The organism is Marinoscillum sp. 108 (genome assembly GCF_902506655.1).
In the GTDB taxonomy this organism is placed as follows: domain Bacteria; phylum Bacteroidota; class Bacteroidia; order Cytophagales; family Cyclobacteriaceae; genus Marinoscillum; species Marinoscillum luteum.
This window is the reverse complement of the sequence record NZ_LR734808.1, coordinates 2,602,501-2,660,171: the sequence shown is the minus strand read 5'-3', so window position 1 is coordinate 2,660,171 and position 57,671 is coordinate 2,602,501. Positions and strand designations below refer to the sequence as shown.

Here is a 57,671-nt window from a genome sequence, read left to right as displayed (position 1 = left end):
TTCAGGCATTCGTCATCTGTTGGATTTAAGTTTTCATTTCATTCTTTAGTTTTATGGCTATACAAATTTGCTCAATAGCATTCCGTTATATTAGAGTGATATCCGTATTTTAAACTTTGCGTGAAACACGCAACGGTGTGGTTTTTCCGAGTGACTACACAGTCAGGAGCGAACAGAGAGTGTCCGTCACCGACCATTTTTGAGGTACAGGTAAAAAGCAATCTGCTTATTTTCAATAACTTACCCTTTCTGGCAAGCATTTGGCACCAATAGCCACAAACCGAACAACCTATGATCCGCAACCTGCTTACTATTGCACTCAGACGAGTGAAAAGACAGCGCTCTCTCACCCTACTCCATATCCTGGGGCTCTCCATCGGCCTGATGTCCTGCATATTCGTATGGCTTTACTCCAATGAGGAGCTCAGCTTTGATCAATTTCATGAGCAGGGAGATCGGATTTATAGGATCAATCAGACCTTTATCTGGGGTGATGACGATGCCCTTTTCGGTTCCACCGGCCCTGCGGTGATGGGCGCGCTCTGGCGCGAGGTGCCAGAGTTTGAAAGCATGACCCGCGTGCACACACCGGGTAATTTTTTGATCTCACATAGCAATGCTCTGGGTGAGCCACAGGTCTTCGAAGAAGAGCACCTTTTGGCCGTGGACTCCAATTTTCTGGAAATCTTTACCTTCCCGCTGCTCCAGGGTAACCCAAAGACTGCCCTCATCAACCCTAAGAGCATTGTGCTGACAGCCAGCATGGCTCAGAAATACTTTGGTAATGAAAACGCCCTTGGCAAGCAGCTAGAACTCGGCGAGCAACCCAATAAGCAGTCTTACCTGATCACGGGTGTGGCAGCGGATGTTCCTGCCAATTCTCACATTCAGTTTGACTTCCTCCTCTCCATGTCGTCCTTCCCCAGGGTTAAAAAATCGGATGACTCCTGGATGTGGACCACCTTTGTGACCTTTGGGCTACTCCGGGCAGATGCAGACCCAGGCGTGGTGGCTCAGAAAGTGGCAGCCGTGCCCGGCAAATACCTGGAGGCTTTTCTACAAAAGTACAGAGGGATCAGCTATGAGGAGTTTCTGGCCTCTGGCGAGGAATGGAACCTCTACATCCAGCCCTTTCTGGATACTCACCTGCGCTCCACGCACGTGTATTCCAGGTTAAATGAAGTCTCAGACATCAATACCCTCTATATACTGTGGTTGATCGCCGGGCTCATCCTCACCCTGTCCATGATCAATTTTGTGAACCTATCCACCGCAAAGGCCACCACCAGAGCCAAGGAAGTGGGAATAAGAAAAGTCATCGGCTCGGCAAGAAAACAGTTGATTGTTCAGTTTCTGGTAGAGTCATTCATTTACGTGATAGGCGCGGTGATCGTCTCTTTGTTTCTGGTAGAGTTTCTCCTGCCTGCCTTCAATGGCATCACCGCAAAAAGCATTTCCATTACCCAGTTATTCTCCCCGGATTTTATTCTCGTCCTCTTCGTGCTCACGCTGGTGATCGGTCTGTTAAGTGGACTCTATCCTGCCTTTTATCTGTCTTCATTCAGGCCCGCACTGGTACTCAAAGGCAAAAACATGCAGGGACTCGGTGGTACCCGCACAAGAAATACATTGGTGACTGCTCAGTTTGCCATCTCCATCGCCATGATCACCTGCACGCTGATCGTGCGGGACCAGGTAGAGTTCTGGAAAAACGCTGACCTGGGTTTCGATCGGGAAAACAAAATCATCATTGAGCATGCCGAGCGACTGGGCACCTCAGTGGAGGCTTACGAAAACATGCTATTGCAGCACCCACTGGTGGAGCGTGTCTCACACTCCTCCGATACCCCACCCATGATCTTTGATTTTGACAACTTTGTGCGGAACGGAGAGGAGCAAAGAAACATCTCCGTCAACTACCTGACCAGCGACGAGCACTTTCTGGAGGTGTACGGACTCAGTCTCATGATGGGCAGAAACTTCTCACGTGAGTTCACCGAAACACATCACATCATCGTCAATGAATCCCTGACCAAATCCTTTGGGTTTGACACCCCTGAGGATGCGCTGAATCAACCCATCACTTACAATGAGGTGGACTATAAGATCATTGGCATTGTCCGCGATTTCAACAGCAACCTTTCTGATCAGATTTATCCTACGGCCATTTTCGACGCCAGCGCACCTATCTTCAGAGATCCCTCTACAGAGCTTACGGTGAGCCTGGTGAGAGACCTCACCGCAGATGAGACCATGGACTTATTATCAGACTTTGAATCCAACTGGAACCTCATTCAGTCATCTGCACCTTTTGACTACACCTTTATGGATCAGGAATTTCTCCAGTTCTTCAAGGAAACCATTCGGTTTAGCCACATCCTGAAAGCCCTGGCTTCCCTGGCCATATTTATTGCCTGCCTGGGACTGATCGGTTTGGTCGCTTTTGTGATAGAGAAACGCAACAAGGAGATCGGGATCAGAAAAGTCCTCGGTGCCTCGGTTACCAACATCTGGATACTCCTTTCGGGCAACTTCGGCAGGCTGCTGCTGATTGGTTTTGTGATCGCTACACCACTCAGCTGGTACCTGATGGCTCAATGGCTGGAGAGCTTCCCTATGCGCACCACTATTTCGGTATTTACCTTGGTAGCCTCTGGCGTGCTCATGTTGCTAATTGCGGTCATCACCATGAGCTTTCAGACCCTCAAAGCCTCCCGAATGAATCCGGTGGATTATCTGAAGGAGGAGTAAAGGTAAGGGTGGATCTTGATCCTATTTCTTGAATCCTACTGGAGGTCTAAAATAAAAAAAGGGAGCTCATGCTCCCTTTTCTATTTTCATATATCTAAGGATTACTCCTTGATGATCTTCTCAGCCAGTACGGTCACCTTATTGTTGAGTACTTCTACCACTCCGCCACTTACAGCGATGTGTGTTTCCTCAGGCTTCTTGTTGACCTCTCTGGTAAATTTGATGTCCCCATCTCCCAAGGTGGAAATCATAGCGGCATGATCACTCAACACCTGAAATGACCCGTCGCTTCCCGGAAAAGTAGCACTTTCTACTTCCCCTTCAAATACCTTTTCGTCTGGAGTTACTATTTCTAAAAACATGCGCTTATGCGTTAGCTTCTGCTAATAATTTTTCTCCTTTGGCCACTGCATCTTCAATGGTTCCTACCAGGTTAAATGCTGCCTCAGGCAAATGATCATATGTACCATCCATGATGGCATTGAATCCTTTGATCGTGTCTTTGATGTCTACAAGCACTCCTTTGAGACCTGTAAACTGCTCTGCCACGTGGAAAGGCTGAGACAAGAATCTCTGCACCCTTCTGGCTCTGTGTACCACTTCTTTATCTTCATCAGAAAGCTCATCCATACCCAGGATGGCAATGATGTCCTGAAGTTCTTTGTATCGCTGCAAAAGCTCTTTCACACGCTGCGCACAGTCGTAGTGCTCAGCGCCCAGAATCTCTGTGCTCAGGATTCGGGAAGTACTATCCAAAGGATCCACTGCAGGGTAGATACCCAACTCAGCAATCTTACGAGAAAGTACGGTGGTAGCATCCAGGTGAGAGAAAGTAGTCGCCGGAGCAGGGTCAGTCAAGTCATCGGCAGGTACGTATACGGCCTGTACGGAAGTGATCGAACCATTCTTGGTAGAAGTGATTCGCTCCTGCATGGCACCCATCTCAGTGGCCAGCGTAGGCTGGTAACCCACCGCTGATGGCATACGTCCAAGAAGTGCAGACACCTCAGAACCCGCCTGAGTGAATCGGAAGATGTTATCCACGAAGAAAAGGATATCACGTCCCTTGCCAGTGCCATCTCCGTCACGAAAATATTCTGCGATCGTCAGACCAGAAAGTGCCACTCGAGCACGTGCCCCCGGAGGCTCGTTCATCTGTCCGAATACGAAAGTTGCTTTAGATTCTTTAAGGTCTTCAGGAGTCACTTGAGACAAGTCCCATCCGCCTTCTTCCATAGACTTCTTAAAGTTCTCACCGTAGTTTACGATGCCCGCCTCAATCATCTCTCTCAAAAGGTCGTTACCCTCACGAGTACGCTCACCCACACCGGCAAACACTGATAGACCAGAATACGCTTTGGCGATGTTGTTGATCAATTCCTGAATCAATACGGTTTTACCAACACCGGCACCACCGAACAATCCAATCTTACCCCCTTTGGCGTAAGGCTCAATCAGGTCAATAACTTTGATCCCTGTGAAAAGTACCTCAGTAGAGGTAGAAAGGTCTTCATATTTAGGAGCCAATCGGTGAATCGGCAATCCCTGACCACCTTTCGGCTGTGGAATTCCGTCAATCGCTGCCCCTACAACGTTGAAAAGACGACCTTTGATGTCGTCTCCAATGGGCATCTGTATGGGGCTACCCAGGTCCTCTACTTCCATTCCCCTCATCATACCGTCGGTAGCGTCCATCGCAATGGTACGCACGGTATCTTCTCCCAGGTGCTGCTGTACTTCCAAAATTACGTCAGTACCGTCCAGTTTAGTGATTTTCAACGCATCCATGATGTTGGGGAGTTTTGAGCCCTCAGCATCAAAACTAACGTCCACAACTGGACCGATTACTTGGGTGATTTTGCCTTTATTAGCCATTATTCAATTTGATTTAAATAAGCGTATCTCGAATCGAGTGCGAAATTAATCTAAAATTGGTTAAGAGAAAAAGCAGGTAGTCGAAAACTGCTCACGATTTCAGTAATATTCTGAAGGTAGTCCCTTTATTGAGCTCAGAGTCCTTCACAAAAATCCTTCCACCATGGTAATTCTCTACAATTCGCTTGGTGAGTGCCAGTCCCAGCCCCCAGCCTCTCTTCTTGGTGGTGTACCCGGGTTTGAAAACCTGCGTGAGGCGATTTTTCGCGATTCCTTTTCCGGTATCGGAAATGTCCACGGCCACCCTGCCGTCACTCACTTTCATGATTTTGATGGTAATGGCACCTTTGCCCACCATGGCGTCCACGGCGTTTTTGACAATATTCTCCACCACCCAGGCAAACAGCGGCCGGTTGATGCTACAGGTGATCTCCTCATTGGGGAAGGCCTGCACCGTCATGCTCACTTTGGTAGATATTCTTTTTTCCAGGTACTTCACCACCTCAGACACCAGATCAAAGACCCGCTCCTGACGCAACTGCGGCACACTCCCGATATTCGAAAAGCGCTCGGTGATCATCTCCAGCCGATCCACATCCTTTTGCAGCTCTATAAATACATCTTTCTGATCGGGGAAGGTCTCCTTGAAATACTCCACCCAGGCGATCAGGGAAGACAAAGGAGTACCCAGCTGATGAGCAGTTTCTTTGGCCAGACCCACCCACACCCGGTTTTGCTCTGCGGTACGCGAGTAGTTGAACACCGCGAAGATGATGAGCCCAAAGATGGCGATGATGGACAACTGCACATAGGGATAATACTTCAGCTGCGTGAGCAGGAATGAATTGCGGTAGTAAATGTTCTTGTAACCATAGATCTGGTTGTTGTCATCGGTCAGGGTGACCATGATGGGCTCCCGCTCCGTCATCATGTCCTTGATCTCATTGAGGAGAAACCGCTTCCGGACCCGGTCATTGTCTATTTTGTCTGCTGCCGGGATATTGCGGTAGTGCTCCGGCTTGCCAAACTCATCAGTGAGAATCACGGGGATGGTGTTGTTGGCCTGGATAATCTCCTCCATGACGAAGATGAGGTTGGGCGCATCATTTTCATTGGCCAGGTACTCTAGTGTACTGGCATAGAGGTCTATCTGCTTCCGCTCCCGGTCGCGGATTTGCTTCACCAGCTCATTGGTATAGACGATGGACCCGGCACTGATGATCAGGGCCACACCCAGCACCACCCACTTGAAGCTGGAGCGATTGGAATAAAGACTGATGGTAGGTTCTTCTCGGTATGCACTCACTGCCAGAAACGAGGTTGTTCCATTCGGTAATTTAGCAGAAAATCAAATTTAGCAGGGAAGGAAAGTCTTTTTTGCAAAGAAGTGTGTGAAATACAGTTCATTGAGCAAACACGAAGCCAGGGAAAAACCAGTGTACGAAAGATAAATATTGGTTGATCAATAGAATTGCCGTATTTTGAGAAATAATTGAAGACTATGATTGGAGGTTCAAAATGAATTTTTTTAAAGCAGCAGTTTTAATCGCATTTTTTGCTTTTGGTACAGATGCCAATTCTCAACGTAAAATCAAAAAAATTGAAATTCAGGAAAGCGGCTATAATGTTCAACTGAAACTGATTCCACAGTCGAGCCACACTTCCTATGATGGACTTTCAATAAAAATCAACCCAATTTCAGCTTCTGACTTAAATCGTGAATTCATGAACCAGTGTCACCTGAATGGGGACTTTAATTATTCCTATTATGAAAAGTCAAGAAGCACCTACTTCTTAAAGAAACGAAAAATCAAAAGGGAAAAATCTAACTCCGAATTCATTCTCGAAGGTGCCGAATGGCTTTTCGAGAATGAGAAAATCACATTTCGTGACTCACAATTGATTGGTTGTATGATGAGAGTCGTATGGATAATGCATTAAACTTCTCAATCGTATCTGGCTCTGAGGGAGACATTCACGTATCCAATGATGCTCTTTTTATTGATGAAAAGAGCATCGGAAAGGAATTCAAAATTTCAACATTGGCTCTCTTAAATGACGATCTATATTTTAGTCAAACTACCCTCTTGGGTTCTGATTTTATTGATCGGGACAAGAACAAAAGGAAATTCATCCCCATCCGATTATGGAAAATAAAGGAGCTTAATAAAAACACAAAATTTTGAACCCCATACGGGCCACTAAAGGATGAGTTTTCGCCTGCAGCCAAGATCTCTATCACGGATTCTTTAAATATGGCCACTTCCAATTCCGCCGCGGATTGAAAAGACGAATTATAAAAACATTCATAAAACCCAATCCAACGAGGAATGCAAGTGCAATGAACAGAGTCATTTTAACATTATTTGTTCTGGTATCTTTTGAATCAATGTGCCAAACACCCGCACTCATTAAGTACCCTACATGCGCTATTGCACGGGAATTGGCGAAAGAAGAATTAAAAGGAGATACAATTAATTATTTCCATTTTGGTGATTTTCGCAATAACAGTCAGTTTCACATTAAGATTGACTCATTGGCCCGAAGCATGGGCATAAGGTTGGCACACGCAAGTCATCAAAGTTCGTTGGATTGTTATAATGAAGTCGTAAAATCCCACTTCAGTGACAACAATGGCATTGACAATATCTGGGTTTATCTTAATATAAAGACAGATTCGCTGCTCAATTTGGATCGGTGATGCCGTGGGTTAGTAAAATGGCGTTTAAAAAACCATGCAAGTAAAAACGATCATTTTGTCACTGCTCTTATCAGCAGCCTGCTTTCGTAGCTTCTGTCAGGACAGTGACTATTACAACTTCCTCAATCCTATACAGGATTCGATCTACATTTATTTTGTACCCGACAGTACCCGATACTTTATTTCTGAAAGGAGCCTCATCGAAGGAAATCTGGGCATTCAGTATTTTATCCCAATGGCGCTGGGAATCGATCTTTGTTTCACCAACAACTACTACCCTGAGAGCATTTATAAAAACAAACTGCCACTCGATTCCATAGTAAATTTAGAGGTAAGGGACTACTGGTGGTTGTATCAAGACATGGGTATGGATCGTTTGCTGGAAAAGCTCAATTGGGGGAGTACTGATTTCTTCCTGGTGGTTCCTGATAGCGCACAACAAATAGCCGAAATATGGCATGTGTTTAACTGTAATAACTCCAGTCATGTGCTGGAATATGATCATTGAGAAAAGTCAATGGACAACCTTAGTACCTATGTCAGAAAATATTGAGCAATTACTCAAGGGTTGAAATAGTTGTAATTAGTTGCCTATGAAAACGATCAATGCTTTACTTTTTTCACACTGATATCATATTCAAGTCGCGCTCAGATTAAACCCGACTCTGTTTTCATTCATTTTAACCCTGAGAGTATTTACAATGAAGTCCAGAATCCCGATTCTTATACTATCGATGACCAGGAAATTCAGGCCTACTATTTCATCATTAAAATGGGTACTGGTATTGATCTTTGCTTCGGGAATAGCATATATGAGGGCAATTCATATCGAAAACTGATCCCAATGGAGGAATTGACATCCTTAGATATCCGGGACTATCAATGGGTCCGTGACAATTACTATCTGTACGATGACCCAGGCGATGAATCAGAGTATATGAAACTATGTGAAGATCTGCTTAAAATAGATTCTACAGAGTTTTTTCTGGTTATTCCAGACAGTCTCAAACAAACAGCAGAAATCCTTCATGTTTTTAATTGCAACTACGTAGAGTATTGAGCCCACCCGGCATTCACATCCTGGGTGGGCTTTCTTTTTCCAATCAATTCTTCATCATGATCCACTTGGCCAGCACCTTGTAATTCACTTTGGTGCCGTGCATCAGGATCCCAATCCTATAAATCCTGCTGGCAAACCAGATGGTGAACACGAACCCGCCAATCATCAGCACCATAGAAAGGGCCAGCTCCCATACAGGCACCCCAAAAGGCACGCGCATCATCATCACCACCGGGGAGGTGAACGGGATCATGGACATCCAAAACGCCAGTGACCCATTGGGGTCGTTCAGCACGGCGCTGAGCATGACAATGGCCAGAATCAGCGGCATGGTGACCGGAAACATAAACTGCTGGGCATCTGCATCGCTGTCCACCGCAGAACCGATGGCCGCAAACAGCGCTCCGTAGAGCAGGTACCCGGTGAGGAAGAAAAACAAAAAGGCCACGATGACCATGGGCATGTTGATAGACTCTACCGCCGAGCTGATACTGCCTAGAAGGCTCTCCTCCATCTGCTGGGCTGTTTCATCCTGAGGTAAATTCATCGCATCCATCTGCTCAGTCTGCTGTTTTTGTGCGTCCATGGCCTGATTGGCGAAGATCCCACCTACAGCCGTGCTGATGGTGGTAGTGAGCACGATCCAAAGGATAAACTGCGACAAGCCCACACCGGCTATGCCTATCACTTTGCCCATCATCAGCTCAAAAGGCTTCACCGATGCGATGATCACCTCCACAATCCGGCTGGTCTTCTCCTCCACCACGCCACGCATACACTGGGTACCGTAGACGAAGATGAAAATGTATATCAGGAATGACGCCACGTAGCCCACCACGGTTGCTCCTATGGAGCTGCTCTCCTTTTCGTCACCCGATCCGGAGAGGTTGATGGTGCTGATGTCTACATTGGCCTTCAGGCTTTCGAGCACTTCCTTTTGAATCCCGGACTGCCGAAGTTTGATGTTTTCAATCTCACCTTCCAGCTTACGACTCAGGTCATGCACCATGGAAACGCTGGGGTTATTGGGGGAGTAAAACACCACCCCTGCTGGGGCAGCCACATCGATATCAGGAATATAAAGCAGCCCGTCAAAGTCCCCATTCAGCACATCTTCTTTGGCCGCATCCAACGACTTGTCAGAATAACTAAACTCCATCTGGCTGTCATCGATGAATATCTCACTGAACATGCCGCTCTTGTCCACCACCTGTATGGTTTTGGTGTCCACATCCTTGGTGGCGGTCCAGGCAATGAAGAAAAAGAAGCCTCCGAAAAGCAAGGGTGCCAAAAGGGTCATTACGATAAACGACTTCTTCTTCACCCGGGATAAGTACTCTCTCGCAATGATCAATCCGATGTTATGCATGGCTGTCTCCTTTCACTTTACTGATGAATATTTCATTGATGGAGGGGATCTTTTCTATGAACGAATGAATCTCCACAGCCCCGATCAGCACCTTCAGCAGGTTATTGGGGCCACCCTCCGTTTTGTCCTTGAGGATCGATTCGGTAAGCCCATCCTCCGTAGTACCCGTGCTCAAAAGATCGTAGTGGTCTGTGGAGGCCAGAGGGCCCTCATGGGTCACGATGTATGTGCCATCCTTGTGGTCATTTTTGATGTCTAGTTTCAGTCCATCCAAAATCTTCTCCGACTTATTGATCAGCGCAATATGGTCACACAACTCCTCCACAGACTCCATTCGGTGGGTAGAGAAGATGACCGTAGCGCCGGCTTCTCTGAGTCTGAAAATTTCATCCTTGATCAGGTTGGCATTCACCGGATCAAATCCGGAAAAAGGCTCATCCAAAATGATCAATTCCGGCTCATGCATCACTGTAGCGATGAACTGCACCTTCTGGGCCATTCCTTTAGACAAGTCCTCTATGGTTTTGCCACTCCATCCGGTCAGCTCCAGTCTTTTCAGCCAGGCTTTGATTTTGGTAGTGGCATCGGCCTTGGAGAGACCTTTGAGTCTGGCCAGGTAAAGCAATTGCTCCCCCACCTTCATTTTTTTGTAAAGCCCCCGCTCTTCCGGCAGATATCCAATCTTACGCACGAGCTCCGGGGTGATTTTCTCGCCGCCCAGATACACCTCGCCACTGTCCTGCTCGATGATTCTGGTGATAATCCTGATCAGCGTAGTTTTGCCCGCTCCGTTGGGGCCCAGAAGACCAAAAATGCTCCCTTTCGGGATAGAAATGCTCACATTGCTTAAGGCCTGGTGACTGCTGTAGGATTTACTGATGTTTTCAACACGTAGTAGTTCCAATATTCTTAACTTTTTTAGTTTACGGTGATTTAGTCTTTATTAACCTGAATTTATTACACTTGATGAGAAGTTTCTGCCGCAAATTATAAATATTCTATCCCATTGAAGCATTCACCTCTACCTTATACCCTCTACGCGCTTTTCATTTTTCTGATGACCAGTCTGGTGTTTGTGCCACTCATCGCCTTGCTGTCTCCTTACAAAAAATGTCATCGACTGGCCCTGAAACTTCACTGGTATTGGGCCTGGAGTTTTTGCCGGATGGCATTCATCCGGGTGGTCATTGAGGGCAAAGAACACCTCAGATCAGATCAACAATACATCTTTTGTTGCAATCACTTCTCGTTCTTCGACATTCCTGCTTTTTGCTTGCTCTATTCTGCCAAATTCATTGGAAAAAGCTCGCTCGCTAAAATCCCCCTCTTCGGGTTTTTCTTCCGGAATATGCACATCCCCGTGAACAGGTCCAGCATGAGGAGTCGTGCCGGAAGCTTGAAGATGTCCAAAGAGGCTATTGATGATGGTTTCAATCTTTGTTTCTTCCCGGAAGGAGGTGTGCTTGTAAAGGAAGAAAACCTCCCTTATATGGTTTCTTTCAAGGATGGCGCATTCAAACTGGCCATCGAAAAAGGCATTCCCATCATCCCGGTCACCATGCCCTACAATTTTTTGCTGCTTCCCGACAAAACCCCCGTCCGGTTTCATCATCATAGGTGCAAAATAATTGTACACAAACCCATTTTCCCTAAAACAAGTGATGACGAGGAAGTGAAAAGATTGAAGGCAGAAACCTTTGCCATTATCCAGGCCGAACTTCTGGCACATCATCCCGATAAAGTCAGGACGGTTGGCTAATATTGCTTTGAATAAAGTATTTCTATGAAAATAGACCATCAAACGCTTGAAAAAATCGCTCATCTGGCCCGTCTGGAGATCCACCCGGACAAAGCCGATGGCTACATCAAAGACATGGAGGAAATCCTCACCTGGGTAGAAAAACTCAATGAACTGGACACCGAAGGAGTGGAACCACTCACTAATATGTCCTTTGAAGAGAATGCCCTGCGGGAAGACGTCAAGAAGGCGCCGCTGGATCACGAGCGTGCCCTGAAAAATGCTCCGAAAAAGGATGATGATTATTTCAGAGTACCTAAAGTGCTTGATTGATTCCCATGGATCGCATGACTCAGTATTTACCCAAAGCACTTGTTGCGCTATTTATAGCTGTTGTCCTCGCTTTTATTTTCGCCTATTCTCAGGGCTACGATTCCAGCATTGGGTGGAATGTGACCACTACAGCCGAATCAGAAGCATTCTATACCCTTCCCTTTAAAAAAGGCCCTTTCCAGTTTAGCTTCCAGGGTGAAAAATATACGCTGGCTGAAAATTTCTCAGCAGGACCCATTGAACGTCATTTCACCACGGATGCCATCATCCTTTCTGTCATTTTATTAGGCTTGTGCCTGATCCTCACCGTGACCACCTACCTGTCCAGAATGTGGTTTATCGGTATCATGGGGCTGTTCATTTTTTTCATCATGACCCTACACCTGCCTGAAGTAAGGCTCTTTGGGTTTGGGGAGCGATCATCGGTAGCTGTGGTGATCGTGCTGATCATTTACCTGCTTCCGGCCTACCTTTTCCATGCCTTTATCAAAGATGTAGATTTTGGCTGGCGCCTGCTATCCTTTGTATTGCTATCCGCCGGTATTGTCTTTTTCTCCGGAGTAGAAACGGTTGCCTTGCAGGAGCAATTTATTGCCGGTAGTTATTTTGGTATGATCGCCCTGACGCTTGTTTTTCTGTTTCTCATAGCCGAGGAGAATGTTTTTGGCATTTTATTCCTGATCACACAGTCCAAGGGTGGGCGGAGCAATCACGTCCATTTCTCCGTGTTTTCTTTTGTCTATTTGGGCATTCTCCTTGCCCACTATGGTAAAAAAGCCGCCTTTTGGAACCTGGACATTGCCTTTTTCAGTCCCTATCTGCTGCTGGCACTGAGTGCCCTGGTCGCATTGTGGAGTTTGAAATATAAAAGATCACTCTTCGAAGGGTTCATCTCGGTGGGATATGCTCAGATACTCTATTGCAGCTTGGGGATGGTGGTGATCGGGTTTATTACGCTCGCTTTTTCCCGCGGCAATGATTCCGTGTACGAAGGGCTGCATTACTTCATCATTTATACGCACATGGCCTTCGGCACCATGTTTTTCCTCTACCTGTTCTGGAACTTCGTCTCACCACTGGGTCAGGGAATGCAGGTCTATAAAATCGCCTATAAATCGCAGAGCTTTCCATACGTAAGTGCCCGGCTTGCCGGACTTGCCGCCATTGCGGCCTTCTTTTTCCTGGCCAATAAGGAGCCCTTCTTGCTCTTCAGAGCAGGCCACTACAACTACCTGGGTGCACAAGCCGAAGCACAGGGCCAGGACAGACTGGCTGCGGAGTACTATCGCGAAGGCAGTATTTATGGCTATGACAACCATTTTTCCAACTACAAAATTGGCTACCGGGAACTCCAAAAAGGGGATATCTCAGAAGCCAACTATCGGTTTGGGAGAGCGGCGCTGCGGTACCCATCGCCTCAGACTTTTGTGAATCAATCTGCCACGGCGGCCATGAGCAGTGAAACCACGCCCTCCCTGATCAGCTTACAAAACGGACTGAGGGCATTCCCCGACAACAATCAATTGCTCAATAACCTGGGGCTTACCTATGCAGACATGGGCAAAACCCACGAGGCTGTGAATACGCTACAACAGGCGCAACCCAAAAGTCAATGGACAAACGCCGCCCTGGTCAACCTGTGGAAAGTACGGGAAGTCGATTCGGCGCAAGCCGAGCAAGACTATGAAGCGGGTAATCTGGCAGTAAAAGCCAATATACTCAGCGCCCTGATGGATGCGAACGTGCAGACTTCACTGTCCTTTGATTCAGCTAGTCTTTTCCCATCCTACCCCCTTCACAGGCTGGCCTTCCTTATTAATGCCGCCTGGTATTTTGAAGATGCAAAGGTAGCGCTATGGCTGGATCAGTCACTTTCAGGTCAGCTGGATGAACGCATGTACTGGGCTGGCAAAAACGCCATGGTCATGAGCTACTTCAAAGCCGGCCAGGTCAACAATGCACTGCAGGCACTGGATTACCTGAAGACTGAAGTACCTACCCGGGAGTCTGGCAAATACCTGAACCAAATGGGGCTAATTGCGCTTTCTCAGCATGCTCCGAAGGTAGCCCTTGATTACTTTGACCAAGCCACACAGGCCGGATTTGAAGATGCCCTGCTGAACAAAGCCGCCTGCTTGCTGGAACTGGGTGAATTCTCAAAAGCCACGGAGTGGGCTACTTACCTGGTCACTCTGGATTCCAGTTATGCTGCACTCAAAAAGGATATCACCAACATCAGCAACACTGAAAGCCTCACGCCTGACCAACAACTTTTCCGGCTGTACTACCTCTATCGAACTTACAGTGCGGGAGAGATCAACGCCCTGCTGTCTCAGGCCGATGAACAATACATACGATCCCTATGGGCCAAAGTAGCCAATGAGCAACTGGAAGAACAAAACTATGACCAGCTCAAGACCTATCGTGCGGTTTTCAATTCCCTTCTGCCTCCTGAATATTTTGAAGAACCAGATGCCTTGTTGACCCTGGTGGATGGGGGGGTGCCTCAGAATGGTCATTATCTTTCAGAAATTTTGGCACTCAAAGACCAAAACGAGCAGACAGCCGCATTGGTAAACCTGGCAGGCATGAACTCGCTGAACGAACCACTGGTGCTGGCCATCAGCAGGATTCTCAGCACCACGCACCTCTCCGAATCCTATGATGTATTGGTCAATGCCATCAATTTCAACCCAAGAAGTGTAGCTTTGCATCAGCAGTACATCATGGCAGCCCTGGAAATGGGACTTGAAAATTATGCCAATGATGCCCTGCAGAAACTAACAACATTAACAACCCAAAATGACTACCAGCTTTTCTACCAGCAATATCTGGATAAGAAAAAAGCACTGGAGGCTTCCGGCCCCTGGTAGGATGATTTTTTAGATTTTGCAGGATTAAACCCTGCAAGCGCTTTTATGGATATGAAACACCCCTTTCAATTCGGTAAGGATACCCTCACCCCGGGCATCGCACTGAGAATAGCACGTGGCCAGCAAACTGGTACATTTGCTGATGACACCATTAACAAAATCAAAAAGAGTCATGCAGACGTGGCTGAGATTGCCAATGGCGATCGAGTGGTCTATGGCATCAATACTGGTTTTGGCCCACTTTGCACCACCATTATTTCCAAAGAACAAACCCGCAAGCTTCAGGAAAACATCCTCAGAAGCCACAGTGTAGGAGTTGGAGCTTATGTGCCATTGGAGATCGCCAAACTGATGCTCGTGACCAAACTGCAGGCATTGAGCTTTGGCTACTCTGGCATCGCTCTGGAAACCCTGGAAAGAATCAAATGGCACTTGGAAATGGACATCACTCCGATGGTGCCCACACAGGGTTCGGTCGGTGCATCGGGTGACCTGGCCCCATTAGCACATCTTTTTCTTCCCCTGATCGGTCTGGGAAAGGTGACTTATAAAGGTAAAATACAAGACTCAGGTGACGTATTGCAGCAGCTTGGTAAAGCACCCATTGCACTAGGTCCCAAAGAAGGGCTAGCCCTGATCAATGGTACACAGTTTATACTGGCCTATGCTGTAAGGGGTCTTGTCAGACTTCACAACTGCCTGGAGCTGGCCGATATCATTGGCGCCATGTCACTCGAGGGAATTTTGGGTTCCGCTTCTCCTTTTCAGGAAAAACTCCATGCATTAAGGCCTTTTCAGGGTTCGCTCCATGTCGCGCATCGTCTGAGAACCTTACTGAAAAATTCTCAGATGGTAGAATCTCACGAAAACTGTGGCCGGGTACAGGATCCTTATTCTATCCGATGTATGCCGCAGGTTCACGGGAGTAGCAGAAACGCCTGGCATCACCTGAAGGAGTTGGTGAACGTAGAGCTAAACAGTGTGACCGACAACCCTATCGTGTTTAGCAGTACGGACACCATCAGCGGTGGAAATTTCCATGGACAACCCTTAGCCATGCCTCTGGACTATGCCACGCTGGCGGCGGCTGAATTAGGAAATATTTCTGACCGAAGAACTTACCTGCTGCTGGAAGGCGATATTGAAGGGCTACCCAAGCTCCTGATGAAAAATACCGGCATCAATTCCGGGTTTATGATCCCCCAATACACCTCAGCAGCCCTGGTGAGTGAGAATAAGTCGCTTTGTTTCCCGGCCAGTGCCGATAGCATCCCAACATCTCTGGGTCAGGAAGATCATGTCAGTATGGGCTCCATCAGTGGGCGCAAGTTGAATCAGGTCATCGACAACCTGGAAAATATCCTGGCTGTAGAGCTTATCTGCGCAGCGCAGGCCTTTGACTATCGCAAACCCATGAAATCCAGCAAGATTCTGGACGCCTGTCATGAGGTCATTCGCGGCAGGATCGACCATGCTGAGGAAGATCGGATTTTTGCCGATGACATTGAAAAAGCCCATGACATGATCGTCAATGAATCGATCATTGACGCTGCCTATCAAACCGCCCAACAAAACAACATTAACCTTAAAGGAGATTTGTATGAATTATTCTCAATTTCTTGAAAAGTACGCTAAACACCCCCATTACAAAGCCCCAACCGGGTCACAACTTCACGCTAAGTCCTGGCAAACAGAGGCGCCACTGAGAATGCTCCTCAATAACCTGGATGACGAAGTGGCGGAAGACCCGGCCGAACTGGTGGTGTATGGAGGCACCGGACAGGCCGCCCGAAATCGTGAATCCCTGGAGAAAATCATTAAGATTTTACTGGAACTGGAAAATGACCAGAGCCTGCTCGTGCAGTCCGGCAAGCCCGTAGGCATCGTGCGTACGCACGCCGAAGCACCACGTGTGTTAATAGCCAACTCGAATCTGGTACCTGCCTGGGCTAATTGGGAACATTTTGAGGACCTCAAGTCACGCGGACTGATGATGTATGGTCAGATGACCGCCGGTAGTTGGATCTATATAGGATCCCAGGGAATACTTCAGGGAACCTACGAAACATTTGCAGAGTGTGCGAGGCAACATTTTGGAGGTACATTGAAACACAAGCTACTGGTAACTGGTGGCCTGGGAGGAATGGGTGGCGCTCAGCCACTGGCGGCTACCATGGCCGGAGCCACCTTCCTGGGCGCAGATGTGGACCCAAAAAGAATAGAAAAAAGACTTCAGACACGCTACATCGATAAGATGACCCATAGCTATGAAGAGGCACGAGATTGGGCATTGGAAGCCAAAGAGAAAGGCGAGAACCTGTCCATAGGACTAGTAAGTGACATAGGTGACCTTTTGGCCAACCTGCAAAGAGATGGCATTGTACCGGATGTTCTGACCGATCAAACCTCAGCACACGACCCGGTATTTGGATACGTACCCAACGGGATGTCTCTGGCAGAGGCAGAGGCCCTTAGAAAGTCCGATGCGGTGACCTACAAAGACCTATCGCTCAAAAGCATGGCCCGGCACGTAAGGCTGATGTTGGATCTGCAAAAACAGGGTGCCATTACCTTTGACTATGGCAACAACCTTCGTGAGTTTGCCCGTCAGGGGGGAGAGCCCAATGCTTTTGACTTCAAAGGTTTTGTGCCCGAGTACATCCGGCCACTCTTTTGCGAAGGCAAAGGCCCATTCAGATGGGCTGCGCTTTCCGGAGACCCGGAGGACATTTATACCACGGACAAGGCATTGATGGAGGCCTTTCCTGAAAACACACACCTGATCAACTGGCTCACTCAGGCCCGTGAAAAAATCGCCTTCCAGGGTCTGCCATGCAGGATCTGCTGGCTGGGTATGGGCGAGCGCGAAAAAGCAGGCCTCATTTTCAATGACCTGGTCAAAACAGGAAAAGTAAAAGCCCCGATTGTGATAGGCAGAGACCATCTGGACTGTGGCTCAGTGGCCTCACCGAACAGGGAAACAGAAGGCATGAAGGATGGCAGCGATGCGGTTTCTGATTGGCCACTGCTCAATTTACTGTCCAATGCCTCTGGTGGTGCCACTTGGGTATCCTTCCATCATGGTGGCGGGGTAGGTATGGGCTATTCACAGCATGCAGGCATGGTGGTACTGGCAGATGGCTCTAGCAGAGCAGAAAAGTGCCTGAAGCGGGTGTTGTACAATGATCCTGCCATGGGCGTGTTCAGACACCATGATGCCGGATATGAAGAAGCCACTAAGGTGGGTGAAGATTTCGGGTTGATCATTTAGATCGTCTAAGCTCCAATATCCGCTGCCCTCTGGGGTGGGGATATTGGGCTGATAAATCCCTGAGCTGGAAACCATACTGTTTGGCCAACTCTTCAAAGAATGAATAGGGATAGGCAAAGTCTACCTCCCGCTCTACCCTGAACTGATCAGCCTCCTCATAGGTAAAGAAAAACTTACTCTCCTCATGCATAAGCGCGCCACACTGGGCCATGTGTTGCTCAATATAGTCTGGTTCCAAATGCGTGAAAACCGATTGTGCCCAGAGCACATCAAATTTCATCCTCCTCAGCTCGGGATCTGCTAATCCCTTCATACTCCAAAACACCCTCGGGTCCTTATTTTCAAGTCCCTCACTCGCTATCAATTCCCGCGCAAAGGATACGGCAGCTTGAGAAATGTCATAGCCCGTGTATTTTTTCGGTTCCAAAAAATCAATCAGAAGTCTGCCACCTCTCAATGTACCACACCCTATATCCAGTACGGTATGAGATGCCTGTAGTCCCTTGGCCTTCAAGAACTGAAGTTGTAGTGCGCCCAGTTCTTCCCAATATCCGCCGATGGCTTCATGGGGGTCCCTGGCCACTCGCTTGTTTACGAATTCCGCATAGGCATTCAGGTAATCCTGATGGTTAGCCCTTTTAAATTGAGGATCTGAACGTCTCGTAATAAGGCGCTTGATAATCCGCTTGATGGCTACGATAACATCAGTCATCCAATGAAATTTTAGTCATTTCGGTAGATACGCCCTCTCGGAAAACTGCGGCGGCCCACTCATCACTCTTTTCAAACTTCTTCTTAAAATATCCCTTGGGTTCCAAAAGCGACCGCCCCCGCGATTTATCCATAACTACCTTACCTACCACGTCAAATCCATCCGTACCCACAGAGAGGTTCTCCAAAGGTCTGTTATCACCTGTTTGCCATAGGTGATCGCCTGAAGGGTACATTTCTAACTCTTTTAGCGTGAGATATAGCTGATCATCAGTCACCCGTACCATCAGATAGCTAGTGCGCCGGTTATACCCTATGAGGCCTCCATGTACCACCTGCATCACACCATCGCGGCTGGTGCAGGTAATGGCATGCATCTCCCCACACAGGTACAGGTCTACCTCATGTTTGCTCATGGTTTGCCAAAATCCTGACTGGCGCCCTTCAGCTACTTTGAGACCACTGGTACTCCACCTACGGACAGGTCCGAGCACGGGGGTATGCCCCATGATGATTTTGTGGCGTGCATCTCTGTTTTCCAGAAGTACACTCTCCAACCAGGCCAACTGCTCTCCGGACACCCCGGGTTTGATGCTGCCTTCATCACTTTCGCCCTCTTCAAAGACATCCACCGATACAAACAAGACATTTTTGTGACGCCACCAGTAGGCTGTTCCCCGCATATGAGCAGGGCCATTTTGGGGCATCTGGAGATGGGTAGCAAAAGCCTCCTTATAGGCCGGAATCACAGCAACTTTCGCTGAATCAATCCAAGGGTTGTCCCCTATTTCATGATCCCCGATGGCAACATAAAACTTCAGCTCATGGGCTTGCATTCTGGCTTTCCAGGCAGAGTAGTACAGCCCGGAATATTTCGCGATTGAATCTGCACTCTGCCACGAAGGAGCGTCCCAGTGGCCCATCACCAGATCGCCCGGCACCAATACGAAATCAGGATTTTCACTTTTCACTTCATTTAGGATCATTCCGAGAGATTCTTCCCAGCCAGGTTGTGGGTACTCGGTGTCCACATTCAGGAAATCAGGGATGCTGACAAATGTCCAGGCATCCTCACCAGGCACCGATACTGTACCCTTCGGCTTGTCCCCAGACTGACAACCCAAAAAGCAGACGATACAAAAGGTGATGGCCCCAATAAGCCCTGATCTCAATAGCATATCGCCTCAATGATACAAAAAAAGCCCTTCAAAAAATTTGAAGGGCTTTCACTTATAGAATAAGATTGTTAATTAATTGCTCAATTTAAAGATAATAGGCAGCACCATTCTTACTTTCACAGCCCGGCCTCTTTGCTTACCCGGCTTGAATTTTGGTGCTTGTCTCAGTACTCGTTCTGCTTCTTCATCACATCCTGCACCGATACCTTTTACAGCTTTTACTTCTGTAACCGTACCGTCTTTATCAACCACAAACTGAACGTATACTCTTCCTTCTATACCCATTCTTCGGGCCTGAGAAGGGTAGTCCATGTTATCTCCAACATACTTGTAGAATGCTGCCATCCCTCCGGGAAACTCAGGCTGGTTTTCCACAATGGTGAAAACCTCTTCGATCTCCTCTTCCTCAGGTGCTTCTTCGAAAATAATGTCTTCAATAACAGTTTCTTCCGTTACTTCCACATCTAACTCCACCTCAATATCCTCTTCGATTTCTTCCTCATCGGGAACCTCAATGATCTGAGGAAGTTGAATTTTCGGTGGTGGCGGCGGTGGCTGCTCTGTAGGAGGTATCTCCATGATATCTTCAAAGTCATCCGTTACTTGACCAAGGTCTACAAGACCAGAGTCGTCGTATGTTCTCCACTCGAACGCCAGGATAACCAACAGCAAACTCACAGTGAATCCGATGTTCATGAACAATCCGGACTTCCTGGTCAAGTCTACATTAGGGTTTTTCTTTGGTTCCATAAATTATGTTTTAATCCTTAAATCAAGAGTAATCTCAAATATATTACTTATCAAACTTTTTATCAGCAAGGTTTAGTTCCTTTTTCATAAAATAAGCCAGAAATAAGCCCAATACCGCACCTGCTGCATCAAACATAAAATCCATCAGATCTGAAGACCGATAAGGGACATATCCTTGTATCCATTCGGTCATAAGGCCAAAAATCAAAGCACCTGAAAATACCCAAAAAAAAGCCTTCAAACTAAGATGTGAGCGTTCAAAACTCCACACGACCAGAAAGCTCCAAATCAGAAATATACCCAAGTGTGCCACCTTATCTTCCCCCACAAAAAACCAAGTATCAGCCTTGGAGCTCCCAGGGGAGAGAAAAAGAAATAACATCACCCCTGACCATATCAGGCAAATTGCCTTGATGAAAGTGGTTCCTGGTTTCAGATTAACCTCCGATTAGTTCCTGATAAGATTCGGCCGAAAGCAAACTATCTCCCTGATCGCTGATCTTCACTTTGATCATCCAACCCTCTCCATAAGGATCTGAATTAATGAGCTCGGGGTTGGCTTCCAATTTGGGGTTGACTTCAATAATCTCGCCTGAAAGTGGCATAAAAAGGTCAGAAACCGTCTTAACAGCCTCCACAGAACCGAAGACATCTGTTGAATTCAATGATTCCCCCTCGGTCTCAATTTCTACATAGACGATATCTCCGAGTTCACCCTGGGCAAAATCAGTGATGCCAATGATGGCTTCATCACCCTCTATTCTCACCCATTCGTGATCTTCTGTATAGCGTAAATTTTCTGGAATGTTCATGTTGTTATTTTTTTGACGCCCAAAATTACTTAAAACTCAGACTTTGCACTATTGCGCAAGACTAAATCTTAGCTGCGTTCCGAAAGCTGTGGTAGCTGTCTTGAATGAACTGACTTTTGGTTCCGTTACACTGCGTTCAAAATACATAGTCAGATCCAGTTGGTCGTTGAGTTTATAGGTAAATGAGGGCCGCAACTGAAAGTTAGTATTACCAGTGGTCACCTTGTTTTCACCCTCCAGCTTACGCTGGATCGTCTCAGCATCTCTTATGGTCATACTTATGCGCATGGTCACGGCATTGTCCAGTGTAATGGTACGCCCTTGTATTTTAAAAGGCAGCTTAAACTCCTCCTTGGTGTATCCAAAATCCAGTGTCACATCATTGCTGGTGGTCTCGGTGATTTGAGCATTGGCCAGGCTCAGGGAAAGGTTTCGGTCCTTTTTATATTCCAGACGTGTGGAAATATTACTCTTGGTCCTGAAATTGATTCCGATCAACGGAGCAAACTGCTCCGAAATGGTCACCTGGTTGAGGATATAGACCGGTGCATATCGCCCGGTACCTGTGGTGTCGGTAGCCTGAGGATAGTCCAGCACGTTGCTGTTGAGGGTCACGCTTAAGTCATTCCCCAGCAGGTCCCCATAAGTATCATTGTCAAAGTTGTAATCATTCACATTGTACAATGAACGATAACCATGGGTAAGGGTGATGGACGAAAAGAGTTCGGCCAACACTGGGATTTTGGACAGTCCGTTATAATCCACCCGCCATCCCGGCAATGGAATTTTGGGGAACGGCGAAAGGCTCACCTCTGAGGAACTCTGACCTGAATAAGCAGAGATAAATGCTGGTATCAGCACATCCTGAGACAAGGAGTCGTAAAAACCAATTTCATTGTTCAGGGCGGTCTGTCTGATTCGGATTTTCTCGATATTTTCTGCAAAAGTATCGAAGGCTTCTGACGTGTTGCCAGGGCCCCGCTTGTCAAATGCAGTACTGATAGACATAAATGAGATATTGTAACTTCCTTTCCTGGAGGGTGTGAGAGAGCTGAATCCGTTATTCTCTGTTTGTTCGTCTGAATACCTGAAAAGCTCCTCGTATGTGGCATTATTGGTTCGCTTGGCATCCAGCTGGATTTTCAAATCCTTGGCGGGCTCAATGGAGGCTCTCAGACCAAGGTCGGTAGTGTAGGTTTGCATGAATGGTGATGACAAGTCCGGATTTTTATTGAGCCAGTCATTGTCAGCAGCCCTGAATCGAATATCAGGATCCTGACTCCCCAGGATAAACCCCCAACCTGGTGCATTGAAACCACTGTCCATTCCCATCAGGAAGGCCCGCGGCGAATAGCCGGAGAGGGTTGTGCCCTCTCTCACGCTGTAGGTCACATTGATATTACGCAAGGACATCACCGTCCTCAAAAAACTCTTGCCAATGTTGAATCCGGGTGCCTCTTCTCCGGCCTTGGCCCGCGGTGGGGAATTGATTTCCTTCAAAAAGGTGACTTTGTTGTACAGCTTCACCAGGTCCACCTTACCTGAAAGTCCCTGCTCTCTTCTGTTTTCAATCGTATTTCCAAAAAACAGGGAATCATGCTCCACCTGTGATCCGGCCGTCCAGGTATATCCTGTAGCGTACTTGATATCTGCACTCAGCCAGTCGGTCAGAGGGAGTTTATCCAGTGGGGTTTTATAGGTGGCGGATATGTCCTGAGCAAAATTTTTCATCCTGCCAAGGTCCTTGATTTCTTCCCAGACATACTGACGCTCCTCCTGGGTGGTAATGTCCCCCTCTATGATCCCATCGGGCTCATCAATCACTGCATTCACCCGGGCGGTATAGTCGAGGTTCAGGCTTTTGAAAAGATTCCAGCGGAGGTTATAGTTTCTATTGAAGGTGAAAAGTCGCTCGTAATAAGGGGCCAAATCGGGAGACACCTCAAGTTTATCATTATAGAGCTGCGTCATTCGGAAACTCCGGTCCAAATCGGCTCTAAATGCCAAACTACTCGGAAGAAGTGACAGGTTAACGTCCTTGATCAATTTCAGATAGGGACTTTTGAGGGCTTCCATTTTGGCAAACGGCTCCAGAGAGATGGTTCGGGGTGCATAGTTATAAGCCACACCACCACTTACTTTTTTCTGCAAATAAGTCTCTGTATTCACATTGCTGGTCATCACATCGCTATAGGCATAGGAAAAGGAGAGATTCTCCACATCGAAGAAATGGCTGTTGGCCTCAGGGTTTACTTTTTCCTTGTGCACATTGGTGAAGTTTATACTGCGCCTTTCCGTTCGATCTTCCACGATCCTTCGGTATCGCTCCCGTTCTTCGTCAGAATCCATGGTAGCCAAGGAAGCCTCCAATGGCACATCTGGATCCAGTGGGTCAAATTGCGGAGTAATTCTGGATTTTTCATAACTCACGAACATGGGCACTTTTAGGCCTGTTTTCTCTGGAAGGAGAAACTTGTCCACGTTGACATTAGCTGAAATATCATACTGGATAGTCTCGTTTCGTGTGCGCTGCTGGATCGTTTGCTGGATATTTCCAAATCCAATAGACGTATACCTCGTGGAAGCGGAAACGGTAGCCACATCGGCCAGTTTAGTACTTACCCGGGCATTGGCTGCCCAACCTTTTTTGGTATCAAAGTCCGTGACCCGAAGTTCATTAGCCCAAAGACAAACAGATTTTGTAGCTCGGTCGTCGGACTCCGGATTTCTAACTCCCAGCATCAGAACCTGCACAGAACTGATATCGGGCCGCCCTTTGATGGTCAACTTATATTGTCCATTGTTGGAAGGAGTGCTGTAAGGAACGTTTTCATCAAAATCATTTCTATTCCGTTCGGATTTTATCCCCAGTAACTCATCAATGGACAAATCAATCTCATTCTCGAGGGGCCATACAAGACGGGCGATATTATCGCCACCATTTGCATCAAGTCCCGTAGGGGTTACTTTCATCGGCACCTCTATCTCATAGTAGTGCTCTGTGAAGTCCGTACCAAACCTTATAAACGCATTGATCTCATTATCCAGCAGCATTTCCCCATTGTGAGCCTCAGCATGTAAAAACATCTGTAGACGCCCGTAGTTGATCAGGTCAAAGGTGACATTTTTGTAGACTGCCCGGGCATCCTTATCTTCAAGATTATCCACACAGACCTGCAGAGATTGCTCGTTGAGCTGTCGATTGATTATGGTAGTATTATCTCTGTCGCGGTTGATTCCCGGGGGTACCACGTACGGTGACTTATTCTCTCCACCCATGCTATTCTCTTCTATATTGACCACCGATACATTGAAATCAGAATAGGAGGTTTCCGGAATTTCATTCAGCCCTGGCTCATTGAGTGCTTCCTGATACTTACGCCATTGGCTGCCTACCAGCTGTAGTTTGGTCATCCTGAAAACCACGGGCTGCTGAAAATTGGTAGCATACATACGCAGGTACCTTACCGTCTTGAACCCACTAATCCCTCCATACACCCTGTCAGGATTTCTGATCGGGATTCTGAAGAGATACCAGGTGGCCTCTCTACTATCATCAGTCACCGCATCCACGATGTGATTTTTGCCTACCTCAAGTTCCCCTGGCTTTAGTGAAAGGCGGTATTCATAATACTCCTCCAGGTCGGAAATGGTATTGTCCTGATTAAGATCTTCGTTGTCCGGGGTGGTAGTAGAGGCTCTGGTAATGCTATTACCACTATTCACTGGCGAGTTTCCGTCCAGCCCATTATAGTTCTTGTATCGCTCCAGTATCTTCAAATCCTGATTGTCCAGATCACTGCCCAGGAAATATTGAAAATTGTCACCCGAAGGGTCGCTCTTTAGCTGATCCAATACTTCTGTGGAGACAGATACACGATTGATGAAATCAGCAAAATAGGTAAGTTCTTCTTCATCCTTTAATCCCTCCAGTCCAATATCCTGATTGGCCCTGGCTGATCCTGAATTCTCAAAGTAATTGGTAAGAAATGGCTCTGAAGGTACCCGGCCCCACTCATTGGCAATGGTCTGCGCAGGGTCACCATTTGCCGGAAGGCCACTTTCAAAAGCGTGACGCCCATCAGGAACCACATCCTCAGAAACACTACCAAGGTTGAAAACCAGATCACCTCCTGTAGTATTATTGGTATTGAATTTTCCATCCATCACCCGGCCCCTGGGAGTATCAATAAAAGGATCAAGCATCCAGAATTCAAGGTACTCGATGTTGGTCTTGTCAAAATCTACCTCGTTGGTAATGGCTCGGGTAATCCCCCCATAGTTGGATTTTGGGTCTGGTAGTAATCCATCTCTTGTCAGGTTGGGGTTATAATTATATTGTCCTCTTTCGCTGGGGAAGTAGGCGATATCAAAAAGCGTTTCCGGGGTGACGATCAGGTTTCTGGATTGCTGCCTGAAAATCTCCTGGGGAAGAACCGGACGCACATAGTGATTTTGCAAATCTTCGTCGGTAATGTTGGTTGGTTTATTGGGCCCTCCTGTTCTGTAAAAAACAGATTGATCTACTGTATACCAGGCTATTTTGGCCCGCTTATAGTTCAATCCGAGTGTGGAACCCGCTTCCGTACTCTTGTCAAACTTTCGATCGGTAGTCTTTGGTGTAGCGGCCAGGTCCCACCCCGCCCAGCCTCCCAGGTTGATCGGTGTAACGGCACTTTCGAAATCATCGATGTAGGAAGTTCCCTTCCCATCCACAAGATTGGAAGTACCAGGAATCATCTGGGCAAACTCTGCATTCACAGTGATGGAAGACGGTGCCTTAGTGCTCACCAGTGGGAGAAAATCCATGAATTTGGTAAGAAAGGGAACCTCATCCTGAAAGTTGAGATCAAACCCGTACTTAGTGTTTCGTGTGGGTTCATCTCCGATCGTGTATCTGGAAACACCACCTGGCTGTTCATTCAGCTGAAGGATGGTGGCTCCTATGTTAAAGTTTTCACTGAACTTATAATCTGCCCGTGCACCATAGAGCCATCGCGACTGGAAGTTGAAGAGGTCCGCCTTCTCATAGGCAATGTTGATGGTCTTGCCCGAGCTTAAAATTCCTTCATTCAGAATGCGAACCCGACCCAGGTTATAATCTACCGTGTAGTCAAGGCCTTCCGTGAGGGGTGTATTACCCGCTGTAACAATGACAGAGTTTTCGGCAATATTGATCCCTGGCAGGGCTATTTCGTTGGATGATCCGGCATTGAACTTACCCAGGATAAAAAACTTGTTTTTAGAGGCTACTTGCTCCGCATCTGCCTTGGTGGTGTGATACAGTGTATCGTAGACATACTTCTCCTTTAGTGAAACTTCATCACTTGCAAACTTGCTCTCCAGTGTGGCTCCGAAAGGCTCAAGTACCGGAAAAATGATATTGCCATTCCTTACGTCTATTGTGACTCCATCGATAAAGTCAAAATTTCCATCTCGCTGACGGTCGTTGTTTTGGTTGAGTTGGTCTAAGCCCAGCAATTCAACCAAAGGTTGATCCTTGGTAAACCTACCTTCATGCAGGGAGGGGTTATCAATCCCCGTGGCATCATCCCGATAGTGCACCCTCAGCGTGAATCCCTCGCGTTCGATCTGGCTTGCGTTGAGGTTGTAAATGTTCTTCATCATCAGGTCCCAGGTTGGCACCTTGGTGTTGATCTTATTGGGCCGGAGCATCTTCAGGAGAATCACCTGATCATCTGCCAGACCCGAGTAGTCTTCTGTGAGCTCTCCTACCCGGTAGGTCTTTCCATCGTAGCTATAGGTATAGGACACACCGAGCATCTCATCATTCTGCAGCTTTCTCAGAAGAGTGATATACCCCAGACGGGTATTGATCACAAACTCGTCCTGGTCCAACCGCCTGGCAGTCCCCACTTTTACAAAATCAGTGCTATTAACAAATCCAAAGTCATTTTCAAGGGTATTGGTTACCTGGTCGCTACTTCTGAAATTAGGAGTATTGGTAATGGACTGAAACAGATCGTTCGCTCCGTTATCTGTTGGCACATTGCCGTCTCCAGACCCCACTTTTGGATTGCCTTTTTGGTATATCCGCTGACCTTCTCCCAAATCCATCAGTCCTAAAACTTCTCTTGTTGATTTGGTATCATTGTTTCTGTTGATCACATAGACTTCCACCCTGTTTACATTGACCCCCGAGGTAATCTGGGGTAAGGTCTTCAGCCACTTTTCGTAGTTTTCACGAAAGAAGTGTCCCAGGAAGAAATGGCGGTTCTCATCGTAATTCGAGGCTCGTACTTCAAATTCTTTTCCCTGAAAGCCACTTTCCACTGTGATGACATCACTTTTGCCTTGTTGGCGTGAGACCACTCCGGTTAAATACAACTTACCAAACTGAAGCTGGGTTTTCAACCCAAACAGTGACTGTGCGCCCGTCATGAGGCTATTGGAAACGGGCATGCTTACGTTTCCTATCTCTATTTTCTTGACAATATCCTCCTCATACCCGGTATACTCTACCTTAAGGTTGTTCTGAAAATCGAAGGTGTTATTGTTGTCAAAATTGGCCGTCACGGCCAGCTTCTCACCAATTTTACCCACCAGATTGAGTGAGATTTGCTGATCAAAATTGAACCCTCCGTTGCGCTGCTGCCGAATGGGGATGGCCGGGTTGTCTACCCGCTGAAATCGACCGCCAAAATCAAGATTGACAAATCCATTGGGCTGAATATCTACGTAACTCCCACCAAACAGTCTGTCAAATACCGGACTGATATAAAGCCTCGGGATCAGTGAACGCCCACTAATGGCACTCTCCCCATCCAGGCCTGCGGATCGCTCCTGAAAATACTCCTTGGTAATCTGCTTATCGTTGTACCGGTCATACTCCTCAAAAGTCATGGTGGTGACGGGTCGGAAATTAACATCTCCGATCCGCTCTGAAACTGAGTAGTTCACTGTGGAGTCAAAGTCAACTTCCAGGTCTATAGAAGAAGGGTCAGCCAGCAAAAGGGGTGACGGACTAATTCTATTTGAAAAAGGATCACCAAAACGATAGGCTGGCTGAAACGTTGGAGCCTTTGTTGGCGTATAAGGAGGAATAGTGTCTGTACGGACGGTGTCCTGACGAGAGGTATCCTGAAAAATAAGGACGCTCGAAGAAGCTGATACAAACGTTGCTTCAGGTAGGGATACCCAAAGGCAAAGCGATATCACACTTACCAAATGTTTTATGTAAGTTTTCCTCTTCAAATACGTTTTCCTCTTCAAACAAGAATAATACCTATGCTCTCTTCAGAGCCAGCTTAATCAACTCTTCAAGTTTAATTTGCTGTCCGTTTTGTTTCAAAATTAAATCAATACTTTTTTCTGCTGCGGGCTTGCCTATCCCCAATGTGGTCAAGGCGGATAACGCCTCACTCCTCAAACTATTGCTCGCAGAAGGCACAAAATCCAAACCTTTTTCCAAAAGACCTTCCTTCTTCATCTTGTCTTTCAACTCAAGAATAATGCGCTGGGCTGTTTTCAGCCCGATTCCTTTTACCGACTGAATGGTGCGTACATCGTCGCTCAAAATGGCCTGCTGTAGTTCCTGTGGCGACAAAGACGATAATATCATGAGCCCGGTACTCGGCCCCACACCAGAGATAGAGATGAGTTCCAAAAACCTGCGCTTCTCAGACTCCTCAGAAAACCCAAACAGAGTATGGGCATCCTCCTTGATGTGCAGATGCGTGTAAAGCTTAGTCTCTGTAAGATTTTTGATTGCTGCAAAGGTGATAAGGCTGATTTTTGCCTCATAACCAATGCCGTTGATATCCACCACCACGTAGGTCGGGTCTTTTACAGCCAGTTTGCCCTCCAGGTAATTGATCATTTTACTTTTTCTCTTTTTTCGTTCAGTTGAGCATCCACTACCGCTATGGCCACCATGTTGAATATATCCCGCACTGAACTACCTACTTGCAGTACATGTACAGATTTATTCATTCCCATAAGTACAGGACCAATGGCCTCAGCACCTCCCAGTTCCATCAACAATTTATAAGCGATGTTACCTGAGTCAAGATCAGGAAAAATAAGGGTATTGGCTGGATTTTTGGCCAGTTCACTGAAAGGATAATTCTCACGAAGTAGGTCCTTATTTAAGGCAACGTTCGCCTGGATGTCTCCATCAATGACCAGCTGCGGCCATTTTTCCTTGGCCAGTTTCACTGCTTTGGCGGCCTTTTCGGGCACCTCGCCACGGGCAGACCCAAAGTTGGAGTAGGATAACATGGCAATGCGAGGCTCGGTATCAAAAAACTTTACCACCCTGGCTGTAAGCCCGATGATGTCTACCAGCTCCTCTGCCGTAGGGTTGAGGTTGACCGTGGTGTCAGCAAAAAAGAAATTACCCTTGTTATTGCTGATGATGTACATGCCCGCCACCCGATTGATACCAGGCTCCACCCCTATAATCTGGAGTGCAGGCAGGATCGTTTTAGGGTAGTCATTGGACAATCCCGAGATAAGAGCATCACCCTCACCCAACTGCACCATCATGGCTCCAAAGTGGTTGCGGCTCCTCATCATGGATTTCTGGGCCATCTTCAGGGTCATCCCCTTGCGCTGACGCATTTTGTAAAAAACCTCTGCGTACTGATTTACCCTGGATTCCTCCTTATAGGGATCAGTTATTTTACAATCCAGTAAGCCCTCAAGCTCATTTTCTTTGATCAGAGAGATGATTTTTTCTTCGTTGCCCAGGAGAATAGGGATGGCCACTCCTTCGTCCATGGACATTTGAGCAGCTTTTAGAATGTTCACGTCATCCGCTTCTGCAAAGACCACCTTTTTGGGGTTTCTCCTGGCCCTTGTCACAATACGTGAAATCAGGCGCTGATCGATACCTATTCTTTCCTGGAGTTCCAACTCATATTTCTCCCAATCTGTAATCTCAATTCGTGCAACTCCACTGCCTATAGCCGCCTTTGCCACAGCCGGCGAGATGGTGGTGATCAATCTTGGATCCAAAGGTTTCGGTATCAGGTACTCTCTGCCAAATTTCAAGTTGCTCTGGCCATAGGCCTTGAGCACCATCTCTGGCACCGTTTGCTTAGCCAGGTTGGCAATTGCTTTCACGGCGGCCAATTTCATTTCTTCATTGATGGCTGTGGCACGTACATCCAGTGCTCCCCTGAAAATGTAGGGAAAGCCCAATACATTGTTCACCTGATTGGGGTGATCGGATCGGCCAGTTGCCATCAGAATATCTTTCCGGGTCTTCATGGCCAGGTCGTAGGCTATTTCCGGATCGGGATTGGCCAAAGCAAAAACAATCGGATCTTTGGCCATCTTCTTCAAAGTGGCGGGTTTCAGAATGTTCCCTATAGAGAGCCCGAGAAAAACATCGGCTCCCACAAGAGCATCCTCAAGGGTATCCACATCCTCACGGTCAGTCGCATAGCGCGCCTTACTTTCGTCCAGATTACCACGTGATTTCTTCACGACCCCCTTGCTATCAGTCATCAGGATATTTTCCTTCCTCGCACCAAGAGAGGTATATAAATCTGTACAGGCAATAGCCGCTGCTCCCGCTCCACTCACCACGATGGTCACCTCTTCTATCTTTTTACCACAGACCTCCAAGGCGTTGATAAGCGCTGCAGAGGAAATAATGGCAGTGCCATGCTGATCATCATGCATCACAGGGATGCTCATTTTTTCCCGTAGTTCCTTTTCTATTTTGAAACTTTCAGGTGCCTTGATGTCTTCCAGGTTGATCCCTCCAAATGTCGGCTCAAGGCTTTTGACAATCTGAATGAATTTATCAGGATCGGTTTCATCTATTTCAATGTCAAACACATCGATCCCCGCAAATTTTTTGAACAAAACTCCCTTTCCTTCCATCACAGGCTTAGAAGCCTCCGGGCCGATATTTCCCAACCCAAGTACCGCAGTACCATTGGAGATGACACCCACCAGATTCCCCTTGGCTGTGTAACGGTATACATCTTCTTTGTTGGCAGCAATCTCCAGACATGGCTCAGCCACTCCGGGAGAATAAGCCAGCGCAAGATCATGTTGGCTGCTAAGGGGTTTGGTGGGAGTTACTTCTATTTTTCCGGCAGGCTTCGACTCATGAAAGTCCAGCGCCTCTTGTCTTCTTATTTTGGCACACATAGGTCGGTAGTTGTTTTTACTTGGGGATAAATTTTTAGGTTGGATCTCCCACCTCGGAAGAAGTCCTAAAGGTAGACAAGATCGCATCTACTTCCCGTACCAAAGGTTTCTTTTTAGTACCGGGAGCATACACGTACCCCTCTATGTAGTAAAGTTTTTGGGTTTTCTCGTCCACAAAGGTGTAGCTGACAAAGGGACCTCCGGCTGAGTTGTTGTTAATCTTCCACAGCCCGCGAGCCTCCACGGCAAATTTACCATTGAAGGTAACCCGCTCTGTATACACGGGAATGATATCCTGCCGCTGGATATAAAGGTCCGGCTTTTCAGAGTCTCTGAGGTAGGTGCCTGTAATCTCATCTCTGAGCTCATCCACATGCTCAAATACTTTGCGATCCTTATAATCTCCTTCGTAGACGAAGACATTCAGCTCAGAATCTGCCTCCAGCCTCCTCAGCCAGATGAAATCTTTGACATCCTTGGCAAGGTCCCAACCGAAAGGTACCTGAATGCTGTACCCATGATTCTCAGTAATAGCAGCCATCATTTCAGGCTTGGTTTTCTTGAGTGTTTTCTCCCGGGTTCTTTCTCTCACCGCGGACTCAAACAGTGCAACCAGACTGGATTTATTATCCTTCAATTGCTCCACCAGCTGCTCTTCACTTTGACCAAAGAGATAGAGTACTATCTGCCCCTTGGCAAATTCATCTTTCCGTACTGTATAAAAGAGTGAACTGTCCTGCTGGATCATTTTCAGAGAATTGTCTGTAAAATTTTCCCTGATCGTTTTGCTCTCAAGCGTTCGTGAGTCCAGCGTCATCACGAAAATCATATTGCGGGCGTGCTTGAGTACAGAATTGAGTTTTCTTGGATTCACCTTATTGAGTGAAAACTCATACTCATCCTGATTGAGTACCCGCATATACTGCTGATACATGTCCCGAAGTGTATTGCCTAGTTCGCTTTCCCACTGTGCAGAGTCTATGACCAGGATGATCTCATCTGCTTCTCCTCGTGCCAGTGGCATAAAATCTTCCTTCACCTTATCTGTGGCACTTTTGCAACTGGTAAAAATTAAGATTGAGGCAAGGAAAAATAGAAATAATGTTCTCATAACTTTTTAGGTTTTGGGACTCCTACAAAAATAGAAGATTACACTACTAACGAAACTATTCGGAAGATATGATGAGCTGCTGCCCGGGCTTGATGGTATTGGAGGTCAGGTTATTCAGCGCCTTGATTTTTTCGATGGAAAGACCAGCGTAAGTATTGGCTATTTCCCACAGGGTATCCCCATTTTGCACATAATGTACCTTCTTTCCTTCCAGAACGACCGCTTTATTTTCAGTTCGTGCCGAGCTGGCATATAGATCTTTCGTGGAGCTATTGTAAGTAGGCAATACCCATATCTGAAGGTACTGACCTACTCGGATCATGTTGCTGTTCAGGTTATTCCATGACTTAATATCAGTCACGCGCACGCCATACCTGTTAGCGATAGTACCCAACACGTCGCCACTTCGAACGCGATATACCTGCTTTTCCCGACCATAGGTGCTCCCCGGAGTATTTCTGGCCAGGTACTCCAGCTGCTCCTTGCCCACCTTCCCTGCTGCGTCATAGAAAAAAGCACGATTACTAACGACCGTATCTTTCAGGTCTGCGGGAATTCTCAATGCAAAATTTTTGGTCCCCTCGGGTATGGCTCCCCTTTTGATGTTAGGGTTGAGGTTTAGAAGATCATCCAGGCAAACGTTCACTTGTTTAGCAAAAGTCTCCAGATGGAAGTACTGACTGATCATGATGGTGTCGAAGCGAGGGAAAATCTGATGCGATTCTGGAAAAAGATTGTGCTCCGGTGCATAGTTGAAAGTATAACAAATGGCCACAAACTGCGGGACATAAGACCTGGTCTCTCTCGGGAGATAGGGATAAATCTCCCAAAATTTCTTCTTGTATCCACTTCTTCGAATGGCCTTCCGTACATTGCCGGGGCCGCAGTTGTATGCAGCCAGAGCCAGCTCCCAGTCATCAAACATGCTGTAAAGATCACGAAGGTGCCTGGCAGCAGCGTCAGTAGAGGCATAAGGATCCATCCGGTCATCCAGATACCAGTCGTTGTTGAGACCATACATTTTTCCGGTAGAGGACATGAACTGCCATAAACCAACGGCATTGGCCCGAGAAATGGCGTTTGGTCGCAACCCGGACTCTACAATGGACAAAAATTTCAGTTCATCGGGTAGATTGTATTTGGCCAACGTCTCTTCAAAAATGGGGAAGAAAAGAGCTGTTTTGTTGAGTACCTCCTGGGTGTACGGCCTGTCGCGCACGGTGAAGTAATCAATGAATGACTTCACCTTTTCATTATATTCCAGAGAAACCTCCGACTCAATACACGAAATACGATCTGCAATTTCCTCATAGGAGGCATCAGGTATATAGTCGTAACCAAAGTCAGACTGAGCCGTGGCGACTACCACACTGAATACAAACAATCCAAGGAAAAATATCCTCATACGCTTCATAACGGTAAATCTATCAGATTAATTATCTAAAAGGTAATTTGAGAAGGCCAATAATTTTTGCTCTTCGAATGCTTTGGACAAAATCTGCAAGCCAATGGACATGCCTTGACGATCTCTACCCATAGGTATGGATATAGCTGGAACACCGGCCACAGACGCCTGTACGGTGAATAAGTCCGCGAGATACATCTCCATAGAGTTCTCCGTTTTCGACCCAAGTTCAAACGCTGTGGTAGGCGCCGTGGGCATAATGATAAAGTCAAAACGCTCCAGAAGCTCATTCAATTCGTTCTGAATCATTCTTCGCGCCTTTTGCGCCTTGATGTAATAGGCATCGTGATAACTGGCAGAAAGCACAGCAGTCCCCAGCAATATTCGCTTGATGACTTCCTCTCCGAACCCTTCGGAGCGCGACTTTTTATACATTTCCTCCAGGTTACCAGCTTCAGTGGTACGGTGACCGTACCTCACGCCATCATATCTGGATAGATTGGAACTGGCCTCTGCAGTGGTGAGAATGTAGTAGGTAGGTAAAGTGTATTCCATCAATGGAAAAGAAATCTCTTCCACCTGATGTCCCTGTGCTCTCAATTCATCAATCTGCTGGGCAAACGCCGCCTTGACCTCTGAGTTAAGGGCCTCATTGTCCATAGTCTCTTTGAGGTATCCAATCTTATATCGCTTACCTGCCTCAAGATGCTCACTATAAGCAGGGACCTCCTTTTGGGAAACAGTACTGTCATACTCATCCTCTCCGGAGATCACTTCCAGCACGAGGGCACTGTCTTTAACGTTGTTGGAAAAAATACCGATACAATCGAAGGTGCTCGCATAGGCCGCTAATCCGTGTCTTGATATTCTGGAGTAAGTGGGCTTGAGCCCGACGATTCCACAGAATGATGCGGGCTGCCTCACAGATCCACCTGTGTCGGTACCCAGGGACACTGCACACATATCTGCCTGCACAGCCACTGCGGAGCCTCCTGATGAGCCCCCCGGCACCCGATTGTGCCCGTCGGCATTGACTACAGGACTGAAAGCCGAATTCTCGTTGGAAGATCCCATAGCAAATTCATCACAGTTATTTCTCCCTATGATGATGGCATCGGCATCTAGCAGCCGCTGTACCGCGGTGGCAGTAAATTGTGATTGAAATCCATCAAGAATCTTACTCCCACATTGTAGCGGGTGATCTTTGTAGCAAAGTACGTCTTTGATGGTAACGACAAGTCCGGCCAGTTTGCCTGCACTACCGGACTTGATCTTTTGATCGATCAGATGAGCTTGCTCCTTGGCTTCCTGATCATATACAGACAGGAGGGCATTCAACTTGCCATTTTTCTCCCGGATGTTCTTCAGGTAATGGTCAACTATCTGACCACAAGATATTTTACCTGCATCAAGTTGCTGCCTGATTTCTGAAAAGGAGGATTGAGCACGCAAATCTTAATCTGTTTTCTTCTCGCTAGGGCTTGCTTTTGCGCTCTCGTCGATCTCGTTTTTGATCTCCTTGGTGGCATCTTTAAATTCTCTGATCCCTTTTCCCATTCCTCTGGCAATCTCCGGTATCTTCTTTGCTCCGAAAAATATGATCACAAATAAAATGATCACAATGAGTTCCCATCCTCCTGGCATTCCAAATGCTAACACCGTATTCATAGTGGTTGTGTTTAAAATTGACTCCAAAGATAGCTATAAAACCGGCCTACCAAAAAATCATTTGGGAGAAAGCCATTGCTCCGGATTAAGTTTCGCGTAGTTTTTCCAAACTTCAAAATGTACTTCTGATACACCATTGGTATCTGTATGCACTGCTCCCAATGGTTGTGCTCTTTTAACAAGAGTTCCTTTCTTTACATTCACTTCTTTCAGGCGAGAATAAACGGTATAGTACTCACCATGCTGTAGAATTACCACATTGTACATACCGGGTACGTAGGCAATTTGAATGACTTTCCCATCGTATACACTTTTGACGGATTCATCTTTTTGGGTTTGAATATCCACGCCAGGATTGTCCTGCATGATGCCTTTCATGACCGGGTGTGGGTGCTTCCCGAATTTCGAAGAAATAAAGCCTGAACTAACTGGCCACGCCAGTTTATTCTTATTGGACTCAAACGAAGCAGAAATTTCATCCTCGTTGGCTATGGCCGTGGAAGAAAGAGTTTTGGATCGCTCCAGTTCTTTTCGCACAATTTCAGCAATTAGATTATCCAATCGGTCAACTGCCTGTTTTCTGTCTGCCAACTCTTTTTTGAGCTCTTTTTCCTTTTTGGTAAGCTCCTGCACCAAACCACTTTGTTTGGTTTTCAGGTTAATCAGTTTTCGGTTTTCGGCCAGTTGCTGATTGAGGAGTGTCTTTTGTTCGGACCTTTTGATCTCTACCTGATTTCTTTGAGCATCCAATTCCCTGGAGACCTCCTCTATTTGCCGCGCCTGAATTTTCCTGGCATCGGCATATTGTTCGAGGTATTTCAATCGCATGTAGAGCTGATTGAAGGTGCGGGCAGAAAACAGAAAAGTCAGCTTGGAATAGCCATGATTAGCCTTATAGCTGCTGTAGATCATGGCGGCGTATTCTTGTTTCAGGTTTTTCAAATCACTCTGAAGGGCATTGACCACAATGCTCAAATCATTGATCTCTCCATTAAGGAGTCCCACCTCCTGATTCAGGGCACTGATGAGCCCCTCGCGGGCTTCTATCTGCTGATTGAGCGCTCTGAGTTGACCAAGTGTGGCTTTTTTCTCTGATTCAGTATCACTGAGGATTTTCTCTGCTTCAGCGATTTTGCTCAGGTTCTCCCGCTTTTCCTGCTCCAGCTGAGATTTGGTTTTTTGAGCATAAACCCCAGATGCCAACAGCAAAACAAAAAAGCCAAAAAATGCCAATCGCTTACTTACGATCATATCGCTGTGGGATGTTAAAGGGAAATTTTAACGGTTTTTTCTCGATTTCAGTCTGCTTAAACTCGATGATCACCTTCACCGGATCAGTCCCCTTTTTGGCATATTCCAAAATAGCACTGATCTGAAAGGGGAAAACCTCCTGGTCAACGAGCTGAAAATCAGTGTAATTTACAGAAATTGTATTTCGCGAAAGCGTATCCAACACCTGGATCTTTTCCAACTTCATAGACTCTGTACCAATGAAGTTTTCGAAGAGGTAGCTACTGTGTTGCTGGCTATAGGCATAGGTACTTGCGGTTCTGACGAGCCGCTCCCGATCGTAGGGGTACACCAAATTGCCCAGCATGGCTGATTCTACCAGGCTGTAGTTCAGATCAAAATCAAGTTTTTTACTCAATTCAGCAAAGCTATACTTCATGTATACTTTATTGATTTTGTCTAGTACGGTCACAGAATCGGTAGTAATGAGTACCCTGGCGGCCTCTATGCCCAAGCCGGGAGACAGGGAGACCCATATAATACTATCCTTCCGAATGCGGATGTTTGCCGAACCGGATACATTGTTCTTTTCGGACTCAAAATTGATTTTTGCTTTGGAAGACAAAAAATCAAACTTGGCGTCATTCACCACTAACCTGGTGCTGTTTCGATCAAAAATACCTGAGAATTTCTTGTTACAGCCAGTAAGTAGAATGAGTGTTATCAATAATACACCTAACCAGCTATTCGTATAGTTTCCTGTCTGCAATTTTCTTCTCAATGTTTTTGGAGGCATCCTCATACTGGCTGGCGCGTTTCCACTGGTCGATGGCCTCATCTATCCGTCCCAATTTATACAATACATCACCATAGTGCTCAATGACCGTCCCATCATCCTGCAAATTAGCTGCTTTTCTTAGATAAATCAGTGCCTCCTCGTATCGTCCTAGGGTATACAGCACCCACCCGTGGGTATCGAGGTAGGTAGGATTATCCGGATGCATCGTTGCCAGCCTGGTGGACATGGCAAGTGCCTTGTCCAGTTTTTCATTGCGAAGGCTCAAAAAATAGCTGTAGTTATTCAGCACATGATCATTTTGAGGATCGGCCTTCAGGGCGTCATCATAAGCGCTATAGGACTTGTCAAACTGCTTCATGCCATTGTAAGCATCACCCAGCTGCCCATAAAAAATGGTTAGAAGTTTAGGATCAGTAGCATATTTCTTGCCCTGATCCAACACTTGCACTGATCTTTTGAAGTTTTTGGTGATGAGGTATCCTGTGCCAGCAAAATAATAGAGCGCTGCCTGATTTGGAAAGTACTCCATGGCCTGCTCGGCATGCACAATCACACTGTCAAACTGATTGAGGTCCGATTCTACACTGAGGATATTTTGCCATACCCCGTAGTTGGTCGGATCCAATTTGATCGCTTTCAGGTAAAACTTTCTGGCCTCCTCTTTTTTCTCCAGTCGATACATCACATCTCCGGTGAAGGCCTGGACTTCATACTGATTGGGATAATCTGCCGCCAGACTCATGGCCATTTGGCTCACCTTGTCAAACTCCTCAGAAGTGATCACAAAATCCAAAAATCGATTCAATACCTGAAGTTTTGCCTGAAAGTCAACATCCGAAGAGCCCATTGTGCTTTCGGCCAGGTCCATGGCCAATGCAGTATTACCCTCGCTCAGTGCGATTTCGCTCATTAGCAAATCTGCGTGCTTGTTGTTCTTCAGGTTTTGCAGTCGCTCCTTGGCCTCATCCATCAGGTTCTGAGAGATCAAAAATTCACAAAGTTCGATAGCGTACCGGTCGTTATCTGCATTTTCTTTGATCAGCTTATCCCAGTCCGCAATGAGTGACGGGTAATCGCGCTTCTTGAGATATATTTTCTGTTTTTCGCGCAACACCATCTCATTCATGCCAAAAATCTCCTCGGCCTGCCGATAAGTAGCTAAAGCCTTTTCGTTTTTTCCCTGGTATTGATAGATGATGGCCAGATCAAACAGGTAGCTTTCTGTGCCGGGTATTTCATCTATCATCTGCTGGTACAACCGAGCTGCTTCGTCAAAATCAGACAAAGCTTTGTGCACCTCTGCAGCAAGCAGAATGTAGTATTTATTGGATTTGTCGAGGTTCATCGCTTTGGTGGCGTATGGAAGCGCCTCGCGACTCTCTCCATTTTTTATGAGTATTTCGGCTATTTTAAAATTGACGACAGGGTTATTGGGGGCAATCTCCAGCACAGCCTTGAAGAGTTCCAAAGCTTTGTATTCATTATCCAGGATGAGCTCGCGCTCAGCATCTATCAGCATGGTCTCAGCTTTGAGTGCCTCTCCTTCTGACAGCTCAGTAACATCAAGTGGCGCAAAATCTCCACCCTGATTGTTTTTCTGACTGTAGCCCAGCAGTGAGCACAACAACATCCCTATCCACAAAAAATAATGAGCTCTCATATTATCCCTTCCATTCCGTAAAGTCACCCAGGCTAACCTCAGCTGGTTTTGCTTCCATGATAACGAAGTTTCCAATCATGGAGTTAACTAAATTAATGTCTTTTAAATTGACATGGTTCTGGATCAACGAATCCTTAATACGACTATCCCGAATCTCAGATCCCGCGCCTACTGAGACATTTGGTCCGATGACCGATGAAGTTATTTTGACCCCATCACCTATATATACAGGCGGTATGATCACGGTGCCTTCTATCACAGCAGAATCTGAAATGATGTTCTCGGCAAGAAAACCAAGATAACGACTATTAGACTGTACGGTGACCTTTTTATTACCACAGTCAAGCCATTCGTCTACAGCACCTGTGGTAAAACGTATCCCTTCTTTTTTGAGATTTTCCAGCGCCGTTGTAAGCTGAAATTCACCCGAGGCTCGGATGTCATGCTCGATGATGTAATCCAGCTGATCCCGGAGCTTCTCGCCCTCCTTGAAGTAGTAAATGCCGATGATGGCCAGATCCGAAACAGGGTTCTTTGGTTTCTCCACAAACTCCGTGATTACTCCCTCTATGTCCAGATTGACCACTCCATACGCACTCGGGTCCTCCACACGCTTCACCCAAATAATCCCATCATCCTCGGTGTTCAGTGTGAAATTCGCCTTGAACAAGGTATCAGAAAAGGCTACCGTCACCCGACCCTGAAGTACTTCACGAGCACAGTGCACTGCATGAGCCGTGCCCAGAGCTTCCTGCTGATAGAAAATGTGACCAGTGGCTCCCACAGCCTGTGCTATTTGCAAAAGCTGTGCTTCGGTCTCCGGACCAAAATCCCCAACAACAAACCCAATGTGCTCAATCTTCTCCGGTGTGACCGCCGCAATATCCTCCACCAGCCGCTGCACGATGGGCTTACCGGCGATCGGAATAAGCGGTTTCGGGGTGGTAAGGGTATGTGGCCTGAGCCGCTTGCCCATACCTGCCATGGGTACGATGAGGTTCATATATTCTACTTGTTGAAAGTCTGTTTTCGGAAATCCAATAACCATACCAGCACCACATACAAAGCGATTAACCCAGTGGCACTGAAATACTTATATTCCTGACAAAGGTCGCAAAAATAAAACGCTAATATGGAAAGGCCAGCCAAAGCCATATAAAAAAGCCCTTTCCCGGTTTTATAAGGGACGAAGTAATGCTTTTGCCCGATGACATAGCTCAGGCATACCATGAGCAGATAGCTAAAAAAGGTGGTCATAGCACTCCCCATATAGCCTAGCACAGGGATCAGTGCAAAGTTGAGCCCGATAGTCACCAAAGAACCGATGATCGTAATCCACGCCCCATATTTGGTCTGGTCGGTGAGTTTGTACCATACAGAAAGGTTAAAGTATACCCCGAGAAATAGCCCCCCGCCTAGCAGCCAGGGGACAATATCCAATGCAGACAAATAGCCTGGCTGCCTCAGAAAAATGGGCGCCAAATCCTGTAAGACCAGAGATATGACCAACCAGGAGAATGATCCGAAAATGATGAAGCCATGCATCACCTTAGCAAAAAGTTCCGGGGAGTTTTTGTCGGCAGATTTCGAGAAAAAGAAAGGCTCAAAAGCATATCTGAACGCCTGAACAGCCAACGTCATGAATACCGAAAGCTTATAGCAAGCCCCGAATACCCCCAGAATTTCCTGATTGCTCTGTCCCGGATAGAAATTTTCTGGAAGCCAGTATTTCAAAAGCACCCGAGAGAGCATTTCATTGGTGACCCCTGCAAAACCCATCACCAGAAGTGGGGTCGCATAAAGCATCATCAGTTTCCAGTCCCGCCCCATCGACAGTTTTAATCGGACCAGCCACGGCGCGAAAAACAGCAGATAAAATCCATTGGCTATGAGATTGGATATAAAAACATACCCCACACCCAGCTCAGGAAAATATACCAGCCCTACCCAGGAAGCGGGAAACTGAGCCAGCCACCAGGGACAAAAAACCAGGAAGAAGATATTAAGAGCAATGTTTAACCCAATGTTGCTCAGCTTGAATGTGGCAAATCTCAACGCCTTTCCCTCCAATCTGAGGCGTGCAAAAGGTACAGCTACTACCGCGTCTATGGCCAGCACCAGCGCCAACCACACCACATATTTGCCCTGCCCCGGGTATTCCAAAAGAGAGGCAATATCCTGCGAAAACAGCACAAGTGTACCACTGAACAGGACAGAAGTAATAATGAGTGAGGTCTGGGCTACATTGAAGTAATGCCGGGCATCGTTGCTTTTAGTAGCAAACCGGAAGTAAGCAGTTTCAAACCCATAGGTGTACACAATATTGAGAAAGGCCACGAAAGCATACAGCTCCGTAACCACTCCATAATCCTCTGGTGAAAAAACTGCTGTATAAAGTGGTACCAGAAGGTAATTCAATACCCTCCCCAGCACACTGCTGGCTCCGTAAACCACCGTTTGGCTGGCAAGCTGCCTGAGTTGCCCCACTATTCTCCCTTAAACTCAGGTTTTCTTTTTTCCATAAACGCAGCAGCACCTTCCTTGAAGTCGTCGGTGCCACAACATCTCGCAAAAGCATTGGCCTCTGTCTGATAGCCATTTTCATCCTGATTGAAAACCGCATTCACACAATCTACGACCAACCCTATAGCGATCGGGGCTTTTGAAGAAATTTTTTCTAAAATATCATTGGCCTTAGCCATCGCGGCTTCCTTATCCACTTCCGTATAGTTCACCAGTCCATAGCTCAGGGCCTGGTTGGCATCCATCATGTCTCCGGTCATGAGGTACTCAAAGGCTCTGCCCTTACCAATAAGATGTGTAAGACGCTGTGTGCCACCATATCCCGGAAGAATGCCAAGATTCACCTCTGGCTGCCCGAATCTGGCATTGGCCGTGGCCACACGCATATGACAGGCCATCGCCAGCTCACAGCCCCCACCAAGGGCGAATCCATTCACCAAAGCAATGACAGGAGTATGACAGTTCTCGATCAGTTGAAAGACCTCCTGGCCCTCCTCAGAGAATTTTCGGGCGTTCATCTCATTCAGTTCGGAGAATTCACCAATATCCGCACCGGCCACAAAGGCCTTTTCTCCGGCACCAGTGATAATGACACCACTAATATCCTTGTCATCATAGACAGACTGAATCACTTCTTTCAGTTCGGCTATGGTATCAGTATTGAGTGCGTTGAGTTTACTTTCCCTATTGATGGTCACGGTGAGAATACTCCCGTTGGTCGATAGAGAAAGATTTTGCAGGTCTGCCATAGGTTGATTGATTTCTAATGAAGTCGAAAGAAAAATTAAAAATCAGATTAAGTCAAACAATTTACGCAATAAGGACGATTTTCAAATGGCATTTGAATGCTTATTCTATTAAAGCCCATTTTGCTTCGATATTATTTTGTGGAAACCAATTGTACTTCAAGATTGTCCAGCATGGTCTCCGTCATTTTTGCCAAATCAAATGAAGGGCTCCAATTCCAGTCTTCACGTGCCTGATCATCAGCTATGCTATCAGGCCAGCTATCTGCTATCTGTTGTCTAAAATCGGGATTGTATTCTATTTGAAAATCCGGATATCGTTTACATATCTCCCTATAAATCATATCCGGCGAAAAGCTCATAGCCGAGATATTGTAGCTGGATCTCACTTTCAGCGCGGTGGGATCTGCCTGCATCAGGTCAATGGTCGCCTTCACGGCATCATCCATATACATCATCGGTAGCAGGGTATCAGGCTTCAGAAAACATTCATAGCTGTTGTCGAGGATAGCCTTCCAAAAAATATCCACCGCATAGTCGGTGGTGCCACCCCCTGGCTTGGCCTTATATCCTATGAGCCCTGGGTATCTCATAGAACGAACGTCCACTTTGTATTTTTGAAAGTAATACTCACACCACCGCTCACCAGCAAGTTTACTGATGCCATAAACCGTGTTGGGGTTCATGACGGTAGTTTGTGGGGTCTGCACCATCGGTGTATCCGGGCCAAATACCGCAATGGAGCTAGGCCAATAAATCTTTGAAATCCTGTCCCTTCCTGTTTCCAGTACATTGAGCAGGCTGGTCATGTTCAGGTCCCAGGCAAGCATTGGGTTTTGCTCGCCCCGAGCAGAAAGAATAGCTGCTAAATGATAAATCTGATCAATATTGTGGGTAGAGATCACCTCATCCAGCCGGGACTTATCCATCACGTCCAGTTGCTCATAAGGTCCATCCTTGATCAGATCTACCGCCTCGCGAAGATCAGATGCTACCACATTTTCAATACCAAACAGATCACGGAGTTTCAGGGTCAACTCCGTACCAAGCTGCCCACAGGCACCTATGACAAGTATTTTTTTCATCGAAGGGGGTTATGTCGTTTATTCTGGGCAAAAGTAGTAATTTGATATTTCTCGCCACTATAACCTCGAATCCTTCTAAATTTGTTTTCTCATGAATTTAAGAGCTTACCTCATCGGCAAAAAAATAGATCCGGATCGTCTGAAAAGCAATGAAAGTGACCTTTATAAGTCATTCAACATCATTTTCTCGCAGATGCATCCAGATAGCTTCACGGCGCAAAAGCTCTTTTTGATTAATAAATTGAGAAGAAAATATAGGCTGGAAAAAGAACCGGAAGAAAACGCCGTAAAGCAGGTGAAAAAGGTGAAGCCAAAGATTGTTCCTAGATTAAAATAAACAACCCCAATGTACAACGCACTCAAAACTAAACTCGAAAGCGAACTAGCAGAAATAAAAGCAGCCGGGCTCTATAAAGAAGAGCGAATCATCACTACCCCACAAGATGCCGTCATCAAACTCCAGAATGGGCAGGAGGTCATCAACTTCTGTGCAAACAACTATCTGGGGCTGTCTTCGCACCCCAAGGTCATAGAAGCCGCTAAAAAAACCATTGATACGCATGGATTTGGAATGTCTTCAGTACGTTTCATCTGTGGTACTCAGGATATCCACAAGGAGTTGGAGGAAAAAATCTCCGCCTTTCTGGGCACCGAGGACACCATCCTGTATGCGGCAGCCTTTGATGCAAATGGCGGAGTATTCGAGCCTCTTTTGGGGCCAGAAGATGCCATCATCTCGGATGCGCTCAACCATGCCTCCATCATCGATGGTGTAAGGCTCTGCAAGGCGGCAAGATATCGCTATGCAAACAATGACATGGCAGACCTGGAGGCCCAGCTAATTGCGGCATCAGAGGCTAAGGTGAAAGTGATCGTCACGGACGGCGTGTTCTCTATGGACGGTACCATTGCCCAGTTGGACAAGATATGCGAGCTGGCAGAAAAATATGATGCTGTGGTCATGACCGATGAATGTCACTCCACCGGGTTTATGGGCAAAACCGGACGTGGAGTGCATGAACACAGAGGTGTCATGGGCAAGGTAGATATTATCACAGGCACGCTGGGGAAAGCACTGGGTGGTGCATCGGGAGGCTTCACCTCGGGAAAAAAGGAAATCATAGAGCTCCTGAGACAAAGGTCCAGACCATATCTGTTTTCAAACACGCTGGCACCGTCCATAGTGGGGGCATCGATAGCGGTAATCGACATGCTCTCAGAGACCACCGAATTGCGAGATAAGCTGGAAGCCAATACCCACTATTTTAGAGAACAAATGACCGCTGCCGGTTTTGACATCAAGCCAGGGGAGCATGCCATAGTACCCATCATGCTGTACGACGCTGTGCTGTCTCAGGAAATGGCTCGGAAACTCCTCGAGAAAGGAATCTATGTCATTGGATTTTACTTCCCGGTAGTGCCCAAAGGACAAGCCAGGATCAGAGTGCAAATGTCTGCGGTACATGACAGGACACATCTCGATAAGGCAGTCAAAGCTTTTACGGAGGTAGGAAAAGAACTTGGAGTAATCAGCTAGCCTTAGCTGATTCTTTCACCGGGGGCTTTGGCTCTTCCTTCTTGGAATCTTCCTTTTTTTTGGGCTCCTCCTTTTTGGTGGAGCCTTCTTGTTTGGCCTTCTTCAATACACTCTCGGAGCTCGTCGTTTCCTTGGCATCCTCATATAGGTATTCATTGATGGTCTTACGAAGTTCCTGAGTGGAGAGGTTATGAAAAATCTCGCCATTTCGCATGGTAGAAATCTGGCCTGTCTCCTCAGACACCGCTACTACCAGCGCATCGGTGTTCTCGGACATTCCAATACCCGCGCGGTGCCTCAGACCAAACTGGGCAGGAACTTCCCGCTCTGTCACTGGTAAAATACAGCGTGCTGCAATGATTTTATTGTTATAAATAATCACGGCACCATCGTGCAGCGGGCTATACTTATTGAAAATGGCCATTAGCAGTCGCTTCGAGATCACAGCATCCAGCCGATCACCGGACTCTGCAAAAAATTTCAACTCGGAGTTTTTTGAAATCACGATAAGCGCTCCCGTATTTGTACCTCCAAGGGTTTTAGCCGCTTCTATCAGTGGGGTTACATCTGCCTTCTGATAATTCCCTTTACTGGACCAGATGGACTTGAAATTATCAAACAGATTCCCTTCATTAAAAATGGACGTACGCCCGAGCAAGAGTAGGAACTTTCGAATCTCCTGCTGAAAGAGAATGATGGCAGCCAAAACTCCCACACCCATAAACTGTCCCAGCACATTGCTGATCAGCTCCATCTCGGCAGCTTTTACCATCAGGTAAATAAGATAAAGCACCAGAAAGCCCAAAAAAACCTTGATGGCCACGCTGCCCTTCATCAGTTTGTATACCTGATATAGCAAAATGGCAAACAGGAAGATATCGATGATATCCACCCAGCCTATTTCCAGAAATCCGATATAAAAACCTAAGATCAATTTATAATTTGATTAACGAGTTTTACTGCTTCTACCGCCTCCTTCACATCATGTACTCGGAGTATTGAAGTGCCTTTCAACAAAGCTACGGTATTTAATACAGTTGTGCCATTTAACGCGGCTTCTGCTTCAATATTTAGTGTTTTATAAACCATCGACTTGCGGGATACCCCAATCAAAAGGGGATGCCCGAGATGTTTCAAGTACTCAACGCGATTCAACAGATAAAAATTCTGCTCCACAGTCTTGGCAAATCCAAAACCAGGATCGATGATCACGTCCTTGATTCCGGCGGTCTTTGCCGCTAAGATGCGCTCTGAAAAATAGTGGGTCATCTCTCCAAGCAGGTCTTCATATCCGGTCTTTTGCTTCATATTCTGGGGCGTCCCCCGCATATGCATGGCAATATAAGGCACTCCCATCCTGCCCACTCTTTCTAACATCCGATCATCCAGCATTCCCGCAGAAATATCATTAACGATATGTGCCCCGGCACCGATGGCCTCACTGGCTACTTCTGAGCGAAAAGTGTCTATAGAAATAATCGCCTCCGGAAATCTGGATGCTACCTGCCTGATAGGTTCCAATACCCTTTTGATCTCATCCTTTATGTCAATATCCTCTGCTCCTGGCCGTGTGGAGTACCCACCTATATCCAAAAAAGTGGCACCTTCATTGAGCATCTTGTCCGCTGAATGTAGCAAGTCAGCCATTGTCTGCTGTCGGCTACCCCCATAAAAAGAGTCTGGCGTTACATTGAGAATTCCCATCACTTTCGGCACAGACAAGTCCAGCAGGGTTCCCTTGATATTTATAGATTTTTGAGCAGTCAATGTGTTAGATTTGTCGCGAACGAACGTCAGCATACAATATAACTTATTTCAGAAATTGAAAGACCGTACGATCCATCAATACCGCGAAATTATCGCATCCTGCAAAGAAATATTTGCAAAAAAGACCAAAGATTACGGTACTGCCTGGAGGATTCTCAGGCTTCCATCGATCACTGATCAGATTTTTATCAAAGCCCAGCGCATCCGTTCCATTCAGGAAAAGGGATCCCAGAAAGTAGGGGAGGATATTCAATCAGAGTTTATCGGTATCATAAATTACTGCATCATAGCCTTGATACAAATGGAGCTGTCCAAGGATGACCCAATGGAAATCAGCTATGAGGTGCTGGAGCCAAAGTATGATCAGGCGGCTGATGCCACGCTTCAGCTACTGGCCAACAAAAATCATGACTATGGAGAGGCCTGGAGGGAAATGAGGATCAGCTCCATCACAGACATCATCCTGATGAAGCTCCTTCGCGTGAAACAAATAGAGGACAATGCGGGTAAAACAATTATCTCTGAGGGCATTGACGCCAATTATCAGGATATGATAAACTACTCAGTGTTTTGTATGATCAAACTCAAAGAAGAAAAGGCATGAAAATTTTATTCGATATCGCCAGATACCTGGTAGGTGCACTATTTATTTTTTCTGGTGTCATCAAAGTCAATGATCCCATTGGCACAGCCATCAAACTTCAGGAGTACTTTGAAGTCTTCGCTTATGATTTTGCTCCTTTTTTCGAGTGGTTTGTGCCTGCAGCACTCTTTTTGGCAGTACTGCTCAGTGTGCTTGAGGTAGTACTCGGCATTGCACTGATTATTGGTTTCAAAATGCCAAGAACCAGCTGGGCACTTCTGCTAATGATTGTCTTTTTCACTTTTCTTACCTTTTACTCAGCCTATTTTAATAAAGTGACTGATTGCGGATGCTTTGGTGACGCCATTAAGCTTACGCCATGGCAGTCATTTTACAAAGACCTCATACTGCTGGTTCTGATCATTGCCATTTTCAAAAACAGACATCAATATGGTAGCTGGTTTTCTGAAAAATTTGGCTTCTTCAAAGTGGTCGGATCAGCCATAGTTTTCACGCTTTTGGCTTACTATGCCATTGCCCATCTTCCATTTCTGGATTTTAGAGCCTATTCGGTGGGTAACCACCTGCCTTCACTCATGGAGCCTTCTGAGGAGTTGCGCTATCAGTATGTGATGGAGAAGGATGGTAAGGAAGAAATCCTGGATACATACCCAACTGACAAAGCTTACACCTTCAAAGCCATGGAGCTGATCAACCCCGAAGCCCAGCCCAAAATCACCGACCTGAGTATGTGGAATGATGAAGGAGAATTCACTGAAGAGTTGTTGCGAGGAAACAAACTGTTGATCATCATTTACGATGCCACCAAAGCCTCACGAACAAACATCGAAGCTATTAGGACACTAAGCTCTCAAACTCAAAATGCTGATGTTTGGGTACTCACCGCATCAGGATACGAAGAATTTGAAGCCTTCAGGCATGATGTACAGCTGGCGGCACCTTATTTCTATGCGGACGCCACTGTGCTGAAAACCATGATCCGGTCAAATCCCGGAGTGATGCTCCTTTCCAATGGCACCGTAGTAGGAAAATGGCATCACAACGACACTCCAGATGTTTCTGAAATCAACGGATTATTGCCATAATGAAGCTTGGTAAAATCTATCTGATAGGTATGCCCGGATCGGGAAAATCCTATTTTGGAAAGCAGCTGGCCAGTTCTGTAGAATTCCCTTTTGTAGACCTGGATCATGAAATAGAACTACAGGAAGGTAAGGAGATTTCAGCTATTTTCAGCGAAAAAGGAGAGGCCCATTTTCGGAAAGTAGAAAGCAAAATGCTTGTCTCGCTTTCGGAAAAATATCCTGGAGCAATCATCTCCACGGGGGGAGGTACTCCTTGTTTTCATAAGGGAATGGAATACATGAAGGATCATGGAATTACCATTTTTCTGGAAGCCGATAGAGAGCTGCTCATAGAGCGGATAGCCAGGAAAGACCATCGGCCACTCATGCAGGGCGATGTTGAAAATAGGGTGGACGAACTGTTAAAAGCCCGGCTCCCCATATATAGAAGCGCCCACATCTCTATTGAACATAGAGATATAGACCTTTTATTAGCTGCGATTAAGGCACTTTAGAAGTTGAAACCAATCGTTGCGGAGACTGTATTGGTCCGCTGCTCTATATCAGCAATGGGAGTACCCGTGCTGATCTGATAGGGTGAGTAGGCATCAAAAGACTTTCGATTCACTACTGCCAGATCGATGAAATAATCTCGGGATCTGTATCCTAACCCAAACGATACGTTTTGACTTCTACCGTCATAAGAATCATTGTTGGCAAAGGCGTCTCCGAAAAAGGCATAACCTGCCCTAAACCTGAAATCATCGTACCGAAATTCTGATCCGATGCGAAAGTTCATAGTGTTGGTATATAAATTTTTAATGGTCTGATTATCTGCTACCACAGAGAAATCATTGGATTTCAGCTGGCTCCTGGTATAGTCCACAAACTCCACATCCCCGGAAATGAAACCAACTTTACCCAGAAAGAAGGTGGCTCCCAGAGAGAGTTTTCCAGGTGTCTTCAGGTTGTATTGACTCATGGTAAGATCACTGGTTTCCTTATAGGAACCCATGTCATAAAACACTGAATCACCCTCACTATTGGTACCATTGTAGTAGGAGTAATTCTCATTCCAGTCGGTAGCAAAAGTGAAACCACTCTCATCGTTCAGGCTATAGTACGTGGGGGATTTATAACTCAGCCCCAATGTCACAAAATCCACCGGACGAACTATAAGCCCACCACTGAAGCCCACCCCACTGCCATCTATGGTGAGTTCATCCTGGATTTGAATTTTGTAAAGGAGATCATCCTGGTTTCCATCTACATCCCGAAACGAATCTTCCGTATAAGTCCTGATCCTGCTATACCGTACTGACTCAAAGGACAAGCCTGCTCCAAAATAAACCCGATCATCATAGTTTCCGCCCCAGGCGAAATTCAGGGCGCTTTGTCCTCCTTTGGTAGTAATACGCTCAATCTGTCGTGGTAAATACCCATCATAGCTATTAGCTCCCACCAGGGAGGTATACCCATCAAAGTCTCCATCCGGATAAATATATGTTCGACCATCAGCGCCCTTCTGATAGAGGTATCCGTCAGCATTTTCGATCAAAAACTGACCAAAGGCGTAATCGATATAAGCATCAGAGAGATCGTTGTTTGCACCCTCTACAAAACTATCCACAATCGAATTGGACGTATTTCTTCCTTGATAAAAAACCTCACTGTTGAAGTTGTTGCTCCTGTTAAACGTAATCGCAAAAGATCCCCCTTTGAATTTCTCATTGGTATAATCACCCTTATTGGAATTAAATACCATCCCGAGATTCGCAAAATTGAAATTATTCTTATAAGTAGAAATGGTGTTCCCAAAATAGCTCGCATCCGAATTATTGAAGGTCATGCTGGGGGTGAACGAAAGAACGCTCCTATTGAAAAATCCCAACCCGGCCGGATTAGATCCGGCCGAACTCATATCTGCACCTAAAGAAATTTGAGTGCCTCCAAGCCCTTGCATCCTGGCAGTGCTCCCATAAACCGGACTAGTCTGGCTAAAGATTCTGGCATCCTGATAATAACCCAATGACCCATCTGCCACCTGCGCGCTGGCTGACCATGCGGATATAGCTATCCCGGCAAACATGATATATTTGAACTGATTCATAGATTTAGAATTTTTTAACTGCCTGTATTATCTGCCACCACCTCTCGAACGAGAAGAACTGGACCCACCACCGGACGAACGTCCACTACTACTTCCCCCACTGCTGGATCTCGAAGATCCGCCGCTGCTAGAGCCAGAAAAAGACGACCTGCTCGATGAGCTACTACTTCTGCTTGGAGTATAACTACTCGAACTTCTGCTTCTGGTAGAGCCTGAGGAATAGGATGACGATGAACTACTACCAGATGATCTTGATCGGCTATAGCTCGAGTTACTGTTTGAGCTGCTCGCTGCAGCACTGTTATACCTCCTTGTGCCAGATGTAGATCCCGAATTTCTCAAAGTACCTCCAGAGTTACTATTCCCACTTCGAGAACTATATGTTGGCTGGGTACTTCGACTATTCCCATTTGTAACGGTAGTGACCCTACTTCGGCTCGAAGTTGGAGATGAATTGGAGACATTAGTACCGGATACACCAGCTCTCGACCTGGAGAAATACTCATTTTGGGTTCGGCTGTAGTCCCTGCGATCAGCAGTTGACACGTCAGCCCGTCCACTGGCTGAGGATGGCGCATTCACTCTACTGTTGGTTCTTGTTCCACTAGCCACTGTACCACCTCTGGAGTACCTGCTGCCCACCACTACATCTCTGCCTCGTGGCGATACATATCCATTGTCTGAGTAATACCCGCCATGATATAGACCGTGATAAAATCCTGATGTGTATGCGTAATTGTATCGATTCCATCTGCTCCAGCCCCATCCGCCATAGTATGGGCTAGACCATCCATACCACGGATCATAAAATCCACCCGCATAGCCCGGGTACCCCCATGAATTATACCAGGGGCTATAGTATCCTCCCCACCCATTACCATATCCAAATGAGATGTTAAATCCGGTGTTCCACCCAAACCATGGATCATACCATAGACTAGCTCCAGAGTTCCATCCCCTGTTATTCCATCCATTGCCATCGCCGGCACTGTTGCTATAATAATTATTAATTACTGTGGTACCAGGCTGGTCATCCACATAAGATTCAGGGTAATAGGAAATATTGGAATAGGAAGGCTCGCTGTAGGTGGCATTATCATCTACCTGATCTACATAGTCACTGTCAGTACCATAGTCCTTACTAGCCTGATATCTCGCAATGTATTCTGGATTCACCTCATGAGCAGAATAGTTATCTGTGTAGGTGTTGTTGGTGTAGGACTGATAGGTGCTCGCGCTTTTGTTCTCCACCTTCGGCTCCTCCTTCACCTGCTTTCTGTCTTTGGACGTAAAGTACAGGTCATCATACTCCTGGGCTAAAGCCCCGCTAGACACTACCATCATCACCAAAAGGCCTGATATTCGAGAGAGTTGTTTAAAAGCTTCCATAATTCCTACGTTTTATTACTATTACAATGAAACCCGGGTCTGAGTTTCCGCTTTGTCCACCTATATTTGTGACCCAGATTTCAGAAGAAAAATAAGCAATTACTATACCAAAACACTAAATCTAGCATGAGTAAAGCAATACCTAGCAGATCCGAAGACTATTCTCTGTGGTACAATGAGCTGGTTAAGAAGGCCGGTTTGGCCGAAAATTCCCCTGTTAGAGGCTGTATGGTCATAAAACCATATGGTTTTGCCATCTGGGAAAAAATGCAGCAGACGCTTGATAAAATGTTCAAAGAGACTGGCCACTCTAATGCTTACTTTCCACTTTTTATCCCCAAATCCTTCTTTAGCAAAGAAGCTTCACACGTAGAAGGCTTCGCAAAAGAGTGTGCTGTGGTGACGCACTATCGCTTGAAAAATGATGAAGTGAATGGCGGCGTGATGGTAGATCCGGATGCTAAACTGGAAGAAGAATTGATCGTTAGGCCCACTTCGGAAACGGTAATCTGGGATTCCTACAAAAACTGGATTCAGTCATATCGCGACCTCCCGTTGTTGATCAACCAGTGGGCAAACGTTGTGAGATGGGAGATGCGTACCAGACTTTTCCTCAGAACTGCTGAGTTTTTGTGGCAAGAAGGGCATACAGCCCATGCCACCAGACAAGAAGCCGAAGAAGAAACGGTGCAGATGCTGAACGTGTATGCAGAATTCGCTGAAAATTTCATGGCACTTCCTGTTACCAAAGGTATTAAAACTGAAAACGAACGTTTTGCGGGAGCTGTGGAAACCTACTGCATCGAAGCAATGATGCAAGATGGCAAAGCACTGCAAGCAGGTACTTCACACTTCTTGGGTCAAAATTTTGCCAAAGCTTTTGATGTAAAATTTGCCAATAAAGAAGGTAAAGAAGAATATGTCTGGGGAACTTCCTGGGGTGTATCCACCAGACTAATGGGAGCCCTGATCATGGCTCATTCGGATGATGAAGGTCTTGTTCTCCCTCCAAACCTGGCCCCTATTCAGGTTGTGATCGTTCCTATCTATAGAAAGGATGAGGAATTGGAGAAAATATCAGAAGTGGCTGAGAAGTTTACCAAAGAGCTAAGAGCCAAGAATATCTCAGTTCAATACGATAAAAGAGACACCCACAAGCCTGGATGGAAATTTGCGGAATATGAACTCAAAGGTGTTCCAGTGCGAATTGCGATCGGGCCAAAAGATTTGGAAAAAGGCACCGTAGAAATTGCGAGAAGGGATACCAAAGAGAAGCAATTTGTTGCGCAGGGTGAAACCGTCGAACATATTGTAACGCTGTTGGATGACATTCAAAAAAACATCTACCAAAAAGCTGCTTCCTTCAAGGAAGCAAATACCCATCAGGCAGATTCCTACGAAGAGTTCAAAGAGGTAATTGAGAAAAAAGGTGGCTTTGTGTATGCACATTGGGATGGAACTTCCGAAACGGAAGAGAAAATAAAAGAAGAAACCAAAGCCACAATTCGCTGTATTCCACTAAATTCAAACCAGGAAGAAGGAACCTGCATCTATAGTGGGAAACCTTCCAAAGGAAGAGTTCTCTTTGCAAAAGCGTACTAAATCATGGAGTGGATCACCGTCATCGGATTAATATTATTTGGCATTGGTCTTTTGATCATAGAGGTGATATTTATACCCGGAACCACCATCGTTGGTATCGCCGGGTTCATTTGTTCCGGATTCGGTGTATACCTTGGGTATGACTACTTTGGCAGCGCCACAGGTACTACTATACTCATAGTCTCAAGCGGTTTCTTGCTTGTTGTGATGATTTATGCCTTTAAATCCAGGGCATGGGAACGTTTCTCCCTGAAAGATGAAAATACCGGGAGATTTAATGATGATTTTAAAGTAACCCTCTCGGTAGGAGATCAGGGCCAAACCATCTCCTCCCTAAAGCCAAGCGGAAAAGCATTGTTTAATGAAAAAGAGCTGGAAGTCAGATCAAACGGTGGATTCATTAATGAGAATCAACAGATAAAAATCATTCGTATTGAGCCTAACAAAATAATTGTAGAACCCATTAACTAGTATCATATGATCACCACAGTAATTATTCTATTTGCGGGCATAATAGCCTTCTTCGTTTTTCTGTATTTCGTACCAATCAACCTCTGGATTACGGCCATTTTCTCCGGAGTTAGAGTTGGCTTATTGGAGCTCGTTTTTATGAGAATCCGGAAAGTGCCACCATCAGCCGTGGTAAATGCTTTGATCACAGCTACTAAGGCCGGGCTAACCATTACTGAGGATGAATCTGGACTAAAAAGAAAACTGAAGACTCAGGATCTGGAAACACACTATCTGGCAGGTGGAAATGTTCCTCAGGTAATCAGAGCATTGATCTCAGCAGACAAAGCCAACATCAATCTTACTTTTAAGCAAGCCACTGCCATCGATTTGGCTGGAAGAGATGTGTTTGAAGCTGTTCAAATCTCAGTAAACCCAAAAGTAATCAACACTCCATCGGTCGCTGCTGTTGCAGCAGATGGCATTCAGCTTGTCGCTAAAGCCCGAGTTACCATTCGAGCCAACATTCAACAATTGGTTGGTGGAGCCGGAGAAGACACTATCTTGGCTAGAGTAGGAGAGGGTATTGTAACCTCTGTTGGTTCTGCTGCCAGCCATAAAGAAGTGCTGGAAAATCCAGATAAAATATCGAAACTAGTCCTTGCAAGGGGTCTGGATGCAGGTACTGCATTTGAGATACTCTCTATTGACATTGCAGACGTAGACGTAGGAGCTAACATCGGTGCCAAGCTACAAACAGATCAAGCATCCGCTGACTTAAAGGTAGCGGAAGCAAAAGCGGAGGAAAGAAGAGCAATGGCTGTTGCCGAAGAGCAAGAAATGGTCGCTAAGGCGCAGGAAGCAAGAGCCAAAGTGATTTTGGCCGAAGCAGAAATCCCGAAGGCCATAGCTGAAGCCTTTAGAAGTGGAAACCTTGGAGTGATGGACTATTACAAGTTCCAAAACATCCAGGCAGATACTGATATGCGCGAATCAATTGCCGGATCAGGAACCAAAAAAAGCGGATCTAGCACCAAGAAAAAAGGAGAGTAAGAAAACACCTCCTAATTGAAATCCAAGCTGCTTCACAATGTGAAGCAGCTTTTTTTATGATGATCTCCTCACAAGCCGCGAGATTCATAATAAGGCATTGCACGTCACCTCGGTACAAAGTGAGACCTCTTTAGTGGCAGCATAGGATAATAACACTTGATCTTTTTAAGAATACCTGCAAATCCAAACAAGCATAAGGGGAATAGGAGTAGCCGACCGAAAGACCTCACACAATATGCTAGCATTAATTTTTGGATGCAATCAGGTAGGTTCATGTCCTCTATGCCGCATCACCATTTGCCTACTATGCCTACGCGGCCCGGGGCAAGCAAAGAAAATGAAGGTAAGTGGCCAATCAACTAGATTGAGGCACATAAGGTATCAGATCACAACTTCACCATCCACCTTTAATGCAATCCCCCCACAGAACTTCAGTTTGATCCACTTTCTTGATTGGTCGCGTCCTCTCCTCGGTTCACGTTCCTATGATTAAGCATAAAAAAAACCCTTACCAAGTAAATGATAAGGGTTAATAAAAGACTGGCAACGACTTACTCTCCCACCTGTTACGGCAGTACCATCAGCGCTGGTGGGCTTAACTTCTCTGTTCGGAATGGAAAGAGGTAAAAAAACCCTTACCAAGTAAATGATAAGGGTTAATAAAAGACTGGCAACGACTTACTCTCCCACCTGTTACGGCAGTACCATCAGCGCTGGTGGGCTTAACTTCTCTGTTCGGAATGGAAAGAGGTGGACCCCACCGCAATAATCACCATAAAGTCTTGAGTGTATTACTTTCCCTTTATAATCATATCAACAGCTTCTCTGTTTGGTATGGAAAGAGGGGGGACGCCTAGTCTGGACCCCACCGCAATAATCACTATAAATTCTTGACCACTTCTTTTAGTGGTTATTCTTTAAACTCTTCGTCTGATTTACATCAAACTTAAGAGTTGACATTATATGTGAAAGATTCATTCTCAATAAAAAAATAAAGCAAGTTTATCGCTCGCACTAGAAAGCTTACGGGTAATTAGTACTGCTCAGCTCTGATATTACTACCTATATACCTGCAGCCTATCAACGTCATCATCTATAACGTCCCTTTAAAGAAACCTCATCTTGTAGTGGGTTTCGCGCTTAGATGCTTTCAGCGCTTATCCCTTCCCAACATAGCTACCCAGCAATGCCCCTGGCGAGACAACTGGTACACCAGCGGTTAGTCCAACTCGGTCCTCTCGTACTAAAGTCAGATCTACTCAAGTTTCTTACGCTCGCAACAGATAGGGACCGAACTGTCTCACGACGTTCTGAACCCAGCTCGCGTGCCACTTTAATGGGCGAACAGCCCAACCCTTGGGACCTTCTCCAGCCCCAGGATGTGACGAGCCGACATCGAGGTGCCAAACCTCCCCGTCGATGTGAGCTCTTGGGGGAGATCAGCCTGTTATCCCCGGAGTACCTTTTATCCTTTGAGCGATGGCCCTTCCATACAGAACCACCGGATCACTATATCCGTCTTTCGACCCTGATCGACTTGTTAGTCTCACAGTCAAGCACCCTTATGCTATTGCACTCCACGCATGATTACCAAACATGCTGAGGGTACCTTTGAAAGCCTCCGTTACATTTTTGGAGGCGACCACCCCAGTCAAACTACCCACCACACACTGTCTCCGTCTCCGGATTAGGCATCAGATAAATAAAGGGCGGTATTTCACCAACGACTCCACAATGCCTAGCGACACTGCTTCAAAGTCTCCCGCCTATCCTACACATCATTTACCCAATACCAATGTGAAGCTATAGTAAAGGTTCACGGGGTCTTTCCGTCCCGTTGCGAGTAAGCGGCATCTTCACCGCTACTACAATTTCACCGAGCTCATGGCCGAGACAGTGCCCAGATCGTTACACCATTCGTGCAGGTCGGAACTTACCCGACAAGGAATTTCGCTACCTTAGGACCGTTATAGTTACGGCCGCCGTTTACTGGGGCTTCAGTTCAATGCTTCGCCGAAGCTAACATCCCCCCTTAACCTTCCAGCACCGGGCAGGTGTCAGGCCTTATACATCATCTTTCAATTTCGCAAAGCCATGTGTTTTTGGTAAACAGTCGCCTGGGCCTTTTCACTGCGCCCTGAGTTTTACGTCAGGGGCCCCTTCTCCCGAAGTTACAGGGCCATTTTGCCTAGTTCCTTAGCCATGATTCACTCGAGCACCTCAGGATTCTCTCCTTGACTACCTGTGTCGGTTTACGGTACAGGCACCTTTATCCTAACCTTAGAAGTTTTTCTTGGAAGTCTGATTAGGCACACTAT

The 57,671-nt window shown here is 46.4% G+C and carries 45 protein-coding genes and 2 rRNA genes (1 of these 47 running past the window's edge); 17 read left to right on the top strand and 30 right to left on the bottom strand.

Translation table 11 applies throughout. The features are described 5' to 3' along the window. The first annotated feature begins 291 nt into the window (after positions 1 to 291). Positions 292 to 2,751 (top strand): ABC transporter permease, encoded by a 2,460-nt coding sequence (locus GV030_RS10655; protein WP_159582291.1) that lies wholly within the window; start codon positions 292 to 294, stop codon positions 2,749 to 2,751. 101 nt (positions 2,752 to 2,852) lie between these two features. Here the strand turns inward: GV030_RS10655 and atpC are convergent, their stop codons facing one another. The 3 genes from atpC to GV030_RS10640 form a co-directional block, all read right to left on the bottom strand. Next, positions 2,853 to 3,113: an ATP synthase F1 subunit epsilon gene (gene atpC, locus GV030_RS10650; RefSeq protein ID WP_159582290.1), complete on the bottom strand. Its 261-nt coding sequence runs from the start codon at positions 3,111 to 3,113 to the stop codon at positions 2,853 to 2,855. A gap of 4 nt (positions 3,114 to 3,117) precedes the next feature. After that, positions 3,118 to 4,626 (bottom strand): F0F1 ATP synthase subunit beta, encoded by a 1,509-nt coding sequence (atpD, locus tag GV030_RS10645; RefSeq protein WP_159582289.1) that lies wholly within the window; start codon positions 4,624 to 4,626, stop codon positions 3,118 to 3,120. Between the two features lie 91 nt (positions 4,627 to 4,717). Then, positions 4,718 to 5,932, bottom strand: a complete 1,215-nt coding sequence (locus tag GV030_RS10640; protein ID WP_159582288.1) for a HAMP domain-containing sensor histidine kinase — start codon at positions 5,930 to 5,932, stop codon at positions 4,718 to 4,720. A gap of 212 nt (positions 5,933 to 6,144) precedes the next feature. Here GV030_RS10640 and GV030_RS10635 point away from each other — a divergent pair, with 212 nt between their 5' ends. The 3 genes from GV030_RS10635 to GV030_RS10625 all read left to right on the top strand — a co-directional run bounded on the left by GV030_RS10635 (position 6,145) and on the right by GV030_RS10625 (position 8,387). After that, positions 6,145 to 6,567 (top strand): hypothetical protein, encoded by a 423-nt coding sequence (locus tag GV030_RS10635; protein ID WP_159582287.1) that lies wholly within the window; start codon positions 6,145 to 6,147, stop codon positions 6,565 to 6,567. Positions 6,568 to 7,361: 794 nt separating this feature from the next. Then, positions 7,362 to 7,835, top strand: coding sequence for a hypothetical protein (locus GV030_RS10630; RefSeq protein ID WP_159582286.1), 474 nt, complete (start codon positions 7,362 to 7,364; stop codon positions 7,833 to 7,835). Between the two features lie 336 nt (positions 7,836 to 8,171). Next, positions 8,172 to 8,387: a hypothetical protein gene (locus tag GV030_RS10625; RefSeq protein ID WP_159582285.1), complete on the top strand. Its 216-nt coding sequence runs from the start codon at positions 8,172 to 8,174 to the stop codon at positions 8,385 to 8,387. Between the two features lie 43 nt (positions 8,388 to 8,430). On the opposite strand, the gene GV030_RS10620 is transcribed toward GV030_RS10625, so the two are convergent. Next, positions 8,431 to 9,756: an ABC transporter permease gene (locus tag GV030_RS10620; RefSeq protein WP_159582284.1), complete on the bottom strand. Its 1,326-nt coding sequence runs from the start codon at positions 9,754 to 9,756 to the stop codon at positions 8,431 to 8,433. Continuing rightward, positions 9,749 to 10,660 (bottom strand): ABC transporter ATP-binding protein, encoded by a 912-nt coding sequence (locus tag GV030_RS10615; protein WP_159582283.1) that lies wholly within the window; start codon positions 10,658 to 10,660, stop codon positions 9,749 to 9,751. Before GV030_RS10615 ends, GV030_RS10620 begins: the two co-directional genes overlap by 8 nt. Before the next feature lie 102 nt (positions 10,661 to 10,762). On the opposite strand from GV030_RS10615, the gene GV030_RS10610 reads away from it, so the two are divergent. Genes GV030_RS10610 through hutU form a run of 5 tightly spaced genes read left to right on the top strand, consistent with a single transcriptional unit; the run spans position 10,763 to position 17,971 of the window. Beyond that, complete coding sequence (locus tag GV030_RS10610) at positions 10,763 to 11,515, top strand: 1-acyl-sn-glycerol-3-phosphate acyltransferase (RefSeq protein WP_159582282.1); 753 nt, start codon at positions 10,763 to 10,765, stop codon at positions 11,513 to 11,515. A gap of 24 nt (positions 11,516 to 11,539) precedes the next feature. Then, positions 11,540 to 11,827, top strand: a complete 288-nt coding sequence (gene gatC / locus GV030_RS10605) for an Asp-tRNA(Asn)/Glu-tRNA(Gln) amidotransferase subunit GatC (RefSeq protein WP_159582281.1) — start codon at positions 11,540 to 11,542, stop codon at positions 11,825 to 11,827. A gap of 14 nt (positions 11,828 to 11,841) precedes the next feature. Next, a complete protein-coding gene (locus GV030_RS10600; RefSeq protein ID WP_159582280.1) occupies positions 11,842 to 14,700 on the top strand; it encodes a hypothetical protein in 2,859 nt (952 codons plus the stop codon). A 51-nt stretch (positions 14,701 to 14,751) separates the two neighbouring features. Next, the gene (hutH, locus tag GV030_RS10595) at positions 14,752 to 16,323 is read left to right on the top strand and encodes a histidine ammonia-lyase (RefSeq protein ID WP_159582279.1); all 1,572 of its coding nucleotides are present in this window, start codon (positions 14,752 to 14,754) and stop codon (positions 16,321 to 16,323) included. Then, entirely contained in the window at positions 16,301 to 17,971 is a 1,671-nt protein-coding gene (gene hutU, locus GV030_RS10590) for a urocanate hydratase (RefSeq protein WP_159582278.1), read from the top strand. Before hutH ends, hutU begins: the two co-directional genes overlap by 23 nt. On the opposite strand, the gene GV030_RS10585 is transcribed toward hutU, so the two are convergent. From GV030_RS10585 to GV030_RS10495, 19 genes are all read right to left on the bottom strand, one after another. Next, positions 17,964 to 18,683: a class I SAM-dependent methyltransferase gene (locus GV030_RS10585; protein ID WP_159582277.1), complete on the bottom strand. Its 720-nt coding sequence runs from the start codon at positions 18,681 to 18,683 to the stop codon at positions 17,964 to 17,966. The genes hutU and GV030_RS10585 overlap by 8 nt on opposite strands. Beyond that, a complete protein-coding gene (locus GV030_RS10580; RefSeq protein ID WP_159582276.1) occupies positions 18,676 to 19,860 on the bottom strand; it encodes a metallophosphoesterase in 1,185 nt (394 codons plus the stop codon). The genes GV030_RS10585 and GV030_RS10580 overlap by 8 nt, the downstream gene beginning before the upstream one ends. Positions 19,861 to 19,932: 72 nt before the next feature. Then, entirely contained in the window at positions 19,933 to 20,610 is a 678-nt protein-coding gene (locus GV030_RS10575; RefSeq protein ID WP_159582275.1) for an energy transducer TonB, read from the bottom strand. A gap of 43 nt (positions 20,611 to 20,653) precedes the next feature. Beyond that, positions 20,654 to 20,992 (bottom strand): VanZ family protein, encoded by a 339-nt coding sequence (locus GV030_RS10570; protein WP_159582274.1) that lies wholly within the window; start codon positions 20,990 to 20,992, stop codon positions 20,654 to 20,656. Positions 20,993 to 21,047: 55 nt separating this feature from the next. Continuing rightward, a complete protein-coding gene (gene gcvH, locus GV030_RS10565; protein WP_159582273.1) occupies positions 21,048 to 21,422 on the bottom strand; it encodes a glycine cleavage system protein GcvH in 375 nt (124 codons plus the stop codon). 48 nt (positions 21,423 to 21,470) lie between these two features. Continuing rightward, positions 21,471 to 28,601 (bottom strand): cell surface protein SprA, encoded by a 7,131-nt coding sequence (sprA, locus tag GV030_RS10560; protein ID WP_255465312.1) that lies wholly within the window; start codon positions 28,599 to 28,601, stop codon positions 21,471 to 21,473. A gap of 67 nt (positions 28,602 to 28,668) precedes the next feature. Further along, complete coding sequence (ruvA, locus tag GV030_RS10555) at positions 28,669 to 29,262, bottom strand: Holliday junction branch migration protein RuvA (RefSeq protein ID WP_159582271.1); 594 nt, start codon at positions 29,260 to 29,262, stop codon at positions 28,669 to 28,671. After that, positions 29,259 to 31,550: an NADP-dependent malic enzyme gene (locus tag GV030_RS10550; RefSeq protein WP_159582270.1), complete on the bottom strand. Its 2,292-nt coding sequence runs from the start codon at positions 31,548 to 31,550 to the stop codon at positions 29,259 to 29,261. The genes ruvA and GV030_RS10550 overlap by 4 nt, the downstream gene beginning before the upstream one ends. 34 nt (positions 31,551 to 31,584) lie before the next feature. Further along, the gene (locus GV030_RS10545; protein WP_159582269.1) at positions 31,585 to 32,661 is read right to left on the bottom strand and encodes a DUF4837 family protein; all 1,077 of its coding nucleotides are present in this window, start codon (positions 32,659 to 32,661) and stop codon (positions 31,585 to 31,587) included. Between the two features lie 55 nt (positions 32,662 to 32,716). Continuing rightward, complete coding sequence (locus GV030_RS10540; protein WP_159582268.1) at positions 32,717 to 34,066, bottom strand: lytic transglycosylase domain-containing protein; 1,350 nt, start codon at positions 34,064 to 34,066, stop codon at positions 32,717 to 32,719. Between the two features lie 27 nt (positions 34,067 to 34,093). Further along, a complete protein-coding gene (gatA, locus tag GV030_RS10535) occupies positions 34,094 to 35,518 on the bottom strand; it encodes an Asp-tRNA(Asn)/Glu-tRNA(Gln) amidotransferase subunit GatA (RefSeq protein WP_159582267.1) in 1,425 nt (474 codons plus the stop codon). A gap of 3 nt (positions 35,519 to 35,521) precedes the next feature. Further along, positions 35,522 to 35,734 (bottom strand): twin-arginine translocase TatA/TatE family subunit, encoded by a 213-nt coding sequence (locus tag GV030_RS10530; RefSeq protein ID WP_159582266.1) that lies wholly within the window; start codon positions 35,732 to 35,734, stop codon positions 35,522 to 35,524. A 57-nt stretch (positions 35,735 to 35,791) separates the two neighbouring features. Beyond that, positions 35,792 to 36,985 (bottom strand): murein hydrolase activator EnvC, encoded by a 1,194-nt coding sequence (locus tag GV030_RS10525; RefSeq protein WP_159582265.1) that lies wholly within the window; start codon positions 36,983 to 36,985, stop codon positions 35,792 to 35,794. Then, entirely contained in the window at positions 36,972 to 37,745 is a 774-nt protein-coding gene (locus GV030_RS10520; protein WP_159582264.1) for a DUF4292 domain-containing protein, read from the bottom strand. Before GV030_RS10520 ends, GV030_RS10525 begins: the two co-directional genes overlap by 14 nt. After that, on the bottom strand, positions 37,708 to 39,423 hold the full coding sequence (locus tag GV030_RS10515) for a tetratricopeptide repeat protein (protein ID WP_159582263.1): 1,716 nt from the start codon (positions 39,421 to 39,423) through the stop codon (positions 37,708 to 37,710). Before GV030_RS10515 ends, GV030_RS10520 begins: the two co-directional genes overlap by 38 nt. A gap of 1 nt (position 39,424) precedes the next feature. Continuing rightward, positions 39,425 to 40,426 carry a sugar phosphate nucleotidyltransferase gene (locus GV030_RS10510; protein ID WP_159582262.1) on the bottom strand — a complete coding sequence of 334 codons (1,002 nt, stop codon included), beginning with the start codon at positions 40,424 to 40,426 and terminating at the stop codon, positions 39,425 to 39,427. Between the two features lie 5 nt (positions 40,427 to 40,431). Continuing rightward, positions 40,432 to 41,910: a lipopolysaccharide biosynthesis protein gene (locus GV030_RS10505; protein WP_159582261.1), complete on the bottom strand. Its 1,479-nt coding sequence runs from the start codon at positions 41,908 to 41,910 to the stop codon at positions 40,432 to 40,434. Next, positions 41,910 to 42,695, bottom strand: coding sequence for an enoyl-CoA hydratase/isomerase family protein (locus tag GV030_RS10500; protein WP_159582260.1), 786 nt, complete (start codon positions 42,693 to 42,695; stop codon positions 41,910 to 41,912). The genes GV030_RS10505 and GV030_RS10500 overlap by 1 nt, the downstream gene beginning before the upstream one ends. A gap of 131 nt (positions 42,696 to 42,826) precedes the next feature. Then, positions 42,827 to 43,777: an NAD-dependent epimerase/dehydratase family protein gene (locus tag GV030_RS10495; RefSeq protein ID WP_159582259.1), complete on the bottom strand. Its 951-nt coding sequence runs from the start codon at positions 43,775 to 43,777 to the stop codon at positions 42,827 to 42,829. 91 nt (positions 43,778 to 43,868) lie between these two features. Here GV030_RS10495 and GV030_RS10490 point away from each other — a divergent pair, with 91 nt between their 5' ends. Continuing rightward, on the top strand, positions 43,869 to 44,114 hold the full coding sequence (locus GV030_RS10490; protein WP_159582258.1) for a hypothetical protein: 246 nt from the start codon (positions 43,869 to 43,871) through the stop codon (positions 44,112 to 44,114). Positions 44,115 to 44,123: 9 nt separating this feature from the next. After that, complete coding sequence (kbl, locus tag GV030_RS10485; RefSeq protein WP_159582257.1) at positions 44,124 to 45,314, top strand: glycine C-acetyltransferase; 1,191 nt, start codon at positions 44,124 to 44,126, stop codon at positions 45,312 to 45,314. Here kbl and cdaA read toward each other — a convergent pair. Then, positions 45,307 to 46,248 carry a diadenylate cyclase CdaA gene (cdaA, locus tag GV030_RS10480; protein WP_159582256.1) on the bottom strand — a complete coding sequence of 314 codons (942 nt, stop codon included), beginning with the start codon at positions 46,246 to 46,248 and terminating at the stop codon, positions 45,307 to 45,309. The genes kbl and cdaA overlap by 8 nt on opposite strands. Further along, positions 46,245 to 47,114, bottom strand: coding sequence for a dihydropteroate synthase (gene folP / locus GV030_RS10475; RefSeq protein ID WP_159582255.1), 870 nt, complete (start codon positions 47,112 to 47,114; stop codon positions 46,245 to 46,247). The genes cdaA and folP overlap by 4 nt, the downstream gene beginning before the upstream one ends. 22 nt (positions 47,115 to 47,136) lie before the next feature. Here folP and GV030_RS10470 point away from each other — a divergent pair, with 22 nt between their 5' ends. The 3 genes from GV030_RS10470 to GV030_RS10460 are packed head-to-tail and all read left to right on the top strand — an operon-like array spanning position 47,137 to position 49,264. Next, entirely contained in the window at positions 47,137 to 47,685 is a 549-nt protein-coding gene (locus GV030_RS10470) for a DUF1599 domain-containing protein (RefSeq protein WP_159582254.1), read from the top strand. Continuing rightward, entirely contained in the window at positions 47,682 to 48,770 is a 1,089-nt protein-coding gene (locus GV030_RS10465) for a BT_3928 family protein (protein WP_159582253.1), read from the top strand. The genes GV030_RS10470 and GV030_RS10465 overlap by 4 nt, the downstream gene beginning before the upstream one ends. Further along, positions 48,770 to 49,264 (top strand): shikimate kinase, encoded by a 495-nt coding sequence (locus GV030_RS10460; RefSeq protein WP_159582252.1) that lies wholly within the window; start codon positions 48,770 to 48,772, stop codon positions 49,262 to 49,264. Before GV030_RS10465 ends, GV030_RS10460 begins: the two co-directional genes overlap by 1 nt. On the opposite strand, the gene GV030_RS10455 is transcribed toward GV030_RS10460, so the two are convergent. Both GV030_RS10455 and GV030_RS10450 read right to left on the bottom strand, forming a co-directional pair. Further along, a complete protein-coding gene (locus tag GV030_RS10455) occupies positions 49,261 to 50,859 on the bottom strand; it encodes an OmpP1/FadL family transporter (protein ID WP_159582251.1) in 1,599 nt (532 codons plus the stop codon). The two genes, GV030_RS10460 and GV030_RS10455, sit on opposite strands and share 4 nt — an antisense overlap. A gap of 27 nt (positions 50,860 to 50,886) precedes the next feature. Then, positions 50,887 to 52,248 carry a hypothetical protein gene (locus GV030_RS10450; protein ID WP_159582250.1) on the bottom strand — a complete coding sequence of 454 codons (1,362 nt, stop codon included), beginning with the start codon at positions 52,246 to 52,248 and terminating at the stop codon, positions 50,887 to 50,889. A gap of 126 nt (positions 52,249 to 52,374) precedes the next feature. Here GV030_RS10450 and proS point away from each other — a divergent pair, with 126 nt between their 5' ends. From proS to floA, 3 genes are read left to right on the top strand one after another with little or no spacing between them, the layout of a single operon-like run. Beyond that, positions 52,375 to 53,850 (top strand): proline--tRNA ligase, encoded by a 1,476-nt coding sequence (proS, locus tag GV030_RS10445; RefSeq protein ID WP_159582249.1) that lies wholly within the window; start codon positions 52,375 to 52,377, stop codon positions 53,848 to 53,850. A gap of 3 nt (positions 53,851 to 53,853) precedes the next feature. Continuing rightward, positions 53,854 to 54,321, top strand: a complete 468-nt coding sequence (locus GV030_RS10440) for an NfeD family protein (RefSeq protein ID WP_159582248.1) — start codon at positions 53,854 to 53,856, stop codon at positions 54,319 to 54,321. A 6-nt stretch (positions 54,322 to 54,327) separates the two neighbouring features. Next, a complete protein-coding gene (gene floA, locus GV030_RS10435; protein WP_159582247.1) occupies positions 54,328 to 55,353 on the top strand; it encodes a flotillin-like protein FloA in 1,026 nt (341 codons plus the stop codon). A gap of 665 nt (positions 55,354 to 56,018) precedes the next feature. On the opposite strand, the gene rrf is transcribed toward floA, so the two are convergent. Together rrf and GV030_RS10425 are read right to left on the bottom strand one after the other, a co-directional pair. After that, positions 56,019 to 56,130 (bottom strand): 5S ribosomal RNA (rrf, locus tag GV030_RS10430). A 236-nt stretch (positions 56,131 to 56,366) separates the two neighbouring features. Further along, positions 56,367 to 57,671: ribosomal RNA gene (locus GV030_RS10425) — 23S ribosomal RNA — on the bottom strand (it continues 1,568 nt past the right edge of the window).

Excerpts from the sequence above, each read along its gene's own strand:
- GV030_RS10655 (WP_159582291.1), top strand. The coding sequence starts at position 292 with ATGATCCGCAACCTGCTTACTATTGCACTCAGACGAGTGAAAAGACAG.
- atpC (WP_159582290.1), bottom strand. The coding sequence starts at position 3,113 with ATGTTTTTAGAAATAGTAACTCCAGACGAAAAGGTATTTGAAGGGGAA.
- atpD (WP_159582289.1), bottom strand. The coding sequence starts at position 4,626 with ATGGCTAATAAAGGCAAAATCACCCAAGTAATCGGTCCAGTTGTGGAC.
- GV030_RS10635 (WP_159582287.1), top strand. The coding sequence starts at position 6,145 with ATGAATTTTTTTAAAGCAGCAGTTTTAATCGCATTTTTTGCTTTTGGT.
- GV030_RS10630 (WP_159582286.1), top strand. The coding sequence starts at position 7,362 with ATGCAAGTAAAAACGATCATTTTGTCACTGCTCTTATCAGCAGCCTGC.
- GV030_RS10625 (WP_159582285.1), top strand. The coding sequence starts at position 8,172 with ATGGAGGAATTGACATCCTTAGATATCCGGGACTATCAATGGGTCCGT.
- GV030_RS10620 (WP_159582284.1), bottom strand. The coding sequence starts at position 9,756 with ATGCATAACATCGGATTGATCATTGCGAGAGAGTACTTATCCCGGGTG.
- gatC (WP_159582281.1), top strand. The coding sequence starts at position 11,540 with ATGAAAATAGACCATCAAACGCTTGAAAAAATCGCTCATCTGGCCCGT.
- GV030_RS10600 (WP_159582280.1), top strand. The coding sequence starts at position 11,842 with ATGACTCAGTATTTACCCAAAGCACTTGTTGCGCTATTTATAGCTGTT.
- hutH (WP_159582279.1), top strand. The coding sequence starts at position 14,752 with ATGAAACACCCCTTTCAATTCGGTAAGGATACCCTCACCCCGGGCATC.
- hutU (WP_159582278.1), top strand. The coding sequence starts at position 16,301 with ATGAATTATTCTCAATTTCTTGAAAAGTACGCTAAACACCCCCATTAC.
- GV030_RS10585 (WP_159582277.1), bottom strand. The coding sequence starts at position 18,683 with ATGACTGATGTTATCGTAGCCATCAAGCGGATTATCAAGCGCCTTATT.
- GV030_RS10580 (WP_159582276.1), bottom strand. The coding sequence starts at position 19,860 with ATGCTATTGAGATCAGGGCTTATTGGGGCCATCACCTTTTGTATCGTC.
- GV030_RS10575 (WP_159582275.1), bottom strand. The coding sequence starts at position 20,610 with ATGGAACCAAAGAAAAACCCTAATGTAGACTTGACCAGGAAGTCCGGA.
- GV030_RS10570 (WP_159582274.1), bottom strand. The coding sequence starts at position 20,992 with ATGTTATTTCTTTTTCTCTCCCCTGGGAGCTCCAAGGCTGATACTTGG.
- gcvH (WP_159582273.1), bottom strand. The coding sequence starts at position 21,422 with ATGAACATTCCAGAAAATTTACGCTATACAGAAGATCACGAATGGGTG.
- ruvA (WP_159582271.1), bottom strand. The coding sequence starts at position 29,262 with ATGATCAATTACCTGGAGGGCAAACTGGCTGTAAAAGACCCGACCTAC.
- GV030_RS10550 (WP_159582270.1), bottom strand. The coding sequence starts at position 31,550 with ATGTGTGCCAAAATAAGAAGACAAGAGGCGCTGGACTTTCATGAGTCG.
- GV030_RS10545 (WP_159582269.1), bottom strand. The coding sequence starts at position 32,661 with ATGAGAACATTATTTCTATTTTTCCTTGCCTCAATCTTAATTTTTACC.
- GV030_RS10540 (WP_159582268.1), bottom strand. The coding sequence starts at position 34,066 with ATGAGGATATTTTTCCTTGGATTGTTTGTATTCAGTGTGGTAGTCGCC.
- GV030_RS10530 (WP_159582266.1), bottom strand. The coding sequence starts at position 35,734 with ATGAATACGGTGTTAGCATTTGGAATGCCAGGAGGATGGGAACTCATT.
- GV030_RS10525 (WP_159582265.1), bottom strand. The coding sequence starts at position 36,985 with ATGATCGTAAGTAAGCGATTGGCATTTTTTGGCTTTTTTGTTTTGCTG.
- GV030_RS10515 (WP_159582263.1), bottom strand. The coding sequence starts at position 39,423 with ATGAGAGCTCATTATTTTTTGTGGATAGGGATGTTGTTGTGCTCACTG.
- GV030_RS10510 (WP_159582262.1), bottom strand. The coding sequence starts at position 40,426 with ATGAACCTCATCGTACCCATGGCAGGTATGGGCAAGCGGCTCAGGCCA.
- GV030_RS10500 (WP_159582260.1), bottom strand. The coding sequence starts at position 42,695 with ATGGCAGACCTGCAAAATCTTTCTCTATCGACCAACGGGAGTATTCTC.
- GV030_RS10495 (WP_159582259.1), bottom strand. The coding sequence starts at position 43,777 with ATGAAAAAAATACTTGTCATAGGTGCCTGTGGGCAGCTTGGTACGGAG.
- GV030_RS10490 (WP_159582258.1), top strand. The coding sequence starts at position 43,869 with ATGAATTTAAGAGCTTACCTCATCGGCAAAAAAATAGATCCGGATCGT.
- kbl (WP_159582257.1), top strand. The coding sequence starts at position 44,124 with ATGTACAACGCACTCAAAACTAAACTCGAAAGCGAACTAGCAGAAATA.
- folP (WP_159582255.1), bottom strand. The coding sequence starts at position 47,114 with ATGCTGACGTTCGTTCGCGACAAATCTAACACATTGACTGCTCAAAAA.
- GV030_RS10465 (WP_159582253.1), top strand. The coding sequence starts at position 47,682 with ATGAAAATTTTATTCGATATCGCCAGATACCTGGTAGGTGCACTATTT.
- GV030_RS10460 (WP_159582252.1), top strand. The coding sequence starts at position 48,770 with ATGAAGCTTGGTAAAATCTATCTGATAGGTATGCCCGGATCGGGAAAA.
- GV030_RS10455 (WP_159582251.1), bottom strand. The coding sequence starts at position 50,859 with ATGAATCAGTTCAAATATATCATGTTTGCCGGGATAGCTATATCCGCA.
- GV030_RS10450 (WP_159582250.1), bottom strand. The coding sequence starts at position 52,248 with ATGGAAGCTTTTAAACAACTCTCTCGAATATCAGGCCTTTTGGTGATG.
- proS (WP_159582249.1), top strand. The coding sequence starts at position 52,375 with ATGAGTAAAGCAATACCTAGCAGATCCGAAGACTATTCTCTGTGGTAC.
- GV030_RS10440 (WP_159582248.1), top strand. The coding sequence starts at position 53,854 with ATGGAGTGGATCACCGTCATCGGATTAATATTATTTGGCATTGGTCTT.
- floA (WP_159582247.1), top strand. The coding sequence starts at position 54,328 with ATGATCACCACAGTAATTATTCTATTTGCGGGCATAATAGCCTTCTTC.